The organism is Legionella rowbothamii, from assembly GCF_900639985.1.
Lineage (GTDB): Bacteria > Pseudomonadota > Gammaproteobacteria > Legionellales > Legionellaceae > Legionella > Legionella rowbothamii.
The window spans coordinates 115,343-173,013 of sequence record NZ_CAAAIM010000004.1 but is presented as its reverse complement, the minus strand read 5'-3'; the positions used below and the strand labels follow the sequence as shown (position 1 = coordinate 173,013).

The following is a 57,671-nucleotide window of genomic DNA, read 5'->3' as shown; positions in this document are numbered from 1 at the left end:
AGTCACGTAATTAATCATTTCGCCGCCACCTTGGTAAGGAGGCATTTCTTCTAAAAGTGACTCTTTACCCCACAATACTCCGATTCCCGTTGGGCCATACATTTTATGCCCGGAAAAGGCGTAGAAATCACAGCCTAATGCTTGTACATCTACGGGTAAATGGGCTGTAGCTTGAGCACCATCCAATAACACAGGCACGCCATATTCATGGGCCATATCAATCATTTTTTTAACTGGATTAATAGTACCCAAGGCATTGGAAACATAACTCAGTGAAACAAAGCGCGTTTTCTCACTCAATTTTTTGGCAAACTCTTCGAGGATAACTTCTCCCTCTTGATTAATTGGTGCTACTTCCAATTTGGCGCCTGTCTTTTTACAAATCATTTGCCAAGGAACAATATTCGAATGATGTTCCATATGAGTAATTAATACTTCATCTCCTGGGTGCAAACGTGGGGCAACATAGCTTTGAGCCACCAAATTAATCGCCTCCGTAGTGCCACGGACAAAAATACATTCACGTGCAGAACGAGCATTAATAAAATGCTTTACTCGGGAACGCGCGACTTCATAAAGATCGGTTGCCCGCACACTTAAGGTATGCACGCCGCGATGCACGTTGGAGTTATCTAACTCATAATAACGTTTAATTGCCTCAATAACAGCTTTTGGTTTTTGCGTAGTCGCGGCATTGTCAAAATAGACTAAATCATAATCATTGACCTTCTGATGCAAAATCGGAAAGTCATTGCGGATCGCATTGATATTTAAAGTGTCAACTATTGAGTCAATCGTGTCCATGTGCTTACCCCAGTTGTTGTATTAATAAATGACCCATAACTTCCGCCAACTTAGCTTGCGGAATAAGCCGCAAATTATCCTGAGCAAAAGCATGTATTAAATAATGGGATGCTTCCACACGGCCTATTCCACGCGTTGCTAAATAGAACAGCGCTTCTTCATCCAATTGCCCAACTGTTGCACCATGTGAACACTGTACATCATCGGCAAAAATCTCTAATTGCGGCTTGGTATCCACTTCCGCATTAGCAGTAAGTAATAAGTTTTTATTTTGCTGTTTGGCATTAGTATGTTGTGCATCTTTCGCCACAATCACCTTGCCATTAAATACAGCACGTGAGCGGCCAGTTAAAATACCTTTGTAATCTTGATCACTGGTACAGTTCGGTACCAAATGGTGTACTGTTGTATGATGATCGACATGCTGCCCTTCTGCAGGAGCATAAATTCCATTCATTAAACAATGCGCTTTTTCTTCTTGCAAATACAGGCTTAAATCGGAGCGTACACACTTACCGCCTAAACTTAATGAATGGTTCGCAAAGTCACTGCCCGCTCCTTGCTTCACCGAAACATGCCCTAAATGATAAGCCATTTTACTTTCACGCTGAAGTTTACAATGAGTAACTTTAGCATTGGCACCTAGAAAAACTTCAGTAATCACATTGGTTAAATAACAAGTGCCATCCACGCCTTGATAATCTTCAATAATCGATGCTTGACTGCCCGCTTCAGCAATAATCAAATGTCGCAAGTACACTGCCTGATTAGCCTGGTCTTGGACATGGGTTAATGCAATCGGCTCATCCACGCAGACGCCTTTGGGAATATAAATAAATACCCCACAGTGAATCATGGCCGTATTTAAGAAATGGAAACCATGTTCTTCGTTTAAACTGCGCCCCAAATGTGCTTGTACTAATTCCGCATGGCTCGTTAATGCACTTGCCAAAGGCAATACTAAAACACCTGCAGGCATTAATTTAGCGAGTTGCTCTATCCCAGAAATTAAACCATTGTGAATAAGTACTTGCTGGGTTATAGGCAAATCGGAAACTGGTGGACTAGCAACAACCGCATCGCGGTTATACTGCGTAAATGACTGTTTTAATAAAGCATCAACATTAGTGTACTTCCACTCTTCATCATGACGAGTAGGAAAACCTTGGCGGTTTAGATTCGTTAATGCTTTTGTTTGCAACTGTGCAAGCCAGGGAGCCGTTGATAAACTGGCTGCGGCCTGTTGCTGATAAAAATCCAGAATCTCGTTCATCACTACACCGTTTCCTCTAGCCAACTGTACCCTTTTTTCTCTAATTCGAGTGCTAGGGTTTTATCACCTGACATAATAATTCGTCCATTCACCAACACATGAATAAAATCAGGTTCAATATAATCTAATAGGCGTTGATAGTGCGTTACTAAAACAATTGAACGCTCTGGTGAACGCATGGCATTTACGCCATGAGAAATAATACGTAAGGCATCAATATCCAAGCCTGAATCAGTTTCATCGAGGATGGCTAATTTAGGTTCTAATGCTGCCATTTGTAGGATTTCATTACGCTTTTTCTCACCACCTGAAAATCCTTCGTTGATGCTGCGATACAAAAAGCTTTCATCCATATCCAATAACTCACACTTTTCACGAATGAAACTTAAAAACTCAATAGCATCTAAGGGATTTTTGCCTTGACCTTTACGCACGGCATTGACAGAGGCCTTAAGAAAATTAATGTTGGTTACCCCAGGAATTTCTACCGGATATTGAAATGAGAGGAAAATTCCAGCACGTGCACGCTCCTCAGGAGATAAAGGAGCTAAATCCTCACCCAAATAAATCATGTCACCACTGGTTACCTGATACGAGGGATGGCCCGCTAAGACTTTAGATAAAGTGCTTTTTCCTGAACCGTTAGGGCCCATGATGGCGTGAACTTCGCCTGGATTAACATTAAGGTTAATGCCTTTTAAAATCGATTGCTCGTTCACTTCAACATTTAATTCATTAATTTTTAACATATTAGCCTACTGCCCCTTCTAAACTTAAACCCAGCAATTTAGTGGCTTCTACAGCAAATTCCATGGGTAATTCTTTCAATACTTGCTTACAAAAACCGTTCACAATCATAGAAACTGCATCTTCAGTGTCGATGCCACGTTGTTGGCAATAAAACAATTGTTCTTCACTGATTTTGGATGTCGTTGCTTCATGTTCTACTTGTGCGGTAGGATTTTTTACTTCAATGTATGGGAACGTATGTGCCGAGCACTCCGAGCCCATCAGCATAGAGTCACATTGAGTGTAATTACGTGCATTCGTTGCCGTTGGTGCAATGCGTACTAAGCCACGATAAGCATTATGAGCACGGCCAGCACTGATGCCTTTAGAAATAATAGTGGAACGGGTGTTTTTACCAATATGGATCATTTTCGTACCCGTATCGGCCTGTTGGTAATTATTGGTTAAAGCAACCGAATAAAACTCACCTACAGAGTCATCACCTTGAAGGATGACGCTAGGGTATTTCCAAGTAATAGCGGAACCGGTTTCAATCTGGGTCCAGGAAATCTTGGAACGCTTACCACGGCAAGCACCGCGTTTGGTTACAAAATTATAAATACCACCCTTGCCTTCTTTATCGCCTGGATACCAATTTTGTACGGTTGAATATTTAATTTGTGCGCCATCTAAGGCCACTAACTCAACTACGGCCGCATGCAGTTGATTTTCATCCCGCATAGGCGCGGTACACCCCTCAAGGTAGGAGACATAGCTGTCGTCATCAGCAATAATCAACGTACGCTCAAACTGACCTGTAGATGCAGCATTGATACGGAAATACGTCGATAACTCCATAGGACAACGCACCCCTTTAGGAATGTATACAAATGAGCCATCACTAAATACGGCTGAATTCAATGCAGCATAGAAGTTATCGCGATAAGACACCACAGAACCTAAATACTTCATAAGTAAGTCAGGGTACGTGTGTACTGCCTCGGAGAATGGGCAAAAAATTACTCCTTTCTCAGCCAGTTTGGCTTTAAAGGTCGTGGCTACAGAAACACTATCAAATACAGCATCAACCGCAACACCGGCCAATAGCTCTTGTTCTTTTAAAGGGATCCCTAATTTTTCATAGGTTCTTAATAATTCAGGATCAACTTCATCCAAGCTCTTAGGCGCATCTTTTTTGCTTTTAGGCGCAGAATAATAAGAAATTGTCTGATAATCTATTGGAGGATAATGCACACTAGACCATTCAGGATGCGGCATAGTTAGCCAGTGCCTGAATGCTTGCAAACGCCATTCCAGTAAAAACTCAGGCTCCCCTTTAATAGCTGACAAACGACGAATCACGTCTTCATTCAGTCCAGGTTCAAAAGTTTCTACTTCAATGTCGGTTATAAAACCATGTTGATATTCTCTATCGAGCAGAGAATTAAGTTGCTCACTGCTTTTAGCCACGATTGACTCCACTTGCTAATTGTCGGATACGCTCTATATCACGTACCTGTAGAGTTGGTTTTGCCAAGGTATCCAAACTCACACTATCCAACGCGGTCTCTATCGCTTGGCTAATAAGTCGCCAATTGCCCTGAATAGTACAAACTCCTTGTAACGAGCAGTCATTAGGTTGCAAACTGCATTCGGTGAAACCACGATGATCTTCCAGCGCAAAAATAATTTGCGATACGGAAATTTCAGTAGCAGGCCTACGTAACCGATATCCTCCGGTTACTCCTCGTACCGAGGTGAGCAAGCCTGCACTGGTTAAACGTTTTAAAATTTTACTTACCGTCGGGACAGTCAAATGGGTATGTAAAGCGATATCACGGGCATTACATAAATCCTGTGGGTGCCTGGCAAGGTACACCATCACAACTGTTCCATAATCGGCCAATTTGCTGATGCGCAGCATAACACTCCAAAGCCAAATAATCTAGTACTAAATAAGTCTTAATTAAAGACAAAGCCGACACATAATTATTATTCTTCTTACTTTAAATATAGTACTAAAATAGTTCTATATACGGCAAACGCGAATGGTACCTTATTATAGTGGGTTGATGCAAGTTAGGAATGTTTGGAAATTCCTCATCGTAGCCCGTATTAGTGCAGCTTACTATGGGTACATATTAAAAAATATTTTCTAGTAACATGGGGTTGAGCCCATGGCCCAACATAGAGTTCTAGTATGGCTCAATACCTTGGTGGGCCATGGGCCCAACCTATTATTTTAAAGTGGCTGCGAAACGGGGGGGGTAATTGCTTCTCCTCCGGTTACAAAAAACCAGCAGCAATTAAATTCCCCACCAACTGTACTTGAACTCAGAGCATTACATAACGTATTATCATCTTCTTTTGAATTTAGAGTTTTTGCACATCAGAATGGATGACAGAGCAAAAAACCGTTTAGGAGCTACACGATGGCAGCTGAGCTTTATTCCACCTCACTTGTCAGTAATCCCATCACGAATTCGGGTCCTTTACCTGTCCCGCAAGGATATTATCGCTCTAAATTATTCATTGCCCCTTTTTCCACCAATACTTTAGTTGCCGCAACCGGTCCTTTATTATCACTGTTGGAGCGCCTTTGCCTCAGTGCTGCCTTGCCTCCGGTTGACCATATCAGGGATAATATTGAGCATGAACTACTGGCTTTTCACAGTAAGCTTCATGCGTCGAAATACCCAGAGGCATTAACTGGTATAGCTTATTATCTGGTGTCAGCAACAATCGATGAAATGCTTGGTAAAAGTTACATGCGCGTTTATAATATTACCGCTGAATTCAAAGCATTTACCCCGCTAACAAACGATAATGCCCAGCCTCAAGACCGTTTCTTTGAAATCGTTGACTACGTTAAAGAGCGACCTAATCAATATCTAGATCTTATTGAACTGGTATATTACTTGCTCATTCTTGGTTTTGAGGGACGTTATCATCTTAAAGCAGACGGACGGCAAGTTTTAGATAATTACGTTGAAGATCTCTATCAAATCACGCAACAGCATCGTTTTCACAAACCACAGCGTTTATTTAATGAAAACCCTATGCCTAAAATCGTGAAAAAGAATTATAAAACCGCCATATTAACTATAGCCATTGCTGCAGCTATAGTTTCACTTGCTTTTTTTACCAGCCACATTTTATTAGAGAATAAAGCAAAAGCCGTTTTATTTGGACATACCCAACTTGCATTGCTGGATAAATAATGGACAACTCTTTACATGCATTATGTGATGCAATAAAAAAAACTCTCGCGCGATTAAAACCACAAATCAACCAATTGTCGTTTATCGTAATCACAGGAAAACATGCTCAAGGTAAATCTTCTTTATTAAAGCAAAGCAATATGGAAGAAATGCCTGTCTTCAGTGAAGAACATGCCAAAGTTTATTTTAATCCACACGGCATTATTGTCGAACTTGGTGAAGGCTGGTTTACCAATAGTAAAACCTTATTGCAAAATACATTAAAACAACTCAATCGTTGCAGTAGTTATCTTAAAATCACCGGGGTAGTGCTGTGTATTGATGTTGAAGATTTACTTATTAGTGACCGTAATCAATTTGGCGAGAAAAGAAAAGCTCATTTACAATTACTGGAGCGCTGGGGCGTTAACCTAGGTTATCCCGTGGAATTAGCATTGATTTTCACTAAAATGGATACCTTGGCTGGTTTTACTGAGTTTTATCAATCGAATCATGCTTCTGAGTTACTAAAGCCACTCGGCTTTTCATTAGATTGCGTGAACGAGCTACACAAAAAAATAGAAACCTTTACCTCACAATTTAATCAGCTACTCGAAACTTTAGGGCAACAAGTAATCCCCAAAATGCATCCTGCTCGCTCAACAATGAGACGAAGCTTAATTCGTGAATTCCCTATTCAAATGGCAGGCTTACGCCCCCCTATCCATTCCCTGCTTCAAGGAATTTCGCCAAAATTATTTCAACTGCACTCGATCTATTTTACCAGTGCGGAACAAAGTGGGGTCAGTATTGACCGCTTAAATAAGAAAATCCAACATGAATATGCATTGGTGGTGCAAGATACTTTCCCGCAAGCGACTAATTTTAGAGCCTATTTTGTTGAAGGGGCTTTAAAATCTATACAGGAACAATGCAGTCAAGTTCCACAAACACGAAAATTTTCACAAAAACCTTTGGTTGCACTTACTGCCGGCATTGCCGGAATTGCCTTATGTATTTTAAGTTACCATCATTATAAGGCAGTGCACTTACTCGATGCAGCAAGTAAAGAGTTGCTTGCTTATGACGCCTTAATTAGCCAAAAAGATAAGAGCAAACAAGCACTATATCACCTGTCAAATGCAGCTAAAAAACTAGCTCATGTTTCCAGTAACTCTTTATCTTTGCCCACGGTACACCAATTAAAATCGAATTTGCACACTAATACTCAGCATCGCTTACAAGGTGAGTTTTTACCCGCAATCACAGCAGAATTGGAAACCGTAATTAATAGCCCAGGCAATACTCCTATTGCGCGTTATAATGCCCTTAAAGTGTATCTGATGTTAGGACAGCCCGAACATTTTTCTGCACCACAGATTCACGATTGGTTTAGTGCCCAATGGCGTAATTTGCCCGCAGCGGAATTGCAAAAACAACTGGCATTGCTCAAACAATCTTTAAGTAAACCACCCAAAGGAATGTTAATTAAATCGCAAGTAATCAGCGATGCACGAAACTATTTAAATGCATTGCCAAGCAGCTACCTTTATTACTCCATTGCCAAAGAATCGTTTCCTAGCACCCGACAAAAAATTATCACAGATGGATTTATTCTAGCTACCGATGAGTTACCGGTGTATTACACCCGGGCTGGTTTTAACGAGATAATAAAGAAAATCCCCGAAATTAACCAAAACCTGCAAAAAGAAAACTGGGTACTTGCTCGTCAGGACATTGCCGATCTGCCTAATATGCTCACTCAAGCTTATTGCTATGATTATGTAACCTGGTGGCAAACTTTTATGCGCCGCTCACAACCAGCACATTATCAGAATTATCAAGAAGGTCGTCAGGTGGCTAAACGTTTAGAACAATCTCATGCCATCACGACGTTAGTTGGCTTATTACAACAAGAAACCAAGGCAGATTTAAGTAACGAATCATCCTTGTTTAACCAGGCCATTGCTAGCCAGTTTACTGATTTAAATTTAATGAGCCTCTCAGGTACTAAAGAATTAAGCATAAAAATAGAAGAGTTGGATCGTTTCATTTCAACTCTGTCGATGATTAATGACGGTGGAAAAACGGCATTTAATATTACTAAATCCCGTTTTATGAGTGATACCGCTTCGGATCCAGTCAGCTTACTCTTTAATCAGGGACGGCAATTGCCGGAACCCTTAAGTAATTGGGCGAAGCAATTAGCCGGTGAAACCTGGGGGCTCTTGCTCAAAGACAGCCGTCAATACATTAATCAACAATGGCAACAAACGATTTATCAGGAATTCCAAAATCGAATTGCCAGACGCTATCCTTTGGATGCGAATCAATCCGAAGAAATTGCGATTGCTGATTTTAACCACTTTTTCGCAACTAATGGTTCATTAAACTCCTTTACGGAACAATTTGTTAAACCGTTCCTAGACACCGCTACCGCAGAGTGGAAACCTAAGGCAGTTAATGACTCGGTCCTACCGATCGCTACGGAGACACTAGATGCGCTTATGCGGGCTAATATAATTACGAATATGTTTTTCCCAAATGGCGGTAATGAGAGTCGCATCGACTTCAGCCTGCAAAAAATAAATCTGGATCCGGTCATAGCAAGCCTAGTTCTTGAAATTGGGAATACCCAAATCTCAGACAATCAAAGCAGCGAATCGCATATTCGTTTTATCTGGCCTCAACCGAATGTCAAACTCGCATTAGATTCTATTGATGGCAATCACTATGAGTTGGCTGAACAAGGTAATTGGGCCTTATTTAAGCTTCTGGAAAAAGTAAATGTGTTAATTGATGAGCAAGACAGCTCCAGTTTGCAAATTCTTTTTGAAGTGAATAGTAATTCAGGGCGGTATTTATTAAAAACAAATAATCAGGTAAACCCGTTTACTCCGGGAATTTTAAATGGCTTTGTGTTAAATGAGGCTATTGTTTGAAGGTAATTTTTATTTAATTTTAAAAATTTACCACAGCGTAAACAATTAGGGATGTTTGAATAGTAAGAGTGCTGGGCTTAACAGCCCAGCCTACATGTTACATTATTTTAGCTAAAACTGAGAAGAAAACCTATTTAAAACGCTTGCAGCACCATCAATAACATTATTCATAACTTGTCGACCAGCCTCAACCACAGGCTCTTTATCTTCATTATAGAAACGAGGTGTATCTTGTTTGGCGAAACCTTGTTCTACCGTAGCAATAGGACGGCTTACCAAGCTAATCCATGACTTAACAAAAGACATAGCCGAAAGGGTGAATACTGCTGCTGCGGTTACAAAATACTCAAGAGCCGTATCTGCATGCTTCTCTCTATCGTTATTAGCAAGTCCCCAATGAATAGCTAAAGCTTGAACCCCTTCCCATGCAGCAGCAATGAGGGCACCAACTGCGGTAAGCATTCCGGATGCAGGTAAAATGGTAGCTCCCATAATTTCATCCATATAATCATGAGCATCACGTAGAGGATTCAAAATAAGGTTACGCTTACTTAACTCTTTCTCAAAAAAATCAATCTGTGCATCTGCTGTTTTCAACTCCTTAAATTCTACATAAAGGTCAGCAGACTGCTTGCTTAAAGCATTTAGATGATCGAAATAATTATAGAAAAAATTCTTATCAGGATCAGGACGTTTAAAAAAACCAGGCATAATTACTCTCCACAACACGAATGATATTGGACTAAATTTTCAGAGATTATAACAATGAAACATTAAGAGAACATTAGGAATCTTCACTAAACCTCGAACTGTACCAAATAAAGCCTTAATGGAACAATGATGACCACATTATGTTGATATGATGTAAATTATTTGCGAGAGACGTTACCTTGCCGGAACACAGTGTACTCTATAAGGTTATTTAATATTTACTACCTACTATAAGTGACTCCAAATGAACTCCTTTTCCTTCAACGTGAAAGCCTTCTCACCTAGAGCCTCTGTATTTGATTTCCACTTAGGATATTGAAGTTTATAAGCATTTAAAATATCAATATCTATATTTTATTCACAGATATTTCTTAGTAGCATTTAACACCTAATTTTATACTTAGAGCGATGTCATCTTGGAATATCCTATCTTTTCTTTTTGGCAATGTTCGATTTCCAGTTCAATACGACTCATTAGATCCTATAAAGCCTCTCCAGGTTGTAATTAATTTTACTTTAGCAATCGAAGATAAAGGCTATAAATAATGCATGTTCAAGAAATTTGTCTCAATATTGACCTTAAAAGATAAAGTTCAATAATTACTTGATTAATTATAGTTTGTTTTTTGACCACAAAGGGGAAAAATAGCCTTGGTTCATATATACTTATACTCCCTATTTAAAGAAAGGTCAGATACTATGCGTACTCTCATTTCATGTTTACTTATCACCATCCTAAGCTTTGGTCTGTTAGTTAATGAAGCAGCAGCCAAGCGTTTTGGAGGTGGCAGAAGTTTTGGCGTACAACGCTCACAAAGCAGTATGTACTCCCCTAATAAAGCACAAAAGGCAACACCATTGGGACAACGTACGAACAACACCAGCAAATGGGGTGGGCTCTTAGGTGGTTTATTAATTGGCGGTTTGTTAACAAGTCTGTTTATGGGGCATGGATTCGGCACCGGCATCCTAACTTGGTTAATCGTTGGTGCAGTCATCTTTTTTGCGGTTAACTTTTTCCGCAGACGCATGCAGCCGGGAATGCAAACTGGGCAGCAAAACCGCGCATTTAACCAGCAACAAAGTCCGTTTAACAATTTTACTCAAGCCTTTAACAATTCTACTCCCAGCAGTAGTAGCTGTGCGGCAGACGTTCCAGTCGGCTTTTCACCAGCAAGCTTTTTGCGCGAAGCTAAAGTAACCTTTAATCGCCTACAAGCGGCTTATGATGAAAAGAATACTCAAGATTTAAGAGAATTTACCGCTCCCGAAGTATTTGCTGAAATTAAAATGCAATTGGACGAGCGTGGCAACGAGCCCAACAAAACAGAAGTAATTGCTTTAGAGGCAGAATTATTAGATATCTCCAGACAAACTAATTCCTATATGGCTAGCGTACACTTTACTGGTTCAATTAAAGAAAATGATGAACCCATTACGCAATTGGATGAAATCTGGCATTTCCGCCAATTTGATGGCAATGGCGCCTGGGTTGTTGGTGGTATTCAGCAAAACGATTTTCAAGCTTAAAGCTATTGTATCCCGTATTAGCTAATACGGGATACATACTGTATGTTTATTCATTAGGCTATTACGCACACTTTGCAACTACCTTGAAGTTCATGTTGTTCGTCGTCAGTAAACCCATATTGAGAGCTCCCTCCAAAAACGATTGAAATATCAGCCAAATTTTCAGAAAACATGCGGGGACTATATGCTTTATGAACAGAAAAGTGCTTATTTATGAGAGTACCATTGGCTTTTTGAACTAAGATATTTAACTCAGTATTGATAATTTCAACAACTCCTATAACTAATCGTCCATTGTGAGTTTCCTGCCTCAGTACACTTATTTTGCTATCTATAGGTAATAATTCTTGATGCTCTGCGGAGAGATTTTTTTGTTGCTGATATTTTTTTTGCTTTTCTATAAATGCTTCTTTACTACAATGGAGTGTAAATTTGACATTAAGGTTCGCGCTTTTAACTGGCAAGTAGGCATCCTCACGTATAAGCTCTTCATTTGCTTTATTCTCATCGTGTGACTCGTATACAAACGTAGGCTCAGTTGTCTGCGAAAATATTAAGTTTGTTAGGTCTTTTACACTAATTGTCTGGAGTTCAATGCTCCTAAAATGAAAAGCAAGCCCCCCCGTTAAAACCACATAGCATTGTTGAGCCATTATCTGATTCCCAAGAGTTCAAAAAACAACCATTTTAATCAAAAACAAAAAATAATACCAGAAACGTCTTCACCCTTATCTTTATTTCTTTAATTTCCCTTTTTTAATAAGATCAACTAAGTAAGAATATGCAGCAAATACTCCTACTACTTGAGCTTTTCAATAGGATAAGTAGCACGTGCAATAATAGGTTGGGTTGTAAAACCCAACCTCAGGGATGTTTTAATTACATGGGGATATAAATGTTTGTAAACTACAAAAAACTAGGTAGGATGGTTTAAACATACTGTACTTCAATGATTTCGTAATCAACCATGCCACCTGGTGTATTGACGGTTACGACATCGTCCAACTCTTTCCCAATCAGTGCTCGACCAATTGGAGAACTGTATGAAATTTTATGCAGTTTAATATCTGCCTCATCTTCACCAACGATCTGATATGTGATATGCGCGTCTGTTGCTACATGACAAACCGTCACTGTTGAACCAAATACCACCTTACCGTTATTCGTTAATTTACTAATATCAATAATTTGTGCATTAGATAATTTCGCTTCCAATTCTTGAATACGGCCCTCATTAAAGCTTTGCTGTTCGCGTGCAGCATGATACTCCGCATTTTCCTTTAAATCGCCATGCGCACGCGCCGTAGCAATTGACTCTACAATACGTGGCCTATCGACAAATTTTAAACGTTGTAGTTCTTCTTTAAGTGCTTCTGCACCTTGTATTGTCATGGGATGTTTATTCATATCAACCTCTAAATGTAATTCCCTGGTAAAGATACCTCTTTGCCTCCCTATCCTGGTTGTCTCCCCTAGACCAGAATAGAAATTTTTTAGGGACAATGAAGCCATAGTCCCCCAACAAATGATATCAATAGTTAATGTAAATCCTGTAAACGAGTTACAGTCTCTCGGTCTTCATATTTCATCGCAAGACATGCTGCTTCAGCACCAGAAAGAGTTGTCGTATAACTCACCTTGTGCTGCAAGGCATTGCGTCTGATTGCAAAGGAATCTGCAATAGCTCGCTTACCCTCAGTAGTATTTACAATGAAATCGATCTCATGATTTTTAATGAAATCCAATACATGGGGACGTCCTTCAGCAACTTTAAATACCCTGCGACAATCAACTCCTGCCGCTTGTAATGCTAAAGCCGTACCCCGGGTGGCAATGATTTCAAAACCTAATTCTATTAGGCGTTTTGCAATCTCTCCCACCCTAGTCTTATCTGCGTCACGCACTGAAACAAAAGCACGTCGCCGTTTGAGGATATTACACCCAGCACCTAATTGTGCTTTGGCAAAGGCTTGTCCAAAACGTCTCGCGATCCCCATTACCTCTCCCGTCGACTTCATCTCAGGACCAAGAATCGAATCGACTCCGGCAAACTTAATAAAGGGGAAAACCGGCAGCTTAATAGAGTAAAATGCCGGCATATGATGATTTTGGCTTAATCCCTGCTCTTTTAAACTCATACCTAACTTACAACGTGCGGCGATCTTCGCTAAAGGTAAACCCGTCGCTTTGGAGACAAAAGGAACGGTTCGTGATGCACGGGGATTCACTTCCAAGACGTAAATATCATCAGCTTGAATTGCAAATTGTGCATTAATTAAACCAACCACACCTAATTTCAACGCCATTTGACGCATTTGTTCCATCAGATCTTGTTGCACCACCACACTCAGACTAAAAGGAGGTAATGTACAGGCAGAATCACCGGAATGAATTCCTGCTTGTTCAATATGCTCCATGACCGCACCAATCAATACATCCTTGCCATCACAGACTGCGTCAATATCTACTTCAATGGCATCATTTAAGAATCTATCCAGCAATACTGGTGAATCATTAGACACCGCCACTGCATGGGATAAATAATGCCGTAAATCTTCTTCTTGGTATACTACTTCCATAGCCCTTCCACCTAAAACGTAAGAAGGTCTGACAACCAAGGGATAACCAATTTTATTGGCTAAGGCGATGGCTTCCGTCTCGCTACGTACAGTGCCATTTTCTGGTTGATGTAGACGTAATTCAGTAACTAATTTTTGGAAGCGATCCCGGTCTTCCGCCCGATCAATGGCATCGGGTGAGGTACCAATAATGATCACGCCATTTGCCTCTAAAGCACGCGCCAATTTTAATGGAGTTTGCCCACCGTAATGAACTATTACCCCATCTGGCTTTTCTACATCCACGATGGCAAGCACATCTTCAAGCGTTACCGGTTCGAAATACAAGCGATCGGACGTATCGAAATCTGTAGAAACAGTTTCTGGATTACAATTTACCATAATGGTTTGGCATCCAGCGTCTCTTAATGCCATTGCCGCATGCACACAGCAGTAGTCAAATTCAATTCCCTGACCAATGCGGTTAGGGCCACCGCCAAGAATCATAATCTTTTTCTTATCATTCTCAGGACGGGCTTCGCAACTATTCTCATAGCAAGAATACATGTATGCGGTATCGCTAGGGAATTCACCAGCACAAGAGTCGATGCGCTTATAAACGGGTAACACGCCAAGTTCTTTACGCCAAGCGCGTACTTCGTCTTCAGTACAGCTTAGTAATTGTGCCAAATAGGCATCAGCAAAACCTCGGCGTTTTAATAGTCTCAACGTCGTTTTATCAAGTTCATTAACCTTCTTATCTAGGATAGAACGTTCAAGCTGTACCAATTCCTCAATTTGTGCCAAGAACCATGGATCCACCCGACTCTCCATATGAATTTCTTCAAGCGACAAATTGTGACGAAATGCATCAGCTATATACCATAAGCGATCGGGTGTCGGTTCGCGTAAATGGCCTCTTAATTCCGCTAAATCGTCATTCTTAAATAACGAGTGTAAACCACAACGTCCGGTTTCCAAACCACGAATCGCTTTTTGTAAAGATTCCTGAAAATTAGCCCCGATTGCCATTACCTCACCAACCGACTTCATTTGCGTGGTTAAAGTATCGGAAGTTTGGGGGAATTTATCAAAGTTAAACCGTGGCACTTTAGTAACCACATAATCAATGCTCGGCTCAAATGAAGCTGGAGTCTTACCGCCAGTAATTTCATTCTTCAATTCATCAAGCGTGTAACCAACCGCCAATTTTGCAGCAATCTTCGCAATCGGGAAACCAGTCGCTTTAGAAGCCAGGGCTGAACTTCGTGAAACCCGAGGGTTCATTTCAACTACGAGTATACGCCCATCTTCAGGATTAACCGCAAACTGAACGTTTGAACCACCAGTATCAACACCAACTGCTCGCAAAACTTTAATTGCGGCATCACGCATGCGTTGATATTCTTTATCCGTTAAGGTTTGGGCTGGCGCCACCGTAATGGAGTCCCCGGTATGCACCCCCATAGGATCAAGATTTTCAATGGTACAGACAATAATGCAATTATCATTTTTGTCACGCACCACTTCCATTTCATATTCTTTCCACCCCAATACAGACTCATCAATGAGCAATTCATGGGTGGGTGACAGTTCCAAACCACGCGTACAAATCTCTTCGAATTCTTCACGATTGTAGGCAATACCACCACCGCTTCCGCCCATGGTAAATGAAGGACGAATAATCGCGGGATAACCTAATTGTGCTTGAACCTGAAAGGCCTCTTCCATGGAGTGCGCAATAGCTGATCGCGGCATTTCCAAACCAATTTTAATCATTAATTGCCGGAACTTTTCGCGATCCTCCGCTTTATCAATCGCCTCTCGAGTAGCCCCTATCATTTCTACGGAGTATTTTGCCAAAACACCTTCACGAACCAGATCAAGAGCACAGTTTAGCGCCGTTTGCCCTCCCATCGTAGGCAATAAGGCATCAGGACGTTCAATTTCAATAATCCGTGATACTTCTTTCCAAGAGACAGGCTCAATATAAGTTGCATCGGCTAACTCCGGATCCGTCATAATCGTTGCTGGGTTAGAATTAACCAGAATAACTCGATACCCCTCTTCTCTTAGCGCCCTGACTGCTTGGGTGCCAGAATAGTCAAATTCACAGGCTTGCCCAATAACTATAGGCCCTGCACCAAGTATCAATATGGATTTAATATCAGTTCGTTTTGGCATGGCAACAACTAAAAAAATAAAGTGATGTATTTTACCGATTTTTGCTTAAAGTTTATACCTTTGATTGCGATTCTTTAATAAATTAACTGTACTCATTCGCCAGGACAATTTGCAAGCCCGCCTCTGTTAGAGATAAATACTTATAATGCGGGTCTGCAGTAGTACGCTCTAGCCATTCATTGGCAATACAAATATCCGTTAATTTTTGTGCCTCCTCTACAGAAACAGGCATATTAAGTTTTTGTGATAAAACTGCTGCTGCTTCATCTTCAATTGTTAAAAACACTTGATCACGAGTAACTCCTAAAAGCTTCATCTCATCATAAAATAACTTTAAAATATTCAGTTCATTCACAATAATCACCTTAACTGAAAAACCTTCATTAATATCAATTATTAATGAAGGTTTAAAAAATTTCCAATTCAAACGACAAATTTAACTAAATGCTACAATATTTGAATTTAAACCCTTACAAGTACTGTTATTACACAGCTCAACAGAATAACCAGAATACAACCCTGGAAGTAAGGAATTACCAAGACTTACTTATAAACCTACTGTTCCATTATAACGGTACTGATCATTACCATACTCCCCCAGTAAACCAAAGGCCCAAATATCCGATAGCCTTTTAACATATTGTGCTGTTACATAAGTGTCGGTGAGATCACTATAGTTCACACCTAAATTCAGTGGTCCGGTTAAACCCAATTGCTCACTGCTAAGAGCAAGATTAGCAGGCGCATCCACCTGCGGCACTCCATTATTAGATATTAGGTCGAAAAGAGGATGAATTTATTGTTGTGTTTCCAACATTCATTATGGGAGTCCTTCCCATAGAAGCAGTTCCTTGAATACCAGCTCGAGCAAACGCATTAAAAAACATTAATCCAAACGCTACAGTCCTTTTCAGAGTTTCAACATGGATAGATCCATTGAATTTTTGATTAAACACGTAGAATATTAGTTTTTCAATTAAATTCAACAAGATCTCTTATAAAGAATATTAAAATTTAATATTTGTTGAATTAATTAAATTCTCCTGAATTGGTATAAATTATATACAAAATAACCTTTGTTTTTAAAAATAGTCTATACTTATGTCGCAGAATTATATTTTCTTTAATCTTTTATTTAAAAAAATTGACATCGAGAACCCACTTATTACAATAGATGATGTACTGTAATGGATAAATATTAAAAATAAAATAAGTTAAGCCAGTTTTATCATTAATATTTAATATTCCTTCCATGTTAGAATTTGAATTTGATTTGAATAGAGAACTTTATAAAATTGTCGGAGAACGCCTTAAAAGCGTAAGGATGCAGTTGGGTTTTTCCAGGCGCGAATTTGCAGATAAGTGTGGTTTTTCTGCTGCAACACTTCAAGCGTGGGAAGACGGTAGGTATCCTGTACCCAAAAAAAGCATGGTCAAATATGTAAAAACCTTATTTGATTGCGGGCTGATCACATCTCCAGAATGGTTTATAAATGGCGAGGGGCTACCTCCGAGACCAATTAATAAATTCTCGCTCAATTCCATTGCAGAAAAAGATGCTATTCTGCGAGAGATTAATTTTTTTGAAACAGAAAATAAAAACCCTATCATTACGGTAATTACCGATGACTCTATGCAACCTTTTTATGCAATTGGAGACTATGTTGGTGGTAAGTTAGTTCCTGTGGATTATGCAGAACGCTATATCGGTACTTTCTGTATTGTTAAGTTAATCACTGGAGAAACTCTGGTGAGAAAATTAAGGCCCAGTTCAGAAGAGGGTCGTTATAATTTGATCTGTACTAATTTAGACACAACGTCAACTTCACCCTTCTTACTCAATTGTGAAATTACTGAATTAGCTCAGGTTATTTGGCATAGAAAAGTGGAAGTATCCCTAGAATTAGAGTAGTCCTTAAAATATGGAAGAAGTAGATGTCATCATTGTTGGTGCAGGGGCAGCAGGCCTTATGTGTGCCATTGAAGCCAGCAAACGCCATCGAAAAGTACTGGTGCTCGATCATGCCAATAAAGTCGGCAAAAAAATCTTAATGTCTGGTGGTGGCCGTTGTAATTTCACTAATTATTATATTGAGCCTGAGAAATACAACTCCCACAATCCCCATTTTTTTAAATCCGCCCTATCACGATATACACAATGGGATTTTATTTCACTCGTTAAAAAACACTCCATTTCCTTTCATGAAAAAACTCTAGGACAATTATTTTGTGACCATAAGTCAAAAGACATTGTCGACATGCTCTTAAAGGAATGTGATAAAGCTGGAAGCAAAATCCAATTACAAACCAGTATCGAGAAAATTCAAAAAAACGAACACTTTAAACTGCATACCACAAAGGGAACATTTCAGTGTCAATCATTGGTTATTGCCAGTGGTGGTTTATCTATTCCCACTATGGGGGCCAGCCCCTTTGCTTATAAAGTGGCAGAACAATTTGGCATAAAGGTGTGGCCCACTCGTGCAGGCTTAGTCCCCCTAACCTTAGATGTTACGGAAAAGGAAAAAATAGCCTTACTTTCTGGAGTTAGTGTGGATAGCATTGCCAAAAATGAACGTATTGAGTTTCGCGAAAATACCCTATTCACTCACCGTGGTTTAAGTGGTCCCGCAATTCTGCAATTATCCTCTTATTGGCATGCAGGAGAATCGATTGATATTAATCTGCTCCCCGAAATCAATCTGTTAGAAACATTAAAAACCGCAAGAGCCACCAGCCCTCATAAGCAATTAAATTCCGTGCTAGCCAATTACCTACCTAAACGAGTTGTTGAATTGTTCACTCCTTCGCCGCTGGCAGAAAAAAAACTGGCCGATTTAGCGAATCGCGATTTAGAACAAGTAGCAAATCAAATTAATTCATGGCAGATAAAGCCCAATGGCACAGAGGGGTACCGCACTGCCGAAGTAACTATTGGTGGGGTTGATTGCAATGCGGTTTCCTCAAAAACCATGGAAGCTAATGAAACTCCTGGACTTTATTTCATTGGTGAAGCATTAGATGTTACCGGGTGGCTGGGTGGTTACAATTTTCAATGGGCCTGGTCTTCAGGATGGGCTGCCGGACAAGTTGTGTAGAGCCATGTCACCTCTAACTCAGTGAGGACGTTTCTCAATATGAAGTAAGTGCCATAAGTAAATGTACTGCCACCCTTCAGGAAGTCCCTCGTCGTAAAATCCTCAGGATACCATTGGCAACATCGGAGGAGGTGCAGTAAGTTACCTCACCCGAGTCATCAAATAAATCCCCAGCACGGCAAAAAGAAATGTAGGACCTAAAGCTGCTAATGCTGGTGGTAATTGGAATACAGTGCTTACTGGGCCAAAAAAGCGGCTTAATATATGAAAACCGAATCCAACTGCAGCACCAACCAATAACTTAGAACCCATAGTCGAGGAGCGTAAAGGACCAAAAATAAAGGGAATCGCCAAAACCATCATCACCATCGTAGTGAATGGTTGCACTATTCGTTGCAGAAATGCGAACTGATAGGTATGCACATTCTGATGGCTACGTTTTTGCTCGCGAATATAACGATTTAACTCATGTAAGGTCATTTCGTCGGGATCGATACTGCTAATGGTTAAGATCTTAGGTTTTACGGGAACATCCCAGGGAATAGTGGCAAAAGTCTGTGCGTTCGTACTGTCCTCATTAAACTCAGTTTGTTGCACATCATAAGCCATCCAGGCTTGGCCGGTATATTTAGCTTCACGAATAAAACGAGCTACTTTTAGATGACGCTGCGCATCGAAACGAAACTGATAAATATCATGCAATACATAACCAGGTAAAACCTGACCTACCGAAATAAAATCATTATTATTACGTAACCAAAACCCTTTTGACGTTCTTAACGTCTGCCCCCCACTCACTGCTGCCGTTTTATAATCATTGGCATAATGAGACAGAAAGGGAATAACCGTTTCTCCCATAATAGTAACGAGTACAATCAAAAGAACGGATGCTTTTAAAACGGCTCCGGTGATCTGCAATATCGATTTCCCTGAAGAGCGCATCACCACTAATTCACTATGATTAGCCATAATACCTAAGCCAATCAAGCAACCTAACAAACTAGCCATAGGGAAGAATAAATAGACTTGATAAGGCATCTGCAATAGAACAAAAAAAGCCGCTTGCATAATCCCATAATCAACACGCCCTAAATCCCCAAGCTGATCAACAAACAAAATAAAAATCTGTAACCCGACCAGCATTAAGGTAACCATCCCAATGGACATAAGAACAGTTTTTGCAATATAACGATCTAGAATGTTCATGCTAATTTCACCTGATTACGCCAGATTAGGAATAATCCCAGAGCCGCTACGAGTAGATGAATCCACCAGAGACCTATCCATTGAGGGACCGCTCCCGAAACCACAGCATTGCGCCCAATGAACATCAAGTTGGCATAGAGGATGTAAATAAGAATTGCCGGGAATAATTTAGCATATTTACCCGATCGTGGATTAATACGACTCAAAGGCACCGCGACTAAGGTGAGTGTGAGCACCATCAAAGGTACTGACAAACGCCATTGCAATTCCGCAGCCTTACCCCGATCCGTATTATTCAATGGCCATAAACTTGCGGTACTGAAGGTACGCAAATCATCGCTTATTTTGACAATTGGGTGCGGTAAACGCGCTTTATATTCGCCAAATTCTGCAATTTGATAATTGGCGTGTCCGGGAGTTCCTTGATACTCCTTGCCGTCTTGCAAGATAATATAGTCCTCTCCTGTTTTTGCGTCAGTTTCCGCATAGGCTTTATCGGCCCATAAGACATCCCAACGAGTCTTTTCCTTTTCCGTACTTCGTTTTGCCAAGAATACTTGTTCAGCCTTTGTATGATCGCGGCTCATTGATTGCACATAAAAAACTTGCTGCCCATCATTAATCGCATGAAATCGCCCTGGCATTATTGTTTGCACTAACGTTTGAATGCCCGTAGTACGTAATAATTTGGCACGTTCTATATAAATATACGGACTCGCCCAGATCATCACAGCAGCGACAATAACAGCAACGAATGATGCCATAATAAAGCTGTGCTTTAACAATTGGCCCGAGCCATAGCCACAAGCTCTTAATACGGTCATCTCACTTTCGGCATACAAACGCCCATAAGCGACAAGCATGGCAATATAAAAGCCTAAGGGAACCAGCAAGCTTAACAAGGTTGGTAATTCGAGCATCATTAATTTCATAATAATAACCCCGGGAATGCTTCCTGAAGCAGCCCGATTTAAATATTGAATTAATTGATTACTCAAAAAAATTAAAACGAGTATGGATGTTAGCGCAATCAAAGTGACAAACACTTCTTTAGCTAAATAACGAAAAATGATCACTCAATGCCCCTGTATCGAGGATATAAACAGCCCTTTGTAAATAGAAACAGCTTCCCTGATAAAAGATACATTGTAACCTCTTGCCCGCAACTAAAAAAGTTTTTTCTTTGAGAGGCTGTCCCCGATTGGGAAGATCTAACCAGCGCAGCTTGGTTGCAGGCAGGCTTAATAAATTAGCCCACATGGGCAAACAAAAAAGGAAAAACCTTAGACTATAATTCAATTAACTTATTTTAAAAACGCTCGACAAAGAAAAAAACATCTTCATCAAAATTCTGTGGAAGTCGGGGCTCAGCAAAAACGATATAAAGCGTTGGAGACCATGATGCGTGTTCTAATAACTGGCGGTGCAGGATTTATAGGTTCGAATTTAGCAAAATATCATGTGCAAAAAGGGGATGAAGTTATTGTTGTTGATAATCTATCAACCGGCAGGATGGAAAACATCAAAGCATTACAACAAGAACCAGGCTTTACCTTCTACAAAAAAGACTTACTCAAATGGAAGGGACTTGTTCAAGCACTTGTTGGTGTCGATAGAATCTATCATATGGCTGCAGTCGTTGGCATGTTTCATGTCTTAAATCACCCAGTTGAAACTTTAAAATGCAATATTTTTGCAACCTTAAAGCTCATGGAAACCATTCTTTCTCTTGAGGCCAAACCCTTAGTAATCATCGCATCCAGCTCTGAAGTCTATGGTAGTCAACATAAAACCATGAGCGAACATACCCCATTGATTATTGAAAGTAGTATCTCCAGTCATGCTTCATATGTAATTAGCAAACTCACTGATGAATCAATTGCCTTAGCTTTTTGGCATAAGCATCAAATTCCAACCATTGTTCTACGACTATTTAACACCGTTGGGCGCAATCAATTATCTCGATATGGCATGGTCGTACCCCGATTAATTAAACAAGCACTGCATAATGAACCAATTACGGTTTTTGGCGATGGTACGCAAAAAAGATCCTTCTGTAATGTGGAAGATTCGGTTAATTTAATTGATCGGCTCGCCAATAATCCAGCATCTCTAGGAGAGATTGTGAATGTTGGTTTTAATGAAGATATAAGCATTAATACCTTGGCAAAAAAAATTAAAAAAATTTGCAAAAGCCAATCGCCTATTACACATATCCCGTTTAGTGAGGTTTATCATAATGATTTTATCTACATCGCTGATCGCAAACCAGACCTCAGCAAATTATTGAAGCTGACCCACTATACTTATAAATGGAATATAGACACAACCATTGCAGATGTTGCAGCCTACTTTAAACAAATAGGTATAAAATGATAATTACTTACTTAGGACATGCAGGCTTTTGTGTAGAAACCACATCAACTATTATCGTTCTAGATCCTTGGCTATCCCCCTTGGGCGCTTTTGATTCTTCCTGGTTTCAATATCCCAGAAATCACCATATGGCCAAATATGTTATTGATTTATTTAATAAAAGCGGAAAAGAAAAATACATCTACATTAGCCATGAACACAAAGACCATTTTGACCCTGCTTTTTTAAGTTCGCTAAAAAATAGAGACTTCTCCATTATTTTGGCGGAGTTTCAGCATCCCATAGTCAAAGATGAGTTAATGCAAATGGGTTATCAATGTAAACAAATCATTGAATTAAAGGATAAGGAAAATCTGGTTTTTCAGGATGGCTCCAACCTCACCATGTTTGTTATTGATTCAGAGCTTGAATGCGATTCTGCCGTCCTCATCAAAGCAAACGCTAAAACATTTCTAAATATTAATGATTGTAAAATTAACGAGCGTTTAGAAAGCATAACCAAAGAATATGGACCAATTAATGTATTCGCAGCCCAATTTTCCGGAGCCATTTGGCATCCAACCTGTTATGACTATGATCTACTCACCTATGAAAAAATTTCCTTAAGCAAAAAAACAGTGAAATTTGAACTAACGGCGCGAGCTATTGAAACTGTAAAACCAACTTTTTATTTTCCTTCTGCAGGTCCTCCCTGCTTTTTAGATCCGATGCTTATCCATAAAAATTTTGAGCCGATTAATATTTTTCCCCGGGCTCCTGAACTCATTGAATTTTTAAATAAGCGCTGCAAAGATTCACACACAAAATGGCCAGAGTTAATGCCAGGAGATACTTTAGATGTTGTGACATCCCACTGGATTCATTTAGCACCTAATCGACTTAACGATGCGGAGTTTTATCAAATTGTACAATCCTATGCAAATGATTATAGTGATTATTTTTATAAGCGTGAGCTTGAAAACCATAAGATAAATCCACAACAAGTTTTTTTAGCGTTACAAAAGGACCTAGAGGAAAAAATAAAATGCTTAAAATTAGTCCATGAGGAGGTTACGGTCCCCCTCTATTGGAAAATTCAAGATTATGATTTGATGTATCAAGTTAATTTTAAAGACAAAACCTTAACCATAGTCAAAGCCATCCTGGATACTCATCATTATTACCTAATTGAAGCCCCCGCCTGGCAAGTACATAAGGTACTGCAAAAAGAAATCAACTGGCCTGATTTTGCATTGACCTTTAGGGTAAAACTATCGCGTAAACCCGATTTGTATAATACGCTAATTCATGGATTTATTACTTTAGATGCTAACAGTATTGGCAGACTGTGTGAATTAATGAAGTCTTATTTAGAGCGTCGCGAGCGCATCATCGTTCATTATGAAGGAAAGCAGTATTCTATTTTAAGATATTGCAAACATCAGGGAGCAGATTTATCGCAGGGCTGGATTGAAAATGGCTGCTTAGTTTGTCCAAGACATCGTTGGCATTATGACTTGAAAGATGGAGGTAAATGCATCACCAACCTAACGAGTATCGAAGCAATTTGCCTGGATGCAAATAAAGAAAAAAAATAGAAAATACTTCTCGTTGACAGTAATTTTATTGCCATGCAAAATGATTGTAAGACGTTGTACACCTTCTGGGTATGTAAATTTTGTCATTGCGAGGATCGTAGTGGCGAAGCAACTCAAAAACTCGAGGCACGGAACCCTAGGTTGCTTCACTTTGTTCGTAATGAAGACAATTTGTTTTACTCTGCGCACACTTGCAAGACAGCTAGCTAGTACACGTGAGGATACTTGTGTTTTATGAAAACATTATATTACATCGCATCGTTAATGCTTTTTTTAACTACACAAGCCTTTGGGCAATTAAGTGCCGCCGTTTTTTATGGGGAAAAAGTACCCGTTACAGAATTATGCATGCGCAATATTGTCATCGTAGATCCCTATTCCGATTTTAATCCAAAAGACTATTGCAACTCGATAAGTCAAGCGTTTGCCTATGTAAGTCTTGGCGAGGTGGCTTTAAATTCTCCTTATATAAAAAAAATTCATCCCGAATGGATCATTGGTAAAAATGAAGCCTGGAATAATAATAACGTCTTAGATCAAACGCAGCCCGAATGGCGACAATTTTTTTTGGACCAGTTGATTGAACCGTTGTGGAATAAAGGATACCGTGGATTTTTCTTAGACACGCTCGACTCCTACTATTTAGCAGTTCACGATCCTAAAGGCCAACAAAAACAAATTGCGGGTATTATCAGCCTAATTAAGGAAATAAAAAAACGCCATCCCGATGCCAAAATCATCCTAAATAGAGGTTTTTTCTTATTGCCGGAAGTACGCTCCGATGTGTACGCCGTACTTATTGAATCTCTTTATAATGCTTGGCACCAAAACAAGAGGAAATATGAGCCGACCCCTGCGCCAGAACGCGCGCAACTGCTTACCGAAATCAATAAAATTCGCGCAATGAATTTACCCATAATCATTGTTGATTATTTGCCTCCAGAACAAAAAGATAAGGCGCCCTTATTGGCAGCTCAATTGGAACAACAAGGATTTATTCCTTGGATTGCAGATAGTTTATTACAAGAAATTTATATTAAAAAATTCCCCCAATTTACCCGAAAAATTTTAGTAGCCTTTACTGATGACACAAAACTACCGACACGCTTTAGCGCCTCCTTACAATTTATCGGTCCCATATTGGAGTATATGGGTTATGTCCCAGAATACCTTAACCTAGATCAACAACCCCACTTACCCGAAGGAAACTTACAAAATCAATATGCCGGCATTATTTTATGGATTGATAGCAATAAAGAAAGACCTTATCTATATGATTGGGCATTAAAACAAATTGCTCATAAAATCCCCTTAGTTTTTTTAAATAAGTTCGGCATAGACAATGCGCCAGCACAGCTAACTAAATTAGGCTTAATCCTTGGTTCAACCACCTCATCAGATAAAAATTTAGTACCAACCAAAATGAATAGTAACTATGTGGGGTTTGAAATGGCCCCACCAATATTTCCCTATGCATTTCTAGCCTTACGCGCGAATTCAAGTACCGTTTTGTTACAAATGAAAGGTGAAAACCAAGAGACAGAGGATGCAGTTGCAATTACTCCTTGGGGTGGCTATGCCTTAGCACCCTATGTAGTTCAATATATGCCCAATTATAAAGCCAAATGGGTTATTAATCCCATTAACTTTTTTCACGATGCCTTACGTTTAAAAGATATTCCTGTACCCGATACCACAACCGAAAACGGCAGAAGATTAATGATGGTGCACATCGATGGTGATGGCTTTTCTTATCCGGCAAAATGGGTTGATGGGCGTATGGCAGCAGAAGAACTTCGCGATAGGATTTTAAAAAGATTTCCAATTCCTACCAGTGTTTCAGTAATTACGGGAGAAATAGCCCCTAATCTCGCCCAGCCAGAGAGCGCCCCCAAATTAATTGACATAGCAAAATCTATTTTTGCACTCCCCTGGGTAGAAATAGCCTCCCATAGTTTTTCCCACCCATTTTTTTGGCAACCCCAAGATAAAACACTCTATGCCTTTGGCGAGGCACCATTGGGGATTAAAACAACTAATTATATTTTTAACCTCGCTACAGAAATAACCGGATCCGTCGACTTTATTAATAAATACCTAGCTCCTGCAGATAAAAAATGTCATTTATTTTTTTGGTCGGGTTTAAGCGAACCCTCTGAACAAGCCTTGGCTCTAAGCTATCACGATAAATTACTAAATATTAATGGCAACGGTTCATTCATTACGCATAACTTCCCGTCACTTACAGGAATCCGTCCCATGGGATTTCAGTTAGGGGGGTATTATCAGGTTTTTGCACCGATTAATTTGGACTTTTATTACATTGATGGATTTTCAGGCCCCTTATATGGCTATGAAAACGTCATTCAAACCTTAGAGCTAACCAATAAACCACGTCGATTTAAGCCCATTGATCTGTATTACCATATTTATTCGGCCAGCTATCCCGCAACTTTAGAAGCCCTAATAAAAGTTTATGAGTGGGCTTTAAAACAGCCGGTTATGAATATTTTTACTTCTGAATACATTAAAAAAGTATTGGATTATTATAAGCTTGTTATGGGTCAAAAAGATAATTTTTGGATTATTCATTCCAGTGGCAATCTACGAGAACTCAGATCATTAAATCACCTCGGTTATCCCGATTTAGAACACAGTACCAATGTAATTGGTTTTAAAGAAAATACCGAAGATCGATACATTCATTTAGGCCCAGGCTCGCTAACATTACTAACATACCAACAAGAAAAACCTACCCGACCTTATTTAGTAGAAGCTAATGCGCCTATACTCTCCTTTGCACGCAAGGAAAAACAACTTAGTATTCATTTTCAAGGGCATAGGCCATTAGAATTTACTATAGCTAATGTACAAAATTGTAAACTATCTTCAAATTTTGTATTGAAGAGTCAAGCTAATTCAGATAAAACAGTAAGCTACACATCAAAAGAGACAAATGATGAAATTCATTTTGATTGCCGATGAAGAAAATGCCGACAAGCTTTTTTTTCCTGTCTGGGAAATCATGATCTTTATCGTTGTAGTCAGTTTTATTTTTTACCTTCTTTTTCCTAGGAACTTATTGCAGAAAACCTTGGAAACTAAGGTCTCAGCACCCGTCGTACTCAATTATCTGCGGGCTTGGGAACAATTAGAGCCCGAAAATACAGAGTTAGCTTTTGCCGTCTTACAACAGGAAGCTAATTTAGGATTAATGAATGAAGCGCAAGCTAAATTAGCATTATTGAAAAAACGACCCGCGAATAGCGAAGCACAAGCCCAAATACAATGGATAGAGTATTTGATGTTGCGCTACAAAACCGACCATGCAAAACTTAATACCCAAAAGCGTATTGGCTATTTACAAGCCTTAAAACAAAAAACAGCTGCCTTAGCGCAATCACCGTTAAGCCCTGACCAATTAAAAACGTTAGCACTTGATAGCCAAGGAATTGCCCAAAACGCAGTTGCCTTAAAAATCTTTAATCGCCTAAAGGCGATGAATGAGCTAAAAACACCTGAAGACTTAGCGATGGGTGGAACTATTGCCATGGGAAATAATGCCCATGAAAATAGCGCAGAATTTTATAAAACGGCTTATCAACTAGCGACAAAGAACCTTGAAAAAAGAAAATATGCCCTACAAGTAATAAAAGTTCTGTGGGCAGGAAATAGATTAAACGAGGCGTTGGCTTTTGCAGAGCAATTACCCGAGGCCGTTATTAATGACCGTGATTTTTTATTGTATATTTCTCATTTAGCTATCGCGGCAAACCAGCCGAAAGTTGCTGAAAAATATGCTTTAAAAGCGCTATTAACTAGTGAAAATAAAAAACATGAATAGAACTAGTTTTAACAAGCAGAACGGCAACTTGCAACAGATGACTCCAAACAAAATAATGGATCATCTGAATGCAATATAATGCTCATAAATTAACCTACCACCGCCCTACTCGGAAGTTTCTTCATCGAACACGGGTTTTCGTCATTTTATTCTTTCTCTCCGTTAAGGGCTTTACTTCGCCACAAAGTCAACCAGCTAATTTATTGTCACCAGATATGCTGCAACAAATAAAAAGTATGCCCTATGATGACATGGTATTTAAAACTGCGTTTCAAAGCTTAGTCTACAACTCACACATCCAAGATGCCTATCAACTTGCATTAATTGCTGTAGCAAATCGCCCCCAAGATTTGTCATGGCATGAAAAACTTGCCCAAACTGCTATTTGGGTGGGCGATTATAATACTGGCTTTAAAGAGTGGCTATATGTTGAAAAAGAAAATCACAATATTGAGACCATCAAATACGTCATTTCTATAGCTAAAATTCAAGGCTTTGATCAGGTATTAGTTACCTCGCTTCGTTTGTTCTTGGAACAAAATCCTAATGATGTAAATGCACAAATAGATTTAGCTAATGCATTGAATCGATTAGGAAAGCCACAGAAAGCTTTAGCTGTTTTAAGTAAAATCCCCACCAAGGAAGCAAAAGAAACTGTTGCCCAAATTTATATGGACTTAGGTCAATGGGATAATGCCTTAAGTGCATGGCAATCATTGGATAAACATTATGGACCAACGATAAAAAGTGTCATGACTGAAGGACTTATTCATTATTCCCGCTCACAGTTTGCTGCGGCTGTAAACATTTTAAAATTAGGTATTCCCATAGCAAAATCTGAAGATACGGAGTTTTGGCAAACCCTAGGTGATCTAGCCTGGTTAATCAATGATACATCAACCATTGCTGTTAGCTATTCACATGTTTTGAATTCATCTTCAAATTTGATTCGCCTTATTGGTTTAGAAATGGAGCGCAATCCTCAAAAAGCGTTGAACTATAGCCTCCTCGGTTGGCAACGTTATAAAAATGATTTTTATCTAAACTCTATCCTCTTTTCAGGACTGAAATTAAATCAGTGGCAAACATTAAATACCGTATTAATGAACTTGCCTGAAAAGCAATTACAGCATCTGTCACAAAACAAATTATTCTGGGAAGTGCAAGCTGCCTATTATGCCTATATGGGGGCACAAGAATCACAAAGAAAAGTATTAATCCAAGGCCTAAAGTTACATCCCCAAATGCTCAACCTTGAAAGTAGCCTGCTGTGGTCGCTCATCACTAATGGCGAAACCTTGTGGATAAAAACGGTAATGGAAGATATTTTTCAACGAAACCTCATGAATAACGAAGAGCTGTGGCATCCATTTGCTGAGGGATTTAATGTATTAAATCTTTATTTTCCTGCACTAGTGATGTATCAACAACATTTACTTACAGCTGAGCAACAAGAGCAAATACTCATTGATTATGCAGCCCTTCTTGAGCGAGCTCAATTATACCAAGAAGCTCAAAAAATGAGGGCTTTGATTTGGCAAAGATCTCTAGCTAAATTGGAGGCCAGATCCAAGGAGCGCAATCGGGAGTTAGTTCAATCTTTAGCACAAATAGCCCCTTTTTTCGTTTCTGGTACGGAACAAGCAATGTTATTTAATGCCTTAATGGCAGCATCTCCTACCAATGATGATGTGAATATATTCTTAAATTGGCTTGCACCACGCCATTATGATGAACTAATTACCTATGTGCAATGGACCTATTTACATGGTTCCTTACCGGATTGGGCCGGCATCAACCTCGCACTAAATAAAAATGATTTGCCCAGCTTACAAGCAATCATGGCGCATTCGGAAAAAGAGTGGCCACGCGCCGATCGAATTAATGCTGCCGTTCGCCTTGAAAATAAACCATTGGCTGTTAGCTTAGCATTTCAAGAACTCACTGAGCGCCCACAAGCACCAGACATTTATTCTGAATTCACTCAATATGGCTTGGAATTAGCCAATCATTGTAGTATTGGAGAAGAGTACGAACAATTTATTAATGTCATTGGTCCACGTACCAAGGTAGAAAGCAAATTACGATTGACCAACTCATTGCGCATCACCCCCTCCTTCAGCTTATGGCGTATTCGTTCCAATCAAGCGGAACAGATAACCAATGTACCTAATTACGATACTCATGCAAATGTCTCTTTAGAACAAACCATTCATCGAGGAACCATTCGTTATAACCTCGGTTATAGAAATGCTTTAAGTAGTTTTATCCCCGCCTCGATGGAACTTAATTATACCTTGGCGGGAAATTGGCAAGGAAACTTCAAAATCTATTATAATCAGGAAGATTTACAAAATTCCTATTTACGTATTGGGGGGGTACAAGATCAACTCAATCTGAGTGTATTACATCATTTAAGCAAACGTGATCTGTGGTCTTTAGAATTACAAGGATTAAACTATTACTCTCAAAACCGACATTACTTGGCAAATGGCTTTAACGTTTTGGGTTTATATCAACATAAGTTTTGGTTATCGTATCCTGACTACACTATTGGCGTGTTTGCTAATTCATACAATTTTTATAGAAATGGAAGTTTTGGTGGCAATGTAACAACATTATTCCCCGCATTAACACCAGAACAACTTGCAAATCCTGCTTTAGCAGCAAGTGCGATTAAATCCAACTATCAGCAATTAATTCCGAACTCGTATAATGAGGGAGGCTTAATATTTAGTTTTGGAGAGGGAGTCCAGGAATACAGCCACATCTTTCGCCCTTTTTTGTGGGCTAGTGTGTACTACAACACAATTACCGCATTATCAAATAACATAAGAGCAGGTGTTAATGGAACTATATTAGGGCGTGACTCTTTGCTAATCTATGTAGAACGCGGTTCGGCAGCGGCCACAACTAATGCAATTAATTATATGATTGGCGCTCGGTATATGATATTTTTTAGTTAAAAAACAGGAGTTTTATTGTGATAAAAAAATGGATTTTTTTACTGACCCTGGCTCTGCCTTTTCTTTTTGCATGCACCAAGAGTGTCGTCAATTACAGTTCATGCGTACCCATTAACCTGAATGAAAAGATAGCGGTCATTCCCTTTGTAAATAATACAGAGACCCCGCTTGCCGACGCCCGCGCAATGTCCATAACCGCCTCCGTTTTAGAATCCAAGGGCGTGTGCCACCTTGCGATTTATCAGAACAGGATGTCAGGAAAAGTCTTATTTCCAGGAATGAATCAGGTGGAATCAAGAGCTGCCCTACTCAAATGGGCTCGCCGCGTTCATGCACGCTATGCCATGACAGGAAACGTTAATGAATGGACTTATAAAGTCGGTCTTGATGGGGAGCCGGTTGTCGGTATCGCGCTGCAATTAATCGATCTGAAAACAGAGCGTGTTGTTTGGACTGCTGTAGGTAGTTCAAGTCGCGGCAGTCGTATTGCAGTAACTACCGCTGCACAAGATTTAATAAACTCATTGCTCAGCGGCTTATATCAAAGCAATTGTATGCGCGGAAAATAGCATGAACAATAAAAACACGCTGGCTGGATGGGGAGAGTCGTTAGTAATAACTATTTTATTTCTATCCGCTAGCGTGTTTTTGCAGGCCCCCCTTTCTCTATCCAGTCCTTTTCCATGGATATGGTTTGCTCCGGTATTAGTTGCCTTGCGTTATGGCTTATGGCCATCACAAATGAGTATGTTAATATTGATAGCCTATCATTTATATCTTTATCCTCAACAACTGCATCTGATTTCTTTTCAATTATTTGTTTTGGGCGGTTTTTTATTGACCTTATCTTGCGCGCTATTTCATTCACGCTGGGCCAAAAAGCTTATTTATAATGAACAGATCTCTGAATACCTACAAAAAAGGATACAAAATACCGCTTATGCCTATAAGGTGGTTTTATTAGCTTATCAACGCCTTGAACATAGTATTATTTCCAAACCCGTTACGGTGCGAAACTCCTTAATGGAACTGCGCGAGCTTTTAGCACGACAAGAAGATAAATTAAATCCTGATATTTTATATCGCTTTTTAAATATCATCTCATTTTACTGCTCCTTAGAAGTAGCCGGAATTTTTCCGGTAAAAAATAATAAAGTTCTTCCCGAGGCAATTACCACAATTGGTAAAGTTAAGCCGCTAAATCCAATGGATTTTTTGATTCACGAATGTCTTGATAAAAAAGCAATGACCTATATTTCCACTCAAGAAATATTAAAAGGCCACTGGACTGAATATTTGGTTGTGGCTCCTTTTTTTGATCAAAACGAGTCCATTTATGCCCTCTTAATCATTGAGGAAATGTCTTTTTTGAAGCTTAATGACGAAAACCTAGAAATACTTCATTTGTTTCTAGGCTATTTTGTAGCGGCTAATTTAGTTGAACATGCCCATGCTTTACTCGAAAAATACCCTGACTGTGACATCGACTTTGCCAATGAATTACAACGTCTATGCATGTTACAAAAAACAGCTCATCGGGACAGTGCTGTGGTTGCTTTTTGGTTTAATAGCCATCCCCATCAAGAAGAGTATTTATTCAAATTAAAACAAGAAACGCGGGGCATCGACACCCTTTGGGAAACTCATGAGAACGGTATTAAAATTTTATTAGTCTTAATGCCGTTAAGTAATCGTTTAGCAATAGAAAGTTATAAAGCACGTATTGAAGCTATTTTTACAAAGGAATTTAATATTAAATTAAATGAAGCAGAAGTTAAGTGTCATTCCTGCCTGGTATCCTCATTTACTACCCCACTTGAGCTGCTCAACGATCTACTGGGGAAAACATGATATTAATCGTAATGATATTATTTGGTGTTAGTCTCATAATCGAGCTTAACCTAATAGATTTAGCCTCGGAATCGCTTGTAGCCGCCCCCCTTTTTCCTCATTTTATCTCCTGCTTAATTCTTAGTCTAACCGCGCATTTTTTTTTAAAATCCTATTTTAAGCAGGTTAGTTGGAGTTTTTCAGTATTTATTTTCTTGCTGACTTTTTTCATTCCCATCTGGGGAATATTGATTGGCTTTTTTGTGGTATTTACCCTTTTTCACTTTCACAAGCAATTTTATAAGCATGCAGAAAGCTTAGATAACCGCATTAACATTCAACAGCTTAAACCCATAAAATCACTCTACGGAGAAGGTGGTGCCCTCAGAAACCTACTTCATAGCTCCAATCCCTATCAACGGACGGAAGCATTAATTCGATTAGGGCAATTTGCCGACGTTAATAAAATTATGTACCATCTTTTGGCTGATGAAGCAGATGAAATTCGTTTATTAGCTTTTAATATTTTAGAGCAACAAGAACGATTTATTTCTGAAGATATTGAACAACTGTTAAAATTATTAGACACTGATAAGCTTAGCGAAGAAATACGCGCAAAATTCGAAAAGAATTTGGCACTGCATTATTGGGAATTAGTTTATCGCCATTTAATCTTTAGTGAATTAGAGCACTCCATTATAGAAAAAGCGCTTTCTTATGCCTTATCCGCTTTAAGAATTTTACCAGAGGATGCTACGCTATGGGTGCTGTTAGGCAAGATATTTATCCGCTTGAAAAAATTTCCTGAAGCGGAAGAAGCCTTTAATAAAACCCTCTTCTTTAACGTGCCGCCTTCTCAAGTACTGCCTTACTTAGCGGAAATAAAATACAATCAACGCGATTATTTAGCAGTAAAAAAATATTTAGATTCAGATGTACTATTGGATGTCTCTCTTATTGCACCGGTTAAATACTTTTGGGACAAAAAATGAATCAATTAGAATTTCCAAAAGCTCAAGAAGCAGATATCTGCTTAATATTAGAAGGTACTTATCCTTTTGTTGGGGGCGGCGTAGCTCATTGGGCACGAGAATTAATTCGCGTATTACCACAATACAGTTTTGCAATTATATTCCTAGGAACAAGTGCTGATGATTATACTGGCTTTCATAGCTCTCTTTTACCGAATGTAGTCCATTTAGAAGCCCACTTCTTATTTGAAAAACAAGAGCACATCGATCATTCTAATCGGGATATTGATCCAGAAACAAAAAATAAAATTACCTCCATGCATCAAAAATTCGACAAGTTTATTCACGATCAATCAGATACGATGCCCGAATTATTTGAATTAATGGGGGATAAAGCCCACCTCAACAAAGATTTATTCTTACACTCCAAAACATCTTGGGATCTCTTGATAAAAAAATACAAAGAACAATATTCTGATCAATCCTTTTTTGATTATTTCTGGGGTATTCGCAGTCTACACCGCCCTTTTTGGGAACTAGCAAAGATTGTGGACAAGGTTCCCAAATTCAAAGTATTACATAGTGCCTCAACTGGCTACGCTGGCTTTTTAGGTGCGTTATTACAAAAGAAATACGAGATCCCACTCGTTCTTACAGAACATGGAATCTATACAAAAGAGCGGTGGATCGAGCTAATCAGTCACTATTTTTTTGAGAACGTCGTAAAAGAAAACTCCCCATTTTCCCGTAAAAGTGGCTTACTTGAAGTTTGGGTACGCTTTTTTAAAGTATTAGCAAAAATAACCTATAGTGCATCTAATCCTATTATCAGCTTATTTGAAGGGTATCAAGCACGCCAAATTGCAGATGGAGCTCAACCTGAGCGAACTCAAATAATGTCCTACGGCATTGATTTTACGCATTACCCCTTTATAGATAAACAACTTAATAAGACAAAACCCGTCGTTGCATTTATTGGGCGAGTAGTTCCAATTAAAGATGCAAAAACCTTTATCCGAGCAAGTGCCTTATTAATAAAAAAATTACCGCAGGTTGAGGCTTGGATTGTAGGATCATTAAATGAAAATAAGCATTATGTAGCTAATTGTAAAAAGCTAGTAGAGATGCTGGAACTTGAAGACAAAATTAAGTTTATCGGCGAACAGAAGATGATGGAAATTTATCCACAAATCGACCTGCTGTTAATGACATCCATTAGCGAAGGTTCTCCTTTTGTAATGCTTGAAAGCTTTGCTGTGGGTCTTCCTGTTGTTTCAACCGACGTGGGTGGCTGCCGTGAACTCATTGAAGGCAAAAATGAAGAGGACAAATCATTAGGATTAGCTGGTCGTATAGTGCCTATGGCAGACGCTGAAGGCATAGCCAACGCAGCGTATGAGTTACTCACGGACGAAAAAACATGGAATAGTGCTAAACATACTGCTGCAACTCGAGTGCGCAAATATTACAGTATGGATGAGCTAATCCAAAACTACACTTTAATTTACGATGCAGCGATAACACATGGCCGGAATTGGATTTGAATTATTAAAAATGTGGAAACAGGGCTCTTATCGGAGCATGTTAACCGCGTATAGTTTCACTGCCCTTATCGGAGCAGGGCCGGGACTTTTTATTATTTTCAGTCTAGGAATTATTTGTTTTTATTCCTTTCTTTCTACCGCCAATTTACTATTGGGCTATCAATTTTTATCCATAGTCACCCATCTTTTAGCCACAAGCATGATCTTAAGTGCTTTATTCCAGTATTCCTTCTTTCGTTTTATGGCCGACAAGATTTTCTCGATTGAATTTGATCAAATAACACCTAATTTTATTGGTGCTTTATTCATACAACTTTGTTTTAGCGTATTTATTTCAGTTCCATTAGTCTTTTATTTCTTTTTAGAACAAAGCCTCAGTATAAAAATTTTGCTTATCTCCTCGTTCAATATTTTATGCATGATTTGGCTTTCCATCGTTCTATTGAGTGGCCTAAAAGCGTATCGATTTATTATTTGGGGATTTGCTCTAGGCTATTACTGCATGATTGTTCTCTATTTTTTATGGGCGCGAAATGACTTAATTGCTTTCTTATTTGGATTCTTGCTAGCACAAGTAATTATATTAGGTTTTTTATTCTACGCAATTTTGGATTATTACCCAGCCAACGAGTGCATTAAATTTGATTTTCTAAAAAAAGAAAATCTTTATTTTACCTTGGTGTTTTCTAATTTTTTTTATGCCTTAGGATTTTGGATTGATAAATTTCTTTTTTGGTATCATCCTAATACAGGTTTTTTAATCTATCCACCGCTAAGATTATCCCCCCTTTATGATTTACCCATGTTTATTGCATACATTGTGGCGATCCCTGCTACTGCGATTTTTTTATTCCATATTGAAGCGAATTTCGCATTGGTTTATCCCCAATATATGAAAACAATTTTTCAAAGAAAACCCTTGTCGGAAATTGATGCAGTTCGAAATGAGTTAATACAGGCGGGTAGAAACTCTGTATTTAGCCTTTTTAAAGCGCAATCAGCCATGCTTATCATTGCGTTTCTCTCGATGAGCTATATTTTTCAGCAATTGGAAATTTTACCAATTTACCTTAATTTATTATTTATCCTTTTAGTTGCTGTTGGTTTAAATATCATCCTGTTCGGATTATTAAATATTTTATATTACATGACTCAATACCTACATGCGTTAATAGTCAGTCTTGTGTTTGCTGTATGCAACGGTGCATTTACGCTAATTTCGTTGTATGCAGGGCCTAATTACTACGGCTATGGCCTGGGATTTAGTTCGCTTATCGCAATATCCTGCGCACTCCTCTTTTTAAATCATAATTTTAAAAATCTTGAGTTCACTACATTTATGATGGTTGATTAGACATGCTAGGTGGATGGCATAGGCTATACTCCCATATATAATCCATCACCTAAGGATGGCAAAATGGGTAACTACTTGGTGACTGGCGGTGCTGGCTTTTTAGGCTCCCATCTGGTTGATTTTTTAATCGAAAACAAGCATGAAGTTACGGTCATTGACGATTTCTCTACCGGAAACTATGAGCATCCCCAAGCGAAAACGATTAAAACCAGTATACTTAATGAAGAACTCGTTCGTCCTTATTTTCAAAATATTGACGGCTGTTTTCATTTAATTGGTATTCCTTCGGTGATTATGACCATGGAGGATTGGTTTCACTTTCATGCAACGAACATGCAAGGAAGTTTAATTGTTTTTAAATTAGCCATTGAGGCCGGTAAGATTCCCATTGTGTATACCTCTTCTTGTGCTGTTTACGGTGATACCCCACACCTCCCCCTTACAGAAAACCAACTCGTGAAACCACTTTCATCTTATGGTTGCGATAAATTAGCGGTGGAGTTAAATGCTTATGCTTTAGGAAAAAACTACCAATTACCAACTTTAGGTTTACGCCTGTTTAATTTATATGGCCCAAGACAAGCTCCCGAATCGCTCTATTCAGGGGTAATCACTAAGTTTATTAATAAACTCAAAGACACCAAGTCTCCTATAATTTTTGGTGATGGTACTCAAACTCGAGATTTTATTTTTGTGAAAGATGTGGTCAATGCCTTGGTCAACGCAATGAGGAAAGTAAATACTGATGGCGGCGTTGTTAATGTATGTACTGGCAAAGGAATTAGTATCTCTCAATTGGCGCTTGAAATTGCGAAACTTATGGGGAAAAATATAAAACCTACCCATGCTCCCAAACGTTCCTATGATATTCTACATTCTGTAGGCAGTGTAGATAAAATGCACGCTTTAGGTCTTACAACAACGTATGATTTCTCTACTGGATTACAAGAAACCATTGATTTTTTCTTAACCAACACCCCCTAATACAGGATAAAAACTTCATTCAAGGCACCAGGGAATCTATTTCAGCATTACGCCTCCTCTTTACAATTCCATCGCAGATCACTACATAAATGTACAGAATACGCAAAATATAATCTATACTTCCTATTAAGATGAACGGCATACAAAAGGGATATTATGACGCAAATCGTTGCAATAATAGGAGTTGGGTATGTTGGTTTACATAGTGCGCTTACCCTTTCGAATGCAGGAATCAAAGTCATTGCTTTTGATATCAACCAACAACGCATTAACGAGCTGGCATGTGGCATTGACCAAAATATGGAAATTACAGATGTTCACACCAAGAATATTAATTTTACTCATGATCCTGAGCAATTAAAAGAGGCCAATTATTATTTAATCTCCGTGCCGACTCCCATAAACTCACACAAAGTACCCGATCTTCATCCATTAAAGACCGCATCAAAACTTGTTGCTTCTGTGTTAAAAAAAGGAGATCTCGTTATTTTGGAGTCAACCGTATTTCCTGGGGCGACTCGCGAGTTGCTAATCCCCATTCTTAATAAAAACAGTGGATTAATAAGCGGCACTGATTTCTTGGTGGGCTACACTTCTGAACGCATCGTTCCTGGAGATAAACGTTTGACCCAACTCACTACTTCAGTGCGGGTTATCTCCGGACAAAACGAAGAGGCACTAAGAAAAATAGAACAGTTGTATCAATTAATTCCAGAGATAAAAGTGCATAGTGCACCGAGCCTTGAAATAGCTGAATCAAGTAAACTTCTGGAAAATATCCAACGCAGTGTTAATATTTCCTTGATGAATGAATTTGCTCAGATAATGGATAAACTGAATATCCCTTTTCATGACGTCTTAGCAGCCGCAAAAACAAAATCAAATTTTCATCCATACACTCCAGGCTTGGTTGGAGGACATTGCATTCCCGAGGACCCATATTACTTAATTCACCAAGCCAGTACCTCTGATTGTATCCATAATTTAATAAGCTGTGCCTGTCAAACGAATCAACAATTTTATTATTTTATAATGAATAAATTAACCACGCTGCTCATTAAACAGAAAATCGTTGTGTCTGATGCCAAAATTGCTATTTTAGGGATGAGTTTTAAAGCAAATGTTAATGATATCCGTCACAGCTTATCAATTAATTTATACGATAATCTCAAATCTATGGGCATCAACGCCCTCGCCTGCGACCCATTAGTAATTCATGAAAAAATAGATATGGATTGGATTGATTTAGAAGAATTAGAACAATGCGATGCGATTGTGCTTTGCCAAGCACATGAAGAGTTTATTCAATTTGGCGTGCAAAAGATAAGTGATAAACTCGTTACCAATGGTGTGTTTATTGATATTCCTGGCGTCTATGCCCATTCTTCGGGGCTGAGAAAAGATATTCTTTATTGGGGATTATAGGTCTGCGATAGTTCAAAATGTGCCTGGTTGCTTGCAACCAAAGCACATCTTTTTATACTCTACGAAGCTGATTTTTTAGCTTCATCAACCAAGCTTAGCATTGCTTTTTCAAAGATTTGAAAAGATTTTTGCATATAATCTAGTGCCTTATGACCATTTTCAACAGCCAAATTAATTTGCTTTTCAAATAGTTCTTCAGGCTTTTTAATCTTTGCAAGCTCTTCTGGTTTGATGTAAGTCACGGCTTGTAGTGTTTTCATATTTAATCCAGCAATGGCTTGAAGTGGCTCTTGTAACTTCTTAGCCATATCGCTCCATTTTTCAAAATTAGGTTGATTCATGATATTCTCCACCATTATGTTGCATTGCACAATTTAATAATAGTACATGATCTCTTTTTTTGTCAATAGATTAATAAATTATTTTGCTGCATCGCAACATTTTATTTGTTTTGCACTAAAGAATATTTTTGAAACATGCAAAACTTGAGATAAAATAAAAAAACCGCTTAAATAGCGGCTTTTTAAAGTAGGTAGAAACTTATAATCAGTGCTTATCAGATCCAGTTCTTTTAGCTTCTTCAACCAGACTCAACATTGCCTTTTCAAAAATTTGAAAAGACTTTTGCATATAATCCAAAGCCTTATGACCATTTTCAACAGCTAAATTAATTTGCTTTTCTAATAGTTCTTCAGGCTTTTTTATGCTAGCAAGTTCTTCTGGTTTGATATAAGTAATACCTTGTAATGTTTTAACATTTAATTCAGCGATGGCTTGGAAAGGCTCTTGTAACTTCTTCGCCATATCGCTCCATTTTTCAAAATTGGGTTGATTCATGATATTCTCCACTATTATGTTGCATCGCACAATTTAATATTAGTACATTGTAATCCTTATTGTCAATGTATTAGAATATTATTTTTTTTGCAGTGCAGCATAACCCGCATCTTGAAGCATCAGAACTAAGCTGAGCTATGAAGCCCAACTGAGTATAATCAATGCTTCGCTGCGGGGCCTCAGCCTACCTACGCAACAGTATGGCCCTAAGAGTATGTGTGCTTTTTACTTAAGATTTAAATAAAGACTGCCACTGCTGCATCATTGTCTGCATTTGCTGATTCCAGTTTTCAGTAGCTTGGGTATAAGGATTAGTTTGTAGGGGTTTTTCCATAACCGCAAACATTTGCTCCATCATTTTTTTTAACGAAGCATGCATCGGATGATTCGCTAAAGAAATGATCTGTCGTAAAATTGCCGAGGATAAAAATTGATTTGCTCCCGCTTCCATCTCGACAATAATTTGTAACAAAATGGTATTCGTTAAATCTTTCCCAGTCATTGAATCTTCAACGGTAAATTGTACCCCATCCACGACATAACGTTGTAGCTCTTCAAGAGTAATGTATTGACTGGTTTCTGTATCATAAAGGCGACGATTTTTATATTTTTTTATTAATCGAGTCATAGCGTTCTCATGAATGTTGATATAGTCTGAATTATCTGTTCTCAGCTCAATACTCCATCTTATCAAAAAGTTGTATTGTGAAGAACAGATAACTCGTTACTGCCAACTAATACATATGAAGTCCACCGTTCACACTCAAGTTTGCACCTGTAATGTATCGGCTCCTCTCATTAACTAAAAACTCTACTACCCACGCAATTTCCTCAGGTTGTGCCAAACGTTTTGCAGGAATTTGTTCGATAATAGATTCCAAAATATCCGGGCGAATCCCTTTCATTAAACGAGTATCCACATAACCAGGAGAAATACTGTTTACCGTAATATTTTTACTCATTAATTCTTGTGCCAAGCTCTTGGTAAACCCATAAATACCGGCTTTAGAAGCAGCATAATTTGCCTGAGAAAATTGGCCTTTTTGAGCATTTACAGAAGAAACATTAACGATTCTTCCTGATTCGTGTTCTCTCATATTTTCGACAACCTGACGGGTTACATTAAACATTCCATCTAGGTTAACCCGCAATACTTCGTCCCACTGCTGTTTGGTCATTTTAGTAAATACTGCATCACGTGTAATACCTGCATTATTCACTAAAATATCAATATCACCGAATTCTTTTATAATGGAATAGATGACTTTTTCACACTGCTCATAGTCACTCACATCCATATGTCGAAACGCTATATTTCGATACCCAGCTTCTCGCAACTCTTCTTCCCAGGCGATGCCATGCTCTTTAGTAGCAAGATCAAGGGCAAATACATGCTTAGAAGAGGCATTTAATTGTTTTGCGATTGCAGTACCAATATCACCGGTACCCCCAGTAATTAATACGACGTTGTGACTGTGCATAGGACTCTCTACTGTTGTTTTACCTTCATTAAGCATAGACATAACTCCCAAGAGTAACAACTTTTGGGAGCTATTCTTTTTTAATTGGGAGGTTTTACTGCATCGATATATATGGAAAGAAATTACATATACTGGCCACCGTTAATGTCTAAATTTGCTCCTGTCATAAAACCACTGGCTGGGGAAGCAAAAAAAGCAACTGCATCAGCAATTTCTTGGGGATGCCCCAAACGCCCAACAGGGATATTAGCAATAATTGCATCAAGAACCTCTTGTTTAAGACCTGCGAGCATCGAGGTTTCTATGTACCCAGGCGATATCGTATTTACGGTAACTCCTTTGCTTGCTACTTCTAAAGCAAGACTTTTAGTAAAACCAAATAATGCGGCTTTGGTAGAAGCGTAATTACACTGGCCAAATTGGCCTTTACGCCCATTGATTGAAGAAATACTAATGATACGGCCATATCCCTTATCCAACATATGTGGGATTACATTACGTGTCATGTTAAAAACGCTGGTTAAGTTAGCATCAAGAACTTGCTGCCATTGCTCGGGAGACATTTTCCTTAAACTACAATCTTGAGTAACGCCAGCGTTATTAATCAACACATCAATGCGTCCATAACGCTCCATCATTTGTGCTGCTATTCTTTCACAATCAGCAAATTTGGCTACGTCACCATAGATAATGTCGATATCAAAGCCTAATTTTTTTTGTTCTTCTTGCCACTGTTTGGCTTCTTCATGTCGCCCATGTTTAAAATAGCAAGCAACGACCTGATAATCTGTCGCTAGACGCTGACAAATTGCACTACCAATTCCGCCGGTACCACCAGTAACGATTGCAACACTCTTAGTCATAAATAACTCCCTGTTATTACTCCAATCTTCATAGTACTACTATTCTTAAAAACCTCAAAATACCTTTTCTAAGGCTTTTGAGTATAGAAGAAGTTTAGAGGTAAGCAAATGGATTATAAAAGAATTTATAGCCAGATTTGATTGTAACTGGGAGTTTTGCCTAAAATCTTAATTACCGATTTTAGGCAAAACTGATTGCTTGCAATCAGGTTCAAAAGAATAACTAATTTGTGTGATAAACAGGAACATATCCCTTTAATTGTTGCGCAAACTGCTTGAGCACCTCAAGGCCTGACTCTTCAGCCTGCCGGCACCATTGTTGCAGCGCATCAATCAACTCTTTTTGTGTTGCAGCTGTTTTTAACCAAACGTTTTGCAGTGATTGTTTGTATGCATAAACAACACGTAATTGCTCACGTGCTTCTAACAGATCAGATAAGCGCGCTTTGGCTTTAGAACTGAGTAAAGAATCCTCTCTGCGCAATAAACTGCCTGCTCTCGCAAGCATTTTTTTCGTTTCCCTACTGGCATCACTATTAATTCGCTCTTGCTTTAATATTGGACGAATCACCCCTTTATAATAATTAGACATCACTTGGAAACGATTCGAAATAACTGCTTTTACAGTATCGATGTCTACTTGCAACTTGCCCGCATCCATAGCTAACTTTGGTGGTAATTTTTTAACCCTTGCCAAACCAAAGAAGGACAGAATGCGAATGTACATCCAACCAATATCAAACTCCCACCACTTCACAGAAAACTTGGCTGACGATGCGAAAGTATGATGATTATTATGCAACTCTTCACCACCAATCCAAAATCCCCAAGGAATTATGTTCGTTGCAGCATCACGGCATTCATAATTACGATAGCCCCAGTAATGACCAATTCCATTAATTACGCCAGCAGCATGGAAAGGAATCCACATCATTTGAATTGCCCAAATGGTAATTCCAGGAAGGCCAAAGAAGAATAAATTGATGAGAAACAACAATACAACGCCTGAAGCAGAATAACGCGAATAAATATTTCTTTCTATCCAATCAGTCGGGGTGCCATGAGAGTATTTAGCAACCATCTCTCGATCTTTACGCGCAGCACGGTAAAGCTCCGCTCCCTCCCAAAATACTTTTTTAATACCTAGAACTACAGGACTGTGAGGATCTCCTTCCACGTCAGTCGTTGCATGGTGTTTACGATGAATAGCAACCCAGTCTGCAGTAACCATTCCCGTAGTTAACCATAACCATAAGCGAAAAAAATGGCTCACAATAGGATGTAAAGTTAAAGCTCGATGAGTTTGATAGCGATGCAGGTACAGCGTTACTGCGGCAATGGTAATTTGCGTCAAAACCAGGACTGCAACCACATACCCCCAAAAAGACAGGTTTAGATAACCAAAAAGCATAATCACTCCGCGTCTAATGCTAGTTTATGAAAAAGCCATTTCCGTAGGCAAAACACATGGCTTGTAAGCGGTGTTTCACATTAGCTCCATTAAGTATAGTATAAGGATAACACATTTTTACTCATTCCGTTGCAACATTTCGTGATGTAGTCGATAATTAATCTTATCTCATCATATACACATTTTGGAATAATGCTATGAACAATAAATTTCAAGTACCAAAGATCTTTGAGACTCTAATTCCATTTATTATTGCCGGAATAGCCATTGCCTTATTTATTGGCCTGCTATTTATGTTTTCCTACGTTGTTATTTGGGGATTAATTATTGGTGGAATTCTTTGGCTCATCTCAGTAGTTAAAGAACTAATTTTTCCCAGTACAAAAAAAACACCCATTAGTAAAAAAACGCAGGGGCGTATCATTGAACATGACGATAAGAAATAATGCCTGAATTACCTGAAGTTGAAACAACCAAAGAGGGTATTAAACCTCACCTCGAAGGGCAATTTATTCAAAAAATTGAAGTCCGTAACTATGGATTTAGAATTCCAGTGCCCTCTAATATTAATGAGCTTTGCGCAGAAAAAAAGATCCTTACCGTAACACGCCGAGCAAAATATATTTTGCTGCAATTAAGTAAGGGCTATCTTTTAATTCATTTAGGAATGTCAGGACACTTACGCATTATTTCTGATGCCAGTTTACCTGAAAAGCATGATCACATTACCTTATATTTAGCAAATGGGAAGGCTCTAAGGTTTTGCGATCCTAGACGTTTTGGTTTATTTATTTATATAGATGAAAACCCACATCAGCATAAACTCCTTACTCACTTGGGTCCCGAGCCACTTTCTGAAGCCTTCGATGGTCATTACCTATATCAACGCTCTCACAATAAAAATAAACCCATAAAATCATTTGTTATGGATAATGAAATCGTTGTTGGTGTGGGTAATATTTATGCTACTGAAAGCTTATTCTTATCGAGTATTCACCCGGCTACCCCAGCAAAAAATATTAATGAAACCACCTATCATCTTTTGGCAAAGCACATCAAATCAGTGCTACAACAAGCCATAAACAGTGGAGGAACGACACTTCGTGATTTTTATGCCTTTGATGGAAAACCAGGTTACTTCAGTATCTCGCTCAAAGTTTATGGTCGTAAGAATCAACCCTGCATGCAATGCCAACACTCGATTCAAACCGTTATGATCGGGGGTCGTAGCTCTGCTTTTTGTCCCAATTGCCAAATATTGGCCCAGAATCGTGGGGCATCTGGGCAATTGTAGTGACTTAAGTTATATTAGCGGCTAATTTCACTTAACATAATAATAATGAAAATAAACCAGATAAGAACAGCATGGGTCGTTGGTTCCTTATTTTTTTATACAGCAGTAACGAGCATCCGCTGTATTTGCAAATATTATTTCAGTAACCTCACCCGAGCATGGACAGATAAAGCACTTCATCACTGGGTTGATCAATTGCTCAATAGTGTCCAAGTAAAGTATAAGGTAGTTAATCCATATAAAGTACAACCTGAACCAGGAAAAGCAACGATCATTATGTGCAACCATTCTAGTGCCTATGATATTCCTCTTGGTTTTAAAGCATTTCCCAATCATTCCATCCGTATGTTGGCTAAAAAAGAATTAGCTAAAGTTCCCTTAATGGGTAAAGCCATGCAAGCAGCAGAGTTTCCATTTATTGATCGTAAAAATCGCTATCAAGCAATTAAAGATTTGGCTTTCGCAAAAAAATTAATGGAAAGTGGCATTGTTCTTTGGGTTGCTCCTGAAGGAACTCGCTCTAAAGATGGAAAGCTGGCTCATTTTAAAAAAGGTGCTTTTATTACTGCAATCGAATCGAATGCGACTATTATTCCTATCGGTATACGTGGTGCTAATAATATTCTTCCTGCTCGTACTTTTAATATTCATCTCAAACAAGAGGCAGAAATACATGTAGGTAAGGCCATTGATACAACAGAATTTACTATGGATAACAAAGCAGAGTTAATTCAGCAGACCTATGATTCGATTAAGGCATTGATTGGCAAATAAACCACATGCCCACAAATACTTATTAGACTACACTGCAGTGATAAAGTTAAAGAAATTTTGCAATGACTTGCAAGTGGGGCGTTGAGCTCGGTGCATTAAGCCGCATGTTGGGCCATGGGCTCAACATGCAATTTATAAATATATCCTGAACTTAACGGCTTTGAGAACTAGTAAAAGTTTTTCTCTAATACTTCACCCCATACCCACTAACACTAGTAACAACACTCGCTGCCAATCCGATCGCTCTCGGATCAGAAGCAGCCGTAAGGATATTAGTATCCTTATCCCACGTAATTGCTTGCATATCACCATAATATTGCCTCAAAGGCTTCAAGGTATATCCCATAGCCTTAAGTGCTTCTTGAATTTCTGGTGAAAAAGTATCCGGCTCAAACTGCAATAAATCAGGAAGAAACTGATGATGAAACCGCATTGCCGAAACCATGCTAATGGCTCCAAAATCATCGTGAAAAACCAAGGAAGCAAGCAACACCATCGTGGCAATACGGCTACCTCCCGGAGTACCTAAAATGGCGACACGCCCAGGCAGCTCAAGGAAGGTTGGTGTCATAGTTGATACCGGACGTTTTCCTGGGACAATGCTGTTTTTATCACTTCCTACAACCCCAAATACATTTAAGGTTCCTACTTTAGCGGTGAAATCATCCATTTCATCATTAAGTAAAACGCCTGTTCCTTCAGCAACTACGCTGGAACCAAAAATAAAATTAACGGTCATGGTTGCCGCAACACGATTACCTTCCTCATCAATGATCGAGATATGGGTAGTATTACTTTCTTTAGTAGAGTTATTGCTAGCTCCCTGTAATACCTTACTCGAGATTGCTTTATTCTCAGGAATTAATGCTTTTAATTGTTTCGCATTCTCAGCCGAAACCAATTTATCTACGGGCACAGACACAAAATCCGGATCACCTAAAAACTCTTCGCGCTGCCAGTAGGCCAAACGCATAGACTCCGTCAAATAATGTATCCATTGCACTTTAGGCAAGGAAGATAAAGAATAATGAGATAAAATATTTAACATAGTTAATAAAGCTACTCCCCCCGCAGAAGGAGGAGGAGCTGTAATAACAAGCATATTGTGATAAGCACCCACTAAAGGTTCTCTAAGTTTCACTTGATAAGCGGTAAGATCGGATAAGGTCCATCGTCCACCCGCAGCATTAACTCCTTTTACTAGACGCTGGGCAATCTCTCCAGAATAAAACCCCTTGTCGCCCTGTTCTGCTATACGCTTTAAGGTATTAGCTAAATCAGTTTGAACCAAACGCTCGCCGATTTTATAAGAACGTCCATTTTTTACAAATATTGCCGCGGTTGCGGGATATTTTTTAAGCTGCTCGAGTCGGCCTTTCATATTAAAAAAATGATTAAGCTGCTTATCAACTAAAAAGCCATCCTGAGCTAGTCTGATTGCAGGGGCTAAGGTTTTATTTAAAGGTAAACGGCCATAATGTTTTGCCAGATAAACCAAAGCCGCGGGATGTCCTGGAATGGCGGCAGCCAACCCCCCATTTAAAGATAACTCAGGAACAACCTCTCCTGCTGCATTTAAATACATATCTTTGTGAGCAGCTGCGGGGGCTGTTTCGCGAGCATCAATAAAAACATTGGAACGAGTCTTTTCTTGATGTAATAACCAAAAACTCCCTCCACCTAAACCTGAATGATAAGGCTCAACCACCGCCAATACCGCTGCTGCCGCGATGCCTGCATCAAAGGCATTTCCACCATGCGCTAAAATATCCAATGCAGCATTAGTCGCTAAGGGATTAGCCGTAGCTACTGCATAGCCAGGGGGATGATTGGGGGTTGGTTTTGCATAGGTATTAAAGCCAGGAAGAAAACAACTGAAAATTAACACTGCAGACCAAAAATGCTTTGGCTTTCTTCTATTGAGAATCATTATTTTATCTCTTTTGCAATTCCTCAGCCACGCAAGAAGGAACAAATTGAGAAACATCTCCATTCAAATTCGCAATTTCGCGTACCAAACTGGAAGAAATAAACATAGCCCGTTCTGATGGCGTTAAAAATATGGTCTCAATACTCTGAGATAACTTACGGTTCATTCCTGCAAGTTGAAACTCATACTCAAAATCAGAGACAGCGCGCAAGCCACGTAAGATTACCGTTGCATTTTGTTCTTGTGCAAAATCGATGAGTAAATTATCAAAGCCCATGACCTGCACTCCTGGTAAGTCTGCCAGGGTTTCTTGTAAAAGACGTATTCTGGTTTCCAATGGAAAAAAAGGTTTTTTTGCCTTATTCGTCGCAACAGCAACAATAAGTTCCGGGAAAATTTTCGCTGCTCGTCCTATAATATCCACATGACCATTGGTCACCGGATCAAAGGTGCCTGGATATATTGCTTTTGATTTCATATGATTTAAGACTGATTGCTAAGAAGACCAGTCTAGCGTATTGTTGTACAAAAAACTACAATAATCCTGGTAAAACAGTAGGATGCGATGCTTTACCAGATCACGGACCGAGGTGAGTATGGATAATTTAAAACGTTTTATTGTGCTTCCTATTTTTTTATTGACAGCATGTGCGCCCCCAAGACCGGCAATGATGCCAGAACAACCAAGCAAAATAGCAAAAGCAGGCCCTAAAGTAGGCCCTAATGAAACACTAACAGAAAAACAACAGGTGACAGGCAAAGCCGAAACGGTTTCGTCTTGGGAAATTCGTGGTGCCTTAGCAGCCAAAAATAAATCGAAAGGCTGGTCTGCAGCAATGAATTGGGCGCAAAACGGGCCGAGCTCATACCAAATCCGTTTAATGGGACCTCTAGGAGCTGGAGCTGTTCTAATTAATAAAAAAGGCAGCACGATTACCTTCCAAGATGGTCCCAAAAGAATTACATCAACCAATGCGGATGAGTTATTACTGCAACAAACAGGAGTCCGGCTTCCAGTAAGTAATCTCTACTATTGGGTCCGAGGCCTCCCCGCTCCCGGCAAAGTAGGTTCTCAACAACGTGACCCCGCCAACCACTTAGTTATGCTAAGACAAAGTGGTTATACCGTTACCTTTGGAAACTACACAACCGTCAAAGGCGTGGCCCTTCCTGGAGTTGTTCGTTTAGACGGAAATGGAGTGATGGTGAAAGTTGTTATTAAAAATTGGTCTATCTAAAAGTACGTCATTTCGAGCATAGTGAGGGATCTCCTGAATAAGACACAACGTCACATTGTCCTTATTCAGAAAAATCCTTCACACGAAGTCCTCTAGACGCCCGCCTTGAGTTCAAATTGAACGAATTAAACAAGCAACAACCTATGGTAAACATAAATTTAAAAAATTTATAAAATTTATTGCTTTCAAAGTTGACATGTTAATAAAACCACTGCAAAATACCTCCACATCGCAAGGATGGAAGCTTTTATAATTTATGGAAGTTTTTATATAGAATCTGCAATTTTTTAGGGGTGTCGCCAAGCGGTAAGGCACAGGGTTTTGATCCCTGCATACCTAGGTTCGAATCCTAGCACCCCTGCCACTTTCTTGTTGATTCACAAGTAAACAGACAGCAGAAGATAACCTGGAAGGATGCATTTTCATTGGTGCTCAAATAATAATAATATCTTTTTGGCTGTCTTCTGCTATGTGTTTAAGTTACGATGAACCTAGGTCTAAGGCTTTTTACACATGTCCACAATGATGATATTTGCCGGTAACGCGAATCCGGAGCTAGCACAAAAAATTTCTTCCCACTTACAGATCCCCATAGGCAAAGCGACAGTTGGTACCTTCAGCGATGGCGAAACCATGGTCGAGATCCTTGAGAACGTTCGTGGACGGGATGTATTTATTATTCAGTCGACTTGTGCCCCATCAAATAATAATCTGATGGAGCTACTTGCTATGGCGGATGCACTAAGAAGATCTTCTGCAGCCCGTATTACTGCTGTAATCCCCTATTTCGGTTATGCACGTCAAGATAGACGAGTACGTTCTGCACGTGTGCCTATTACGGCAAAAATTGTTGCTGATATGATGGCCTCTGTAGGAATATGTCGTGTTCTTACTGTTGACCTGCATGCGGATCAAATCCAAGGTTTTTTCTATATGCCGGTAGATAACGTTTATGCAACGCCGATGTTACTTGAAGACATTGCCACAAGAAATCTGCAAAATGTTATGGTTGTATCGCCTGATGTTGGTGGGGTGGTCAGAGCTCGTGCTGTTGCCAAACGCATTGAACATGCTGAACTCGCAATCATCGATAAACGTCGCAGTGGACCGAATAAGTCCGAAGTAATGCATATTATTGGCGATCCAGCAAATAAAGACTGTATTATCGTGGATGACATTGTTGATACAGCAGGAACTCTTTGCTCTGCAGCTCATGAATTAAAGAAAAGCGGCGCGAAAAGCGTAAGAGCCTATATAACTCATCCAGTTTTATCAGGCCCTGCACTCAAGAACATTAAAAACTCTCACATCGATGAAGTAGTAATTACCGACACTATTCCTTTATCAGAGGAAGCACGTGCCTGTGAAAAAATTCGTGTAGTCAGTCTTTCCGACATGCTGGCACAAGCAATGAAGCGTGTGAATATAGAGGAATCTGTTAGTTCTATGTTTGCCGAATAAACCATTCAATCCCCTATCTTGGCTGCTTTTAAGCAGCCAAGATCTCTTAAAATCCGCCCCTATTATTCACTTCCAATAATCTTAATATTCTCTTAATTTAGCATTGATATAATTAGCGCAGTTAACAAAAAAGAGAGCACTATGTCTAAATATAACAACCTATTTAGATTTTTCGATAAAGTTGAAACTACTTATAAGGATATGCTCGAACACATACAGCAAGGATTACGACAAGAACAGCACCATATTGAAACTAGCTGTGAAGAGGTTAACTTTTTGCTGAGGTTAATTGGCGCATTACACCTTAATTCTGATTATGAAGCCAATCCTGCTCGTGCTCAGGAAGTATTACAAGAAATGCTAAACGGTGGACATCTGAATTTGGAGGATGGTGGTAAATTTTATGATGAGTTAGTTAACGCGTTTAATACAAGCATTAGCAAGCGGATCTCCTCTCATCATTCTGTAGCCCAGCAGTATTCTCTTTCCTATCCAATCTCAAAAGAAGTTCTTTTTGGCATAACCGAGAATGCTGAAGGTAAAAAAATAACCTGGATGCAATTTGAAAAGCATGACACTAAAAACTTATTAAATATTATTTTGCACCTTATTGACTATATTAAGTACCGAATCACCGGGAAAAATATTGGACCATTTGGCTCCTCTGAGCATACTGATAGTAATCCTTTGGTTATTACGAAAGGGATGTGAGCAAATTACGGTAATACAAGAAGTTGATCAAATAAAAAAAGGAGCCTCAGCTCCCTTTTTTATTTGATCCAACGCAAAATTAATCACGTGTACCAACATATTTGTCATCAAAATAACGTCGTAACTTAGTTCTCAATGTTCCACGACTAATTCCCAGCATAATTGCAGCTCGTGACTGATTGTACTTACAGTGTTCCATTACTGCTCGAAATAAAGGTGTCTCAATTTCTTCAAGTACAAACTGGTATAAGTCAACAGGATCAGTTCCCTTAAGCTCTGAAAAATATTTTTGTACTGAATGTGTTACGCTCTCGGCTAGTGAAGCGGTGTTATCCACTACTTCATTACTGATTGTTGTCATTATTATTAGCTCCTCCTTTTAAAAACAGTATATTACCGAATCAAGCCCTGTCAGACAAGGGTCGAATTGAAAAAACTACGTTAAATCAATATAGAATAACTGATACTTGCGCTATCAATATCCCAAACTTGCTTAAAAATAAAAAAGGGGAAATTGCAAATACAATTTCCCCTTTTTTGAACAATGCAGATTCGAATTAAAACTTTAACATCGATTCATTAAATGGCTTACCATTCACAGTAAATTTACCCTGCTCTAAGGTTACCTCAATTAAATAATCAGTGCCTTTTTCGACAATTAAACCAGATTGTTTGAGCGCATTTAATTGTTGCTCAACTTGCTGCTCCACTAAGGCTGGCTGTGCAGGTTGTTGTGCCGCAGCTTGGCCTGGTTGTTGAGTAGCTGACTGAGCACCTAGCTGTTTAGCAATTGATGGTTGAGCATTAGGTTGTTTCGCCATTTGTTGTGCTACTGCCTGCTTCATTAAGTCTCTTACTGTAGCAGCTGGCGCGCTTAACTTAGCATTGCCATGAATTTTTTGAATTAATTCAAATGGATTAGCATTTTCATCTTTAGGTAAAGAAATAAGCAAAGTACCATCAATCGTGCCTTCAGGTATCTTGAAATTGAGTTTAGAAATCTCTAGCTCAGCTCCTTTGTTGAATAGTTTAGGCAACTCAGGAAGCAAGGCAATCATTGCTTGTTGGCGCTGTTCTTCAGTACCGTTTTGCATTGTATTGGCTTGCTGGTTGATTTTCGCCAATACATCCGCATCAAGATTTCTTATAGAGATTTGGATTTCCCCAGGCCCATAACTTTGCGCATTCGCTAAAATTGACTTAATTGTCAGAGTAAAACTTGTATTAAATAAATGCTGTTCAATATCGCTTTTTGATTTAAATAGCAAATCCACAATCTCGAATATTTTTTGGCCTTTAAGCTGGATATTAAATATAGGCAAATTGAAGTTCGCATCACCTAAATATAAACCAGTATCTGTTTCATGTAGATCATAATCACTAGATACTTTACCCAAATCAACTTGAGCATCCCCCTTAACAAGACGGACACCATCAACAACCACTGTGCCGCCAACCTTTTTCATTCCAGCAGACATTGTTGTTGTCGCATTCAATCCTAACCAATTGACACGACCACCATCTTTAGAGATCAAATTAAACGTAGGAACACTAAAATCCAAGGTACTTTGGTTAAAATAGTTCACAAAAATACTTAAGTCTAATTGGGGCTTAGTTGATTCAGCTGTGAAGTTCGCATTAAATTGATCAACATATTGTTTAGGAAATGGGAACACAGCTTCAGCATATCCAAGTCCAAATCGTACGGAGTTATTAGCAAAAATAATTGGGCCATGATGAATCGTCAGAGGCATTTCCATTGCATAATCTTGTGCAGGAACAGTTTGCGCAGCTCCATTTGCATCGATTACATGCTCAGGAATATGTAGCTGCCATTGGATCTGAGCTTCAGAGCTAAATAGACCTCGATTATATTGCTTAATCTCTGCTCGCAATCCATTATTCGATTGGTCAATTACCTCAATATTCTTTCTGATTGTTTTTTCAGTAAGAATGCCCATACCATAATATCCGCCTATAACCAAAGCGGCCAGGATAATTATTAATCCTGCCAATTTTTTCATTATGCTCTCCATGTTAGTAATTCGATTTGCAGCATAAAGTATAACAGTAAATAGTCTTATTGTGCGATAAACTAGTGATTGAAAAAAAAGAAAAAATTGAACAAAAGGAAGTAATGTATCTGGTTGCTTACAACCAAGATCTGCCATCTGAATATGAGCTGGACCCGAATGACCGCGGCCTGCCCCGCGGTATTCAGATTTATCTTGCGTCTCACTGCGTACTTATGAATACCGCGACCAGGCCGCGACATATTGCAAAGGTCGCGCGTGATTATGCGTGTTCTATCGGCTTACAATAGGTTTCTTTAACGAGAAGAGCTAATATCAGCGCGATGAAAGAACATACTGGCAATATTTTTAAACCCGCTTGGAAATCAGACAACAATAGTGTTTCTACATTATACGCCCGAACACCAGAAACCATATCCACCAAACGCCCCACTAAAGGCTGTAAGGATGCACCAACAAAAATGGAAATCATATTCGTAAAGGCAATTGAGGTACCAACTACATTACGATGATGAATTTCCGTTGATACTGCATAGGCAATGGCCACTCCAGTGTTAGTCAAACCGAAAAGGAAGAAAATAAAATAGGCGTAGTTTTGACTTAAAGACGGACTAAAGACATATATAGAGGTCAGTACCATTCCACATAAAGCAGAAATAATCATTAAGGGTTTACGACGTCCCATTTTATCAGACAGCCACCCAGAAATTGGACCGCTAATTCCCCAGCCAATGAAAATTAAACCAGTAGCAAAAGCAGCAGCATGAGCGCCTAAACCATGGCCAAACTGTAAATAAGCAGGTCCAATTGCTTCGCCAATTACGGCGGTAGGTCCAAATAAAAACCCGGCATATAGTGCGTTAATCCAAGTTTGTCGACAGGATAAAATGATCTTTAAGCTTTGCAGAATACTGATGTGGTTAACCGAATGTGAATCACTGCGATGTCCCGCCGGAGTATCTTGAACAAACTGATAAAGAAGACCAGCTAAGGCAATAAATAAGAAGGCGATAATAAGCATACTATGACGCCAGCCTACATTACTTACTAAAAAGGATACTGGTGCTTCCCCAGCAGCAGCTCCTAACATTCCTAGGGATTGGGTTAAACCGGCTAATAATCCCAGCATGGTTGGTGGAAACCAAGAAGTAGCCAATCGTAATGAACAAACAAAAGCAAAGGCAGCACTAAAGCCAATCAACATTCGACCAACTGAAGCCATAAGTAATCCATCAGCTAGGCCAAAAACACAGCAACCAAAGGCTGTGACCAGAGACATCACGGTCAATAACCCGCGTATACTTAGACGATCGACAGTAAGGCCCACGGGAATCTGCATGAGAATGTAAGGAATATAAAACGAAGCGGTTAAAATACCGAATCCAGCCTCATTGATTCCGAAATCCATTTGCAGATAACGATGCATTACGCCTGGTGCAACACGCGCCATGTAATCGGAAAAATAAAAAGCAGCTGCTAAACCCCAAACTAACCAAGCAACCCCTAAATAACTATTGCGATTATAGATATCTACTTTAGCATTATGCATTTTGTTCATAAATCTCTACTCAATAAAGCCCTAATTCGCCTTGTTTTATAAGCATAAGCAAATGATTATTGCCGGGCTAGATACTCCAAAAACAAAACTCCTATTACCTGATTCATAGTAACGTTGCTCTAAAAAATCCTTACATTCAAAAATGTAGTTACCAGATTATCGAGTTGAACAAAGCCACAAATTTCCGTAGAGCAACTACAGAGAATCGGTGTTTTTCTCTCAGAATAACTGAAATTATCCTAGGATTATACTGTTGCTGTCATTTATTTCAACACTGTTATTACGAGGTAATTTAAGTCGAAACTTAAATTACCTTAATACGTAAAATCGTTAAATATTGCTTCCCAGTAGCTAGAAAGTGCCGCAAACCTCATCCAGAATAGTTTGTTGGTGTGACTGCTGTTTTGCCTGATACAAAACATCCTGACAAATCCAGAGGCGATAATGAGGTATTTCCTATTTGAAAAAGAAAGACCGGCAGTCTCTATTGGGAAGTTGATAGAACAAAAAATTTTAGAGAGGCGGCAAATAGCGAGAAGCTTCTGTAGAAAATTGGAATATCGCCAATAATATTGATTCTGATTCCCTTGGGCAGTTTCTTAAAAAGATTTTCGAGGATCATGATATTATAGAGCGGTACGGCGCAGTTTGAGATGAAGTAGACGACAAGGAAAGCCCCAATTAACGGATGAGCAAAATCGGTTTGTAAAAATTGCAATCTACGAAAAAGTGCAAAAAATGGTAAATTAGTATACAAATGAGCATCATTACATATTAATTAATGATGACATAGACTCCGGACGGGTTGCCAGCGAACCTGGAAATAATCCTTAAACGCAAGGGTTCAGCCTGGCACCGCACCGCCAAGTTAACTGTAACCCGACGGTGCTAAAGTCTTATTAATTTTTAAAAAACTTTAATACCATAGAACGCATTCTTGCTGTTTCAGAAGGATTGAATTCCTTATAAACTTCACTACCGATGTTTAAACACACGGTAACTTGCTCACCAAGCCCTTTGAGTAAATCAACCCCGGATAATTTAAGTAAATTAATTTCTGCGGTAATTTCTGCGGCCCACGCATCGAGGTAAGTCATCTCAGTGAATACAGGAAGAAATAGCTCATTCCCCTCCTGGAAAAACAAAACCCGTGGCTCTTCACCTTCTGTATTTTTCTCTACAGGGATAATAAAGTTGGCTTTAATAAATTCGAGATAGGCTTTATTGGCTTCTTTTGAAGCTCCAGCAGAAATAAGCGCTTCTTTTATGGCGTTGTCGAGTGCATTCATCAGCGTGATTGATCCGGTAAAAGGTAAATTATAACCAAGTCTACCTCTGATGAACAGCACTCACCTGAGTAAGTATCCTACCAGGGTCTTAGGCTACTAACTCAAACAATTGATAACCAACGAAAGCAGAAGCGGCAATTGCTCCACTAATTTCAATTACCAGTGATAAGAAGCTATGCTTTTGGCAATATTGCTGATCATTTGCAGCAATTTCTGGCTCTAATATGGCCTCTTCTTGTGAATACGCACTGATGTCAAATAAAGGCTCATCACCAGATAACGCATCCCACCACCCTTCTAACCAATGCTCGGCTTCTTTAGATCCTTTTGGAAAAGGATTATCTTCTTCTGCCGCATAAGCTAACGCACACTCATATCCTAAGGCATAGCTCTCTTCATGGCTTGGATGATCAATGTTAAAACGTAATTTAATATGTGGTAGTAAGGCAGTAATGTCGTTCATGATTGTACCCTCAATTTATGTATCCTGTATGTATTTTTCAAAGCTCAACTGTGATACTCCAAGTTGTATTATAATTAAAGCTATGTGCCATTCTTTATCCGCTCATGCTGATAATTTCTGCACTTAAAGCAATTTTACGACTTTAAAATACTGCAAACAGCTAAATTAGAAACCTTTACTCATTTTTGACAATTTCTTCAAATACCATGGACTTATCAGTTTTATGATTTCTATATATATAGATGCAATTACTAGGCCAACTTTGGGATTTTGAGAAATTTATTTTTAACTTGTTGAAAAATATTAATTTTTTATTTTTTGACATAGGTATAACTCAACTACACCTTCGGTTGAAACATTTAATGTAGGCTGGTTACTAAACCCCGCATTGAAGGTGTTACAAAAATTTTTGCTGGGCTTAACAGCCCAGTCTAACTTTTTACTTTAGTTCACTATAAAAAAACTCCTGGCCGCAAGCAACCAGGCTACGATACTATGTCAAAGAATTGAGAGGAAAATGTGTTGCCGGCAAATTTTGCCGTTAGGGTGCCAAACGGTGGTGTATCCAGCGTCCTTCTTGCCGGTAATAATGAATTCGATCGTGCAAACGATTGTCTCTTCCTTGCCAAAACTCAATCTCATCAGGGATAACCATATAGCCGCCCCAATATTCTGGCCGCAATAGCGGTTCCTGACCATGTTCCTGAATTAAGTCATTTAATTCTTTTTCCAACATTTCTCTACTGGAAATTTCATGACTCTGCGGGGAGGCAATTGCGCTAAATTGGCTTTTTATCGGTCTTGATGAAAAATAGGCATTGGATTGCTCCTGACTTACTTTTTGTACGTGCCCTCGTATACGAACTTGTCTAGCCATTTGTGGCCAATAAAAATTAAGTGCAGCATAAGGTTTATTTTGCAGCTGCATTGCCTTGCTGCTTTGGTAGTTGGTGTAAAAAATATAATTGCCATCCTCCAAACCTTTTAGTAAAACAACTCTAGAGTCGGGGTGGCCATGGCTATCTACGGTAGCAAGTACCATTGCGGTAGGATCATTGGTTTCATTTTTTAAAACATCGGCGAACCATAGGTGAAACTGTTCGATCGGATCATCAGGGATATTCTGGTCTTGCAGCTTTAATTCACCATAATCACGTCTTATGTCAGCAATACTTCGAAAATTTGTCATGGTGTTTACATCCATTTTAAAAAACACTGTTGC

50 protein-coding genes and 1 tRNA gene (1 of these 51 cut by a window edge) are annotated in these 57,671 nt (G+C 39.1%); 24 read left to right on the top strand and 27 right to left on the bottom strand.

What is annotated here, in order from left to right:
- The 5 genes in view from E1P08_RS08880 to E1P08_RS08860 are tightly spaced (at most 4 nt apart) and all read right to left on the bottom strand, a layout consistent with a single transcriptional unit that may run on beyond the window.
- Positions 1-804: the 5' portion of a cysteine desulfurase gene (locus E1P08_RS08880; protein WP_133136674.1), read on the bottom strand. 441 nt of this gene lie to the left of the window's left edge; 804 of the gene's 1,245 nt are visible here — the first part of the coding sequence; it begins with the start codon at positions 802-804; its stop codon lies off the left edge, out of view.
- A gap of 4 nt (positions 805-808) precedes the next feature.
- Positions 809-2,077, bottom strand: coding sequence for a Fe-S cluster assembly protein SufD (sufD, locus tag E1P08_RS08875; RefSeq protein WP_133136673.1), 1,269 nt, complete (start codon positions 2,075-2,077; stop codon positions 809-811).
- 2 nt (positions 2,078-2,079) lie between these two features.
- Complete coding sequence (gene sufC / locus E1P08_RS08870) at positions 2,080-2,826, bottom strand: Fe-S cluster assembly ATPase SufC (RefSeq protein ID WP_133136672.1); 747 nt, start codon at positions 2,824-2,826, stop codon at positions 2,080-2,082.
- A 1-nt stretch (position 2,827) separates the two neighbouring features.
- Positions 2,828-4,276 carry a Fe-S cluster assembly protein SufB gene (gene sufB / locus E1P08_RS08865; protein ID WP_133136671.1) on the bottom strand — a complete coding sequence of 483 codons (1,449 nt, stop codon included), beginning with the start codon at positions 4,274-4,276 and terminating at the stop codon, positions 2,828-2,830.
- Complete coding sequence (locus E1P08_RS08860) at positions 4,269-4,730, bottom strand: SUF system Fe-S cluster assembly regulator (protein WP_058533415.1); 462 nt, start codon at positions 4,728-4,730, stop codon at positions 4,269-4,271. Before E1P08_RS08860 ends, sufB begins: the two co-directional genes overlap by 8 nt.
- Positions 4,731-5,238: 508 nt before the next feature.
- Between E1P08_RS08860 and icmH the strand changes: the two genes are divergently transcribed.
- A complete protein-coding gene (gene icmH / locus E1P08_RS08855; protein ID WP_133136670.1) occupies positions 5,239-6,027 on the top strand; it encodes a type IVB secretion system protein IcmH/DotU in 789 nt (262 codons plus the stop codon).
- Positions 6,027-8,948 carry a type IVB secretion system protein IcmF gene (gene icmF / locus E1P08_RS08850; protein WP_133136669.1) on the top strand — a complete coding sequence of 974 codons (2,922 nt, stop codon included), beginning with the start codon at positions 6,027-6,029 and terminating at the stop codon, positions 8,946-8,948. The genes icmH and icmF overlap by 1 nt, the downstream gene beginning before the upstream one ends.
- A gap of 111 nt (positions 8,949-9,059) precedes the next feature.
- Here icmF and E1P08_RS08845 read toward each other — a convergent pair whose 3' ends face one another.
- The gene (locus tag E1P08_RS08845) at positions 9,060-9,659 is read right to left on the bottom strand and encodes a hypothetical protein (RefSeq protein WP_133136668.1); all 600 of its coding nucleotides are present in this window, start codon (positions 9,657-9,659) and stop codon (positions 9,060-9,062) included.
- A 699-nt stretch (positions 9,660-10,358) separates the two neighbouring features.
- Between E1P08_RS08845 and E1P08_RS08840 the strand changes: the two genes are divergently transcribed.
- A complete protein-coding gene (locus E1P08_RS08840) occupies positions 10,359-11,189 on the top strand; it encodes a Tim44 domain-containing protein (protein WP_133136667.1) in 831 nt (276 codons plus the stop codon).
- 53 nt (positions 11,190-11,242) lie between these two features.
- Here the strand turns inward: E1P08_RS08840 and E1P08_RS08835 are convergent, their stop codons facing one another.
- From E1P08_RS08835 to E1P08_RS08815, 5 genes are all read right to left on the bottom strand, one after another.
- A complete protein-coding gene (locus E1P08_RS08835) occupies positions 11,243-11,842 on the bottom strand; it encodes a hypothetical protein (RefSeq protein ID WP_133136666.1) in 600 nt (199 codons plus the stop codon).
- A gap of 277 nt (positions 11,843-12,119) precedes the next feature.
- The gene (gene greA, locus E1P08_RS08830; RefSeq protein ID WP_133136665.1) at positions 12,120-12,596 is read right to left on the bottom strand and encodes a transcription elongation factor GreA; all 477 of its coding nucleotides are present in this window, start codon (positions 12,594-12,596) and stop codon (positions 12,120-12,122) included.
- 131 nt (positions 12,597-12,727) lie between these two features.
- On the bottom strand, positions 12,728-15,931 hold the full coding sequence (gene carB, locus E1P08_RS08825; RefSeq protein WP_133136664.1) for a carbamoyl-phosphate synthase large subunit: 3,204 nt from the start codon (positions 15,929-15,931) through the stop codon (positions 12,728-12,730).
- An 82-nt stretch (positions 15,932-16,013) separates the two neighbouring features.
- Positions 16,014-16,286, bottom strand: coding sequence for a hypothetical protein (locus tag E1P08_RS08820; RefSeq protein WP_133136663.1), 273 nt, complete (start codon positions 16,284-16,286; stop codon positions 16,014-16,016).
- A 192-nt stretch (positions 16,287-16,478) separates the two neighbouring features.
- Positions 16,479-16,682 carry a hypothetical protein gene (locus E1P08_RS08815; protein WP_133136662.1) on the bottom strand — a complete coding sequence of 68 codons (204 nt, stop codon included), beginning with the start codon at positions 16,680-16,682 and terminating at the stop codon, positions 16,479-16,481.
- 501 nt (positions 16,683-17,183) lie between these two features.
- Between E1P08_RS08815 and E1P08_RS08810 the strand changes: the two genes are divergently transcribed.
- Positions 17,184-17,843, top strand: a complete 660-nt coding sequence (locus E1P08_RS08810; RefSeq protein ID WP_133136661.1) for a helix-turn-helix domain-containing protein — start codon at positions 17,184-17,186, stop codon at positions 17,841-17,843.
- A gap of 10 nt (positions 17,844-17,853) precedes the next feature.
- Positions 17,854-19,029, top strand: coding sequence for a BaiN/RdsA family NAD(P)/FAD-dependent oxidoreductase (locus E1P08_RS08805; RefSeq protein ID WP_133136660.1), 1,176 nt, complete (start codon positions 17,854-17,856; stop codon positions 19,027-19,029).
- Positions 19,030-19,170: 141 nt separating this feature from the next.
- Here E1P08_RS08805 and lptG read toward each other — a convergent pair whose 3' ends face one another.
- Positions 19,171-20,241: an LPS export ABC transporter permease LptG gene (gene lptG, locus E1P08_RS08800; RefSeq protein WP_133136659.1), complete on the bottom strand. Its 1,071-nt coding sequence runs from the start codon at positions 20,239-20,241 to the stop codon at positions 19,171-19,173.
- Positions 20,232-21,311 carry an LPS export ABC transporter permease LptF gene (gene lptF / locus E1P08_RS08795; RefSeq protein WP_133136658.1) on the bottom strand — a complete coding sequence of 360 codons (1,080 nt, stop codon included), beginning with the start codon at positions 21,309-21,311 and terminating at the stop codon, positions 20,232-20,234. The genes lptG and lptF overlap by 10 nt, the downstream gene beginning before the upstream one ends.
- A gap of 322 nt (positions 21,312-21,633) precedes the next feature.
- Here lptF and E1P08_RS08790 point away from each other — a divergent pair, with 322 nt between their 5' ends.
- The 12 genes from E1P08_RS08790 (at position 21,634) to E1P08_RS08735 (ending at position 39,106) form a co-directional block, all read left to right on the top strand.
- Positions 21,634-22,611, top strand: coding sequence for an NAD-dependent epimerase/dehydratase family protein (locus tag E1P08_RS08790; protein WP_133136657.1), 978 nt, complete (start codon positions 21,634-21,636; stop codon positions 22,609-22,611).
- Complete coding sequence (locus E1P08_RS08785) at positions 22,608-24,188, top strand: Rieske 2Fe-2S domain-containing protein (RefSeq protein ID WP_133136656.1); 1,581 nt, start codon at positions 22,608-22,610, stop codon at positions 24,186-24,188. Before E1P08_RS08790 ends, E1P08_RS08785 begins: the two co-directional genes overlap by 4 nt.
- A gap of 234 nt (positions 24,189-24,422) precedes the next feature.
- Positions 24,423-27,173, top strand: a complete 2,751-nt coding sequence (locus E1P08_RS08780; protein ID WP_133136655.1) for a bifunctional glycoside hydrolase/polysaccharide deacetylase family protein — start codon at positions 24,423-24,425, stop codon at positions 27,171-27,173.
- A complete protein-coding gene (locus tag E1P08_RS08775) occupies positions 27,145-28,032 on the top strand; it encodes a tetratricopeptide repeat protein (protein WP_133136654.1) in 888 nt (295 codons plus the stop codon). Before E1P08_RS08780 ends, E1P08_RS08775 begins: the two co-directional genes overlap by 29 nt.
- Positions 28,033-28,100: 68 nt before the next feature.
- On the top strand, positions 28,101-30,998 hold the full coding sequence (locus tag E1P08_RS08770) for a tetratricopeptide repeat protein (RefSeq protein WP_133136653.1): 2,898 nt from the start codon (positions 28,101-28,103) through the stop codon (positions 30,996-30,998).
- 17 nt (positions 30,999-31,015) lie between these two features.
- The gene (locus E1P08_RS08765) at positions 31,016-31,567 is read left to right on the top strand and encodes a penicillin-binding protein activator LpoB (protein WP_165485134.1); all 552 of its coding nucleotides are present in this window, start codon (positions 31,016-31,018) and stop codon (positions 31,565-31,567) included.
- Between the two features lies 1 nt (position 31,568).
- Positions 31,569-32,849 (top strand): PelD GGDEF domain-containing protein, encoded by a 1,281-nt coding sequence (locus E1P08_RS08760; protein WP_133136651.1) that lies wholly within the window; start codon positions 31,569-31,571, stop codon positions 32,847-32,849.
- The gene (locus E1P08_RS08755) at positions 32,846-33,820 is read left to right on the top strand and encodes a tetratricopeptide repeat protein (protein ID WP_133136650.1); all 975 of its coding nucleotides are present in this window, start codon (positions 32,846-32,848) and stop codon (positions 33,818-33,820) included. Before E1P08_RS08760 ends, E1P08_RS08755 begins: the two co-directional genes overlap by 4 nt.
- Entirely contained in the window at positions 33,817-35,343 is a 1,527-nt protein-coding gene (pelF, locus tag E1P08_RS08750; protein ID WP_133136649.1) for a GT4 family glycosyltransferase PelF, read from the top strand. The genes E1P08_RS08755 and pelF overlap by 4 nt, the downstream gene beginning before the upstream one ends.
- Entirely contained in the window at positions 35,324-36,697 is a 1,374-nt protein-coding gene (pelG, locus tag E1P08_RS08745) for an exopolysaccharide Pel transporter PelG (RefSeq protein ID WP_133136648.1), read from the top strand. The genes pelF and pelG overlap by 20 nt, the downstream gene beginning before the upstream one ends.
- A gap of 63 nt (positions 36,698-36,760) precedes the next feature.
- Positions 36,761-37,681, top strand: coding sequence for an NAD-dependent epimerase/dehydratase family protein (locus E1P08_RS08740; RefSeq protein WP_133136647.1), 921 nt, complete (start codon positions 36,761-36,763; stop codon positions 37,679-37,681).
- Positions 37,682-37,837: 156 nt separating this feature from the next.
- Positions 37,838-39,106: a nucleotide sugar dehydrogenase gene (locus tag E1P08_RS08735; RefSeq protein ID WP_133136646.1), complete on the top strand. Its 1,269-nt coding sequence runs from the start codon at positions 37,838-37,840 to the stop codon at positions 39,104-39,106.
- Between the two features lie 59 nt (positions 39,107-39,165).
- Here E1P08_RS08735 and E1P08_RS08730 read toward each other — a convergent pair whose 3' ends face one another.
- The 6 genes from E1P08_RS08730 to E1P08_RS08705 form a co-directional block, all read right to left on the bottom strand.
- A complete protein-coding gene (locus tag E1P08_RS08730; RefSeq protein WP_133136645.1) occupies positions 39,166-39,447 on the bottom strand; it encodes a phasin family protein in 282 nt (93 codons plus the stop codon).
- A gap of 205 nt (positions 39,448-39,652) precedes the next feature.
- Entirely contained in the window at positions 39,653-39,943 is a 291-nt protein-coding gene (locus E1P08_RS08725) for a phasin family protein (protein WP_165485133.1), read from the bottom strand.
- A 229-nt stretch (positions 39,944-40,172) separates the two neighbouring features.
- Positions 40,173-40,571, bottom strand: a complete 399-nt coding sequence (locus E1P08_RS08720; protein WP_133136643.1) for a polyhydroxyalkanoate synthesis regulator DNA-binding domain-containing protein — start codon at positions 40,569-40,571, stop codon at positions 40,173-40,175.
- 106 nt (positions 40,572-40,677) lie between these two features.
- Positions 40,678-41,424 (bottom strand): acetoacetyl-CoA reductase, encoded by a 747-nt coding sequence (gene phbB / locus E1P08_RS08715; protein WP_133136778.1) that lies wholly within the window; start codon positions 41,422-41,424, stop codon positions 40,678-40,680.
- Between the two features lie 122 nt (positions 41,425-41,546).
- Positions 41,547-42,287, bottom strand: a complete 741-nt coding sequence (gene phbB / locus E1P08_RS08710) for an acetoacetyl-CoA reductase (protein WP_133136642.1) — start codon at positions 42,285-42,287, stop codon at positions 41,547-41,549.
- Between the two features lie 223 nt (positions 42,288-42,510).
- Complete coding sequence (locus E1P08_RS08705) at positions 42,511-43,698, bottom strand: DesA family fatty acid desaturase (protein WP_133136641.1); 1,188 nt, start codon at positions 43,696-43,698, stop codon at positions 42,511-42,513.
- A 197-nt stretch (positions 43,699-43,895) separates the two neighbouring features.
- Between E1P08_RS08705 and E1P08_RS08700 the strand changes: the two genes are divergently transcribed.
- Genes E1P08_RS08700 through E1P08_RS08690 form a run of 3 tightly spaced genes read left to right on the top strand, consistent with a single transcriptional unit; the run spans position 43,896 to position 45,766 of the window.
- Positions 43,896-44,144 carry a hypothetical protein gene (locus tag E1P08_RS08700; protein WP_133136640.1) on the top strand — a complete coding sequence of 83 codons (249 nt, stop codon included), beginning with the start codon at positions 43,896-43,898 and terminating at the stop codon, positions 44,142-44,144.
- Positions 44,144-44,992, top strand: coding sequence for a bifunctional DNA-formamidopyrimidine glycosylase/DNA-(apurinic or apyrimidinic site) lyase (gene mutM / locus E1P08_RS08695; protein WP_133136639.1), 849 nt, complete (start codon positions 44,144-44,146; stop codon positions 44,990-44,992). Before E1P08_RS08700 ends, mutM begins: the two co-directional genes overlap by 1 nt.
- Positions 44,993-45,037: 45 nt before the next feature.
- The gene (locus E1P08_RS08690; RefSeq protein WP_133136638.1) at positions 45,038-45,766 is read left to right on the top strand and encodes a lysophospholipid acyltransferase family protein; all 729 of its coding nucleotides are present in this window, start codon (positions 45,038-45,040) and stop codon (positions 45,764-45,766) included.
- A 184-nt stretch (positions 45,767-45,950) separates the two neighbouring features.
- On the opposite strand, the gene ggt is transcribed toward E1P08_RS08690, so the two are convergent.
- Both ggt and coaD read right to left on the bottom strand, forming a co-directional pair.
- Complete coding sequence (ggt, locus tag E1P08_RS08685) at positions 45,951-47,696, bottom strand: gamma-glutamyltransferase (protein WP_133136637.1); 1,746 nt, start codon at positions 47,694-47,696, stop codon at positions 45,951-45,953.
- A 4-nt stretch (positions 47,697-47,700) separates the two neighbouring features.
- Positions 47,701-48,174: a pantetheine-phosphate adenylyltransferase gene (coaD, locus tag E1P08_RS08680; protein ID WP_133136636.1), complete on the bottom strand. Its 474-nt coding sequence runs from the start codon at positions 48,172-48,174 to the stop codon at positions 47,701-47,703.
- A gap of 118 nt (positions 48,175-48,292) precedes the next feature.
- On the opposite strand from coaD, the gene lolB reads away from it, so the two are divergent.
- The 4 genes from lolB to E1P08_RS08660 all read left to right on the top strand — a co-directional run bounded on the left by lolB (position 48,293) and on the right by E1P08_RS08660 (position 51,106).
- Positions 48,293-48,934, top strand: a complete 642-nt coding sequence (lolB, locus tag E1P08_RS08675; RefSeq protein ID WP_133136635.1) for a lipoprotein insertase outer membrane protein LolB — start codon at positions 48,293-48,295, stop codon at positions 48,932-48,934.
- A gap of 289 nt (positions 48,935-49,223) precedes the next feature.
- A tRNA-Gln gene (locus tag E1P08_RS08670) sits at positions 49,224-49,298 on the top strand.
- A gap of 149 nt (positions 49,299-49,447) precedes the next feature.
- On the top strand, positions 49,448-50,395 hold the full coding sequence (locus E1P08_RS08665) for a ribose-phosphate pyrophosphokinase (RefSeq protein ID WP_133136634.1): 948 nt from the start codon (positions 49,448-49,450) through the stop codon (positions 50,393-50,395).
- A 141-nt stretch (positions 50,396-50,536) separates the two neighbouring features.
- Complete coding sequence (locus E1P08_RS08660) at positions 50,537-51,106, top strand: hypothetical protein (RefSeq protein WP_133136633.1); 570 nt, start codon at positions 50,537-50,539, stop codon at positions 51,104-51,106.
- Positions 51,107-51,185: 79 nt separating this feature from the next.
- Here E1P08_RS08660 and E1P08_RS08655 read toward each other — a convergent pair whose 3' ends face one another.
- From E1P08_RS08655 to pdxH, 6 genes are all read right to left on the bottom strand, one after another.
- The gene (locus E1P08_RS08655; RefSeq protein WP_058476721.1) at positions 51,186-51,467 is read right to left on the bottom strand and encodes a helix-turn-helix domain-containing protein; all 282 of its coding nucleotides are present in this window, start codon (positions 51,465-51,467) and stop codon (positions 51,186-51,188) included.
- 196 nt (positions 51,468-51,663) lie between these two features.
- Entirely contained in the window at positions 51,664-53,130 is a 1,467-nt protein-coding gene (locus E1P08_RS08650; RefSeq protein ID WP_133136632.1) for a YdgA family protein, read from the bottom strand.
- Between the two features lie 271 nt (positions 53,131-53,401).
- The gene (locus E1P08_RS08645) at positions 53,402-54,697 is read right to left on the bottom strand and encodes an MFS transporter (protein WP_165485132.1); all 1,296 of its coding nucleotides are present in this window, start codon (positions 54,695-54,697) and stop codon (positions 53,402-53,404) included.
- Between the two features lie 899 nt (positions 54,698-55,596).
- A complete protein-coding gene (locus tag E1P08_RS08640; RefSeq protein WP_133136631.1) occupies positions 55,597-55,986 on the bottom strand; it encodes an SseB family protein in 390 nt (129 codons plus the stop codon).
- 88 nt (positions 55,987-56,074) lie between these two features.
- A complete protein-coding gene (locus E1P08_RS08635) occupies positions 56,075-56,449 on the bottom strand; it encodes a transmission trait enhancer LetE (RefSeq protein WP_133136630.1) in 375 nt (124 codons plus the stop codon).
- A gap of 541 nt (positions 56,450-56,990) precedes the next feature.
- The gene (gene pdxH, locus E1P08_RS08630) at positions 56,991-57,638 is read right to left on the bottom strand and encodes a pyridoxamine 5'-phosphate oxidase (RefSeq protein ID WP_133136629.1); all 648 of its coding nucleotides are present in this window, start codon (positions 57,636-57,638) and stop codon (positions 56,991-56,993) included.
- Positions 57,639-57,671 lie beyond the last annotated feature (33 nt).

Coding starts and splice junctions, on each gene's coding strand:
- E1P08_RS08645 (WP_165485132.1), bottom strand. CDS start 54,697: ATGAACAAAATGCATAATGCTAAAGTAGATATCTATAATCGCAATAGT.
- E1P08_RS08640 (WP_133136631.1), bottom strand. CDS start 55,986: ATGAATGCACTCGACAACGCCATAAAAGAAGCGCTTATTTCTGCTGGA.
- coaD (WP_133136636.1), bottom strand. CDS start 48,174: ATGAAATCAAAAGCAATATATCCAGGCACCTTTGATCCGGTGACCAAT.
- E1P08_RS08635 (WP_133136630.1), bottom strand. CDS start 56,449: ATGAACGACATTACTGCCTTACTACCACATATTAAATTACGTTTTAAC.
- E1P08_RS08740 (WP_133136647.1), top strand. CDS start 36,761: ATGGGTAACTACTTGGTGACTGGCGGTGCTGGCTTTTTAGGCTCCCAT.
- pdxH (WP_133136629.1), bottom strand. CDS start 57,638: ATGACAAATTTTCGAAGTATTGCTGACATAAGACGTGATTATGGTGAA.
- E1P08_RS08760 (WP_133136651.1), top strand. CDS start 31,569: ATGAACAATAAAAACACGCTGGCTGGATGGGGAGAGTCGTTAGTAATA.
- E1P08_RS08790 (WP_133136657.1), top strand. CDS start 21,634: ATGATGCGTGTTCTAATAACTGGCGGTGCAGGATTTATAGGTTCGAAT.
- phbB (WP_133136642.1), bottom strand. CDS start 42,287: ATGACTAAGAGTGTTGCAATCGTTACTGGTGGTACCGGCGGAATTGGT.
- E1P08_RS08705 (WP_133136641.1), bottom strand. CDS start 43,698: ATGCTTTTTGGTTATCTAAACCTGTCTTTTTGGGGGTATGTGGTTGCA.
- E1P08_RS08650 (WP_133136632.1), bottom strand. CDS start 53,130: ATGAAAAAATTGGCAGGATTAATAATTATCCTGGCCGCTTTGGTTATA.
- E1P08_RS08725 (WP_165485133.1), bottom strand. CDS start 39,943: ATGAATCAACCCAATTTTGAAAAATGGAGCGATATGGCGAAGAAGTTA.
- E1P08_RS08755 (WP_133136650.1), top strand. CDS start 32,846: ATGATATTAATCGTAATGATATTATTTGGTGTTAGTCTCATAATCGAG.
- E1P08_RS08770 (WP_133136653.1), top strand. CDS start 28,101: ATGCAATATAATGCTCATAAATTAACCTACCACCGCCCTACTCGGAAG.
- E1P08_RS08785 (WP_133136656.1), top strand. CDS start 22,608: ATGATAATTACTTACTTAGGACATGCAGGCTTTTGTGTAGAAACCACA.
- E1P08_RS08660 (WP_133136633.1), top strand. CDS start 50,537: ATGTCTAAATATAACAACCTATTTAGATTTTTCGATAAAGTTGAAACT.
- ggt (WP_133136637.1), bottom strand. CDS start 47,696: ATGATTCTCAATAGAAGAAAGCCAAAGCATTTTTGGTCTGCAGTGTTA.
- icmF (WP_133136669.1), top strand. CDS start 6,027: ATGGACAACTCTTTACATGCATTATGTGATGCAATAAAAAAAACTCTC.
- E1P08_RS08780 (WP_133136655.1), top strand. CDS start 24,423: ATGAAAACATTATATTACATCGCATCGTTAATGCTTTTTTTAACTACA.
- sufD (WP_133136673.1), bottom strand. CDS start 2,077: ATGAACGAGATTCTGGATTTTTATCAGCAACAGGCCGCAGCCAGTTTA.
- E1P08_RS08665 (WP_133136634.1), top strand. CDS start 49,448: ATGTCCACAATGATGATATTTGCCGGTAACGCGAATCCGGAGCTAGCA.
- pelG (WP_133136648.1), top strand. CDS start 35,324: ATGGCCGGAATTGGATTTGAATTATTAAAAATGTGGAAACAGGGCTCT.
- phbB (WP_133136778.1), bottom strand. CDS start 41,424: ATGCACAGTCACAACGTCGTATTAATTACTGGGGGTACCGGTGATATT.
- E1P08_RS08735 (WP_133136646.1), top strand. CDS start 37,838: ATGACGCAAATCGTTGCAATAATAGGAGTTGGGTATGTTGGTTTACAT.
- E1P08_RS08845 (WP_133136668.1), bottom strand. CDS start 9,659: ATGCCTGGTTTTTTTAAACGTCCTGATCCTGATAAGAATTTTTTCTAT.
- E1P08_RS08730 (WP_133136645.1), bottom strand. CDS start 39,447: ATGAATCAACCTAATTTTGAAAAATGGAGCGATATGGCTAAGAAGTTA.
- mutM (WP_133136639.1), top strand. CDS start 44,144: ATGCCTGAATTACCTGAAGTTGAAACAACCAAAGAGGGTATTAAACCT.
- greA (WP_133136665.1), bottom strand. CDS start 12,596: ATGAATAAACATCCCATGACAATACAAGGTGCAGAAGCACTTAAAGAA.
- E1P08_RS08860 (WP_058533415.1), bottom strand. CDS start 4,730: ATGCTGCGCATCAGCAAATTGGCCGATTATGGAACAGTTGTGATGGTG.
- E1P08_RS08805 (WP_133136660.1), top strand. CDS start 17,854: ATGGAAGAAGTAGATGTCATCATTGTTGGTGCAGGGGCAGCAGGCCTT.
- E1P08_RS08655 (WP_058476721.1), bottom strand. CDS start 51,467: ATGACAACAATCAGTAATGAAGTAGTGGATAACACCGCTTCACTAGCC.
- E1P08_RS08690 (WP_133136638.1), top strand. CDS start 45,038: ATGAAAATAAACCAGATAAGAACAGCATGGGTCGTTGGTTCCTTATTT.
- E1P08_RS08835 (WP_133136666.1), bottom strand. CDS start 11,842: ATGGCTCAACAATGCTATGTGGTTTTAACGGGGGGGCTTGCTTTTCAT.
- E1P08_RS08775 (WP_133136654.1), top strand. CDS start 27,145: ATGATGAAATTCATTTTGATTGCCGATGAAGAAAATGCCGACAAGCTT.
- pelF (WP_133136649.1), top strand. CDS start 33,817: ATGAATCAATTAGAATTTCCAAAAGCTCAAGAAGCAGATATCTGCTTA.
- sufC (WP_133136672.1), bottom strand. CDS start 2,826: ATGTTAAAAATTAATGAATTAAATGTTGAAGTGAACGAGCAATCGATT.
- E1P08_RS08720 (WP_133136643.1), bottom strand. CDS start 40,571: ATGACTCGATTAATAAAAAAATATAAAAATCGTCGCCTTTATGATACA.
- carB (WP_133136664.1), bottom strand. CDS start 15,931: ATGCCAAAACGAACTGATATTAAATCCATATTGATACTTGGTGCAGGG.
- lolB (WP_133136635.1), top strand. CDS start 48,293: ATGGATAATTTAAAACGTTTTATTGTGCTTCCTATTTTTTTATTGACA.
- E1P08_RS08840 (WP_133136667.1), top strand. CDS start 10,359: ATGCGTACTCTCATTTCATGTTTACTTATCACCATCCTAAGCTTTGGT.
- E1P08_RS08810 (WP_133136661.1), top strand. CDS start 17,184: ATGTTAGAATTTGAATTTGATTTGAATAGAGAACTTTATAAAATTGTC.
- E1P08_RS08700 (WP_133136640.1), top strand. CDS start 43,896: ATGAACAATAAATTTCAAGTACCAAAGATCTTTGAGACTCTAATTCCA.
- icmH (WP_133136670.1), top strand. CDS start 5,239: ATGGCAGCTGAGCTTTATTCCACCTCACTTGTCAGTAATCCCATCACG.